This is a genomic window from Nocardia sp. SSK8 (assembly GCF_037034205.1).
Classification (GTDB): Bacteria; Actinomycetota; Actinomycetes; order Mycobacteriales; family Mycobacteriaceae; genus Nocardia.
This window is the reverse complement of record NZ_JBAGKD010000020.1, coordinates 1-44,917: the sequence shown is the minus strand read 5'-3', so window position 1 is coordinate 44,917 and position 44,917 is coordinate 1. Positions and strand designations below refer to the sequence as shown.

At 69.5% G+C, this 44,917-nt stretch carries 42 protein-coding genes and 1 tRNA gene; 24 read left to right on the top strand and 19 right to left on the bottom strand.

Annotation, left to right across the window (positions count from 1 at the left end):
* Window positions 1–111 precede the first annotated feature (111 nt).
* Both WA675_RS26335 and WA675_RS26330 read left to right on the top strand, forming a co-directional pair.
* Complete coding sequence (locus WA675_RS26335; protein ID WP_442945726.1) at window positions 112–1,722, top strand: GMC oxidoreductase; 1,611 nt, start codon at window positions 112–114, stop codon at window positions 1,720–1,722.
* Window positions 1,723–1,849: 127 nt separating this feature from the next.
* Window positions 1,850–2,683, top strand: coding sequence for an ion transporter (locus WA675_RS26330; protein ID WP_336087975.1), 834 nt, complete (start codon window positions 1,850–1,852; stop codon window positions 2,681–2,683).
* On the opposite strand, the gene WA675_RS26325 is transcribed toward WA675_RS26330, so the two are convergent.
* Complete coding sequence (locus WA675_RS26325) at window positions 2,684–3,142, bottom strand: SRPBCC family protein (protein WP_336087974.1); 459 nt, start codon at window positions 3,140–3,142, stop codon at window positions 2,684–2,686.
* A 98-nt stretch (window positions 3,143–3,240) separates the two neighbouring features.
* Window positions 3,241–3,813: a TetR/AcrR family transcriptional regulator gene (locus WA675_RS26320; protein ID WP_336087972.1), complete on the bottom strand. Its 573-nt coding sequence runs from the start codon at window positions 3,811–3,813 to the stop codon at window positions 3,241–3,243.
* A 71-nt stretch (window positions 3,814–3,884) separates the two neighbouring features.
* On the opposite strand from WA675_RS26320, the gene WA675_RS26315 reads away from it, so the two are divergent.
* The 3 genes from WA675_RS26315 to WA675_RS26305 all read left to right on the top strand — a co-directional run bounded on the left by WA675_RS26315 (window position 3,885) and on the right by WA675_RS26305 (window position 6,898).
* Window positions 3,885–4,457: a dihydrofolate reductase family protein gene (locus tag WA675_RS26315; protein WP_336087970.1), complete on the top strand. Its 573-nt coding sequence runs from the start codon at window positions 3,885–3,887 to the stop codon at window positions 4,455–4,457.
* A gap of 137 nt (window positions 4,458–4,594) precedes the next feature.
* A complete protein-coding gene (locus WA675_RS26310) occupies window positions 4,595–5,860 on the top strand; it encodes an aspartate kinase (protein ID WP_336087969.1) in 1,266 nt (421 codons plus the stop codon).
* A gap of 3 nt (window positions 5,861–5,863) precedes the next feature.
* Window positions 5,864–6,898, top strand: a complete 1,035-nt coding sequence (locus WA675_RS26305; RefSeq protein WP_336087968.1) for an aspartate-semialdehyde dehydrogenase — start codon at window positions 5,864–5,866, stop codon at window positions 6,896–6,898.
* Between the two features lie 51 nt (window positions 6,899–6,949).
* Here the strand turns inward: WA675_RS26305 and WA675_RS26300 are convergent, their stop codons facing one another.
* The 4 genes from WA675_RS26300 to WA675_RS26285 all read right to left on the bottom strand — a co-directional run bounded on the left by WA675_RS26300 (window position 6,950) and on the right by WA675_RS26285 (window position 12,710).
* On the bottom strand, window positions 6,950–8,275 hold the full coding sequence (locus WA675_RS26300; RefSeq protein WP_336087967.1) for a serine hydrolase domain-containing protein: 1,326 nt from the start codon (window positions 8,273–8,275) through the stop codon (window positions 6,950–6,952).
* Window positions 8,276–8,358: 83 nt separating this feature from the next.
* Window positions 8,359–9,612 carry an APC family permease gene (locus WA675_RS26295; protein ID WP_336087966.1) on the bottom strand — a complete coding sequence of 418 codons (1,254 nt, stop codon included), beginning with the start codon at window positions 9,610–9,612 and terminating at the stop codon, window positions 8,359–8,361.
* 698 nt (window positions 9,613–10,310) lie between these two features.
* Complete coding sequence (gene atzF / locus WA675_RS26290) at window positions 10,311–12,008, bottom strand: allophanate hydrolase (RefSeq protein WP_336087965.1); 1,698 nt, start codon at window positions 12,006–12,008, stop codon at window positions 10,311–10,313.
* 9 nt (window positions 12,009–12,017) lie between these two features.
* Entirely contained in the window at window positions 12,018–12,710 is a 693-nt protein-coding gene (locus WA675_RS26285; RefSeq protein WP_336087964.1) for a GntR family transcriptional regulator, read from the bottom strand.
* Between the two features lie 184 nt (window positions 12,711–12,894).
* Between WA675_RS26285 and WA675_RS26280 the strand changes: the two genes are divergently transcribed.
* Complete coding sequence (locus tag WA675_RS26280) at window positions 12,895–13,056, top strand: hypothetical protein (RefSeq protein WP_336087963.1); 162 nt, start codon at window positions 12,895–12,897, stop codon at window positions 13,054–13,056.
* A 79-nt stretch (window positions 13,057–13,135) separates the two neighbouring features.
* Here WA675_RS26280 and WA675_RS26275 read toward each other — a convergent pair.
* The 3 genes from WA675_RS26275 to WA675_RS26265 form a co-directional block, all read right to left on the bottom strand.
* Window positions 13,136–13,209 (bottom strand) — tRNA-Pro (locus tag WA675_RS26275).
* Window positions 13,210–13,276: 67 nt separating this feature from the next.
* Window positions 13,277–14,836 carry a hypothetical protein gene (locus WA675_RS26270; protein WP_336087962.1) on the bottom strand — a complete coding sequence of 520 codons (1,560 nt, stop codon included), beginning with the start codon at window positions 14,834–14,836 and terminating at the stop codon, window positions 13,277–13,279.
* 42 nt (window positions 14,837–14,878) lie between these two features.
* A complete protein-coding gene (locus tag WA675_RS26265; protein WP_336087961.1) occupies window positions 14,879–15,841 on the bottom strand; it encodes a metallophosphoesterase in 963 nt (320 codons plus the stop codon).
* A gap of 121 nt (window positions 15,842–15,962) precedes the next feature.
* On the opposite strand from WA675_RS26265, the gene WA675_RS26260 reads away from it, so the two are divergent.
* A complete protein-coding gene (locus tag WA675_RS26260) occupies window positions 15,963–16,427 on the top strand; it encodes a GatB/YqeY domain-containing protein (RefSeq protein ID WP_336087959.1) in 465 nt (154 codons plus the stop codon).
* Window positions 16,428–16,481: 54 nt separating this feature from the next.
* Here WA675_RS26260 and WA675_RS26255 read toward each other — a convergent pair whose 3' ends face one another.
* Entirely contained in the window at window positions 16,482–18,854 is a 2,373-nt protein-coding gene (locus WA675_RS26255) for a penicillin-binding protein (RefSeq protein ID WP_336087957.1), read from the bottom strand.
* A gap of 372 nt (window positions 18,855–19,226) precedes the next feature.
* On the opposite strand from WA675_RS26255, the gene WA675_RS26250 reads away from it, so the two are divergent.
* Window positions 19,227–19,550, top strand: a complete 324-nt coding sequence (locus tag WA675_RS26250) for a WhiB family transcriptional regulator (protein ID WP_336087956.1) — start codon at window positions 19,227–19,229, stop codon at window positions 19,548–19,550.
* 105 nt (window positions 19,551–19,655) lie between these two features.
* On the opposite strand, the gene WA675_RS26245 is transcribed toward WA675_RS26250, so the two are convergent.
* A complete protein-coding gene (locus WA675_RS26245) occupies window positions 19,656–20,789 on the bottom strand; it encodes an ArsA family ATPase (protein ID WP_336087955.1) in 1,134 nt (377 codons plus the stop codon).
* Window positions 20,786–21,823 carry an ArsA family ATPase gene (locus WA675_RS26240; RefSeq protein ID WP_336087953.1) on the bottom strand — a complete coding sequence of 346 codons (1,038 nt, stop codon included), beginning with the start codon at window positions 21,821–21,823 and terminating at the stop codon, window positions 20,786–20,788. Before WA675_RS26240 ends, WA675_RS26245 begins: the two co-directional genes overlap by 4 nt.
* 59 nt (window positions 21,824–21,882) lie before the next feature.
* Between WA675_RS26240 and WA675_RS26235 the strand changes: the two genes are divergently transcribed.
* Genes WA675_RS26235 through WA675_RS26225 form a run of 3 tightly spaced genes read left to right on the top strand, consistent with a single transcriptional unit; the run spans window position 21,883 to window position 23,325 of the window.
* On the top strand, window positions 21,883–22,044 hold the full coding sequence (locus tag WA675_RS26235) for a DUF4177 domain-containing protein (protein WP_019044568.1): 162 nt from the start codon (window positions 21,883–21,885) through the stop codon (window positions 22,042–22,044).
* Window positions 22,045–22,046: 2 nt separating this feature from the next.
* A complete protein-coding gene (locus WA675_RS26230) occupies window positions 22,047–22,520 on the top strand; it encodes a RidA family protein (RefSeq protein ID WP_336087951.1) in 474 nt (157 codons plus the stop codon).
* Window positions 22,521–22,530: 10 nt separating this feature from the next.
* Window positions 22,531–23,325 (top strand): MBL fold metallo-hydrolase, encoded by a 795-nt coding sequence (locus WA675_RS26225; RefSeq protein ID WP_336087949.1) that lies wholly within the window; start codon window positions 22,531–22,533, stop codon window positions 23,323–23,325.
* Window positions 23,326–23,526: 201 nt separating this feature from the next.
* On the opposite strand, the gene WA675_RS26220 is transcribed toward WA675_RS26225, so the two are convergent.
* Together WA675_RS26220 and WA675_RS26215 are read right to left on the bottom strand one after the other, a co-directional pair.
* A complete protein-coding gene (locus tag WA675_RS26220) occupies window positions 23,527–24,201 on the bottom strand; it encodes a Crp/Fnr family transcriptional regulator (RefSeq protein ID WP_040703546.1) in 675 nt (224 codons plus the stop codon).
* Between the two features lie 141 nt (window positions 24,202–24,342).
* On the bottom strand, window positions 24,343–24,585 hold the full coding sequence (locus WA675_RS26215; RefSeq protein ID WP_278260629.1) for a hypothetical protein: 243 nt from the start codon (window positions 24,583–24,585) through the stop codon (window positions 24,343–24,345).
* A gap of 233 nt (window positions 24,586–24,818) precedes the next feature.
* Between WA675_RS26215 and nth the strand changes: the two genes are divergently transcribed.
* The 4 genes from nth to WA675_RS26195 all read left to right on the top strand — a co-directional run bounded on the left by nth (window position 24,819) and on the right by WA675_RS26195 (window position 28,518).
* Window positions 24,819–25,499 carry an endonuclease III gene (gene nth, locus WA675_RS26210; protein WP_336087980.1) on the top strand — a complete coding sequence of 227 codons (681 nt, stop codon included), beginning with the start codon at window positions 24,819–24,821 and terminating at the stop codon, window positions 25,497–25,499.
* Window positions 25,500–25,915: 416 nt separating this feature from the next.
* Window positions 25,916–26,398, top strand: a complete 483-nt coding sequence (locus WA675_RS26205; RefSeq protein WP_442945725.1) for a TlpA family protein disulfide reductase — start codon at window positions 25,916–25,918, stop codon at window positions 26,396–26,398.
* Window positions 26,399–26,439: 41 nt separating this feature from the next.
* Window positions 26,440–27,168, top strand: a complete 729-nt coding sequence (locus WA675_RS26200; protein ID WP_336087945.1) for an NUDIX hydrolase — start codon at window positions 26,440–26,442, stop codon at window positions 27,166–27,168.
* 156 nt (window positions 27,169–27,324) lie between these two features.
* A complete protein-coding gene (locus WA675_RS26195; protein ID WP_336087943.1) occupies window positions 27,325–28,518 on the top strand; it encodes a MarP family serine protease in 1,194 nt (397 codons plus the stop codon).
* 42 nt (window positions 28,519–28,560) lie between these two features.
* Here the strand turns inward: WA675_RS26195 and WA675_RS26190 are convergent, their stop codons facing one another.
* From WA675_RS26190 to acs, 4 genes are all read right to left on the bottom strand, one after another.
* Complete coding sequence (locus WA675_RS26190) at window positions 28,561–29,547, bottom strand: alpha/beta fold hydrolase (protein WP_336087942.1); 987 nt, start codon at window positions 29,545–29,547, stop codon at window positions 28,561–28,563.
* Between the two features lie 55 nt (window positions 29,548–29,602).
* Window positions 29,603–30,091, bottom strand: coding sequence for a phage holin family protein (locus tag WA675_RS26185; protein WP_336087941.1), 489 nt, complete (start codon window positions 30,089–30,091; stop codon window positions 29,603–29,605).
* The gene (gene nhaA, locus WA675_RS26180) at window positions 30,088–31,320 is read right to left on the bottom strand and encodes a Na+/H+ antiporter NhaA (RefSeq protein WP_336087940.1); all 1,233 of its coding nucleotides are present in this window, start codon (window positions 31,318–31,320) and stop codon (window positions 30,088–30,090) included. Before nhaA ends, WA675_RS26185 begins: the two co-directional genes overlap by 4 nt.
* 159 nt (window positions 31,321–31,479) lie before the next feature.
* Window positions 31,480–33,438 (bottom strand): acetate--CoA ligase, encoded by a 1,959-nt coding sequence (gene acs / locus WA675_RS26175; RefSeq protein WP_336087939.1) that lies wholly within the window; start codon window positions 33,436–33,438, stop codon window positions 31,480–31,482.
* Between the two features lie 194 nt (window positions 33,439–33,632).
* On the opposite strand from acs, the gene WA675_RS26170 reads away from it, so the two are divergent.
* From WA675_RS26170 to WA675_RS26145, 6 genes are all read left to right on the top strand, one after another.
* Entirely contained in the window at window positions 33,633–35,270 is a 1,638-nt protein-coding gene (locus WA675_RS26170) for a peptide ABC transporter substrate-binding protein (RefSeq protein ID WP_442945724.1), read from the top strand.
* An 8-nt stretch (window positions 35,271–35,278) separates the two neighbouring features.
* Window positions 35,279–36,205 (top strand): ABC transporter permease, encoded by a 927-nt coding sequence (locus tag WA675_RS26165; RefSeq protein WP_336087935.1) that lies wholly within the window; start codon window positions 35,279–35,281, stop codon window positions 36,203–36,205.
* A complete protein-coding gene (locus WA675_RS26160) occupies window positions 36,198–37,127 on the top strand; it encodes an ABC transporter permease (protein ID WP_336087933.1) in 930 nt (309 codons plus the stop codon). The genes WA675_RS26165 and WA675_RS26160 overlap by 8 nt, the downstream gene beginning before the upstream one ends.
* Complete coding sequence (locus WA675_RS26155) at window positions 37,124–38,788, top strand: ABC transporter ATP-binding protein (RefSeq protein ID WP_336087931.1); 1,665 nt, start codon at window positions 37,124–37,126, stop codon at window positions 38,786–38,788. Before WA675_RS26160 ends, WA675_RS26155 begins: the two co-directional genes overlap by 4 nt.
* A gap of 212 nt (window positions 38,789–39,000) precedes the next feature.
* Window positions 39,001–39,165 (top strand): hypothetical protein, encoded by a 165-nt coding sequence (locus WA675_RS26150; RefSeq protein ID WP_336087930.1) that lies wholly within the window; start codon window positions 39,001–39,003, stop codon window positions 39,163–39,165.
* Between the two features lie 11 nt (window positions 39,166–39,176).
* Window positions 39,177–39,926, top strand: a complete 750-nt coding sequence (locus WA675_RS26145) for an oxidoreductase (protein ID WP_336087928.1) — start codon at window positions 39,177–39,179, stop codon at window positions 39,924–39,926.
* A 429-nt stretch (window positions 39,927–40,355) separates the two neighbouring features.
* On the opposite strand, the gene WA675_RS26140 is transcribed toward WA675_RS26145, so the two are convergent.
* Window positions 40,356–41,150 carry an HAD-IB family hydrolase gene (locus WA675_RS26140; protein WP_336087978.1) on the bottom strand — a complete coding sequence of 265 codons (795 nt, stop codon included), beginning with the start codon at window positions 41,148–41,150 and terminating at the stop codon, window positions 40,356–40,358.
* 415 nt (window positions 41,151–41,565) lie between these two features.
* On the opposite strand from WA675_RS26140, the gene ssd reads away from it, so the two are divergent.
* The 3 genes from ssd to WA675_RS26125 are packed head-to-tail and all read left to right on the top strand — an operon-like array spanning window position 41,566 to window position 44,710.
* Window positions 41,566–42,735, top strand: coding sequence for a septum site-determining protein Ssd (gene ssd, locus WA675_RS26135; RefSeq protein ID WP_336087926.1), 1,170 nt, complete (start codon window positions 41,566–41,568; stop codon window positions 42,733–42,735).
* The gene (locus WA675_RS26130) at window positions 42,732–43,910 is read left to right on the top strand and encodes a TadA family conjugal transfer-associated ATPase (RefSeq protein WP_336087925.1); all 1,179 of its coding nucleotides are present in this window, start codon (window positions 42,732–42,734) and stop codon (window positions 43,908–43,910) included. Before ssd ends, WA675_RS26130 begins: the two co-directional genes overlap by 4 nt.
* Window positions 43,911–43,948: 38 nt before the next feature.
* Window positions 43,949–44,710, top strand: coding sequence for a type II secretion system F family protein (locus WA675_RS26125; RefSeq protein WP_442945723.1), 762 nt, complete (start codon window positions 43,949–43,951; stop codon window positions 44,708–44,710).
* Window positions 44,711–44,917: the final 207 nt, after the last annotated feature.

Genomic DNA, 44,917 nt, shown 5'->3' with positions numbered 1-44,917 from the left:
GGCGGGGCTGGGTTTCGTGGTGAGTCGTGACAAATTGTCCGCGCTACCCAGGTAGGTCCGTAGTTACGCGGTATTCTGCGCTCGGCCATGCGTGATGAGGGAGGTGGCCTGGTGCACAGACGTGCCTTCTTCAAGGCGGCGGGACTGGCGACGATCGCCGGTGCCGTGGGAACGAACCTGACGATGCCGTCGGCGGCCGCCGATCCGCGCGAGGCGATGTTCCCGTCCTGGGTGCCGGAGATCTTCGCCCCGATTCCGGACGCGCCGGAGCATTCCCCGGCCATCGTGATCGGCTCGGGCTTCGGCGCGGCCGTCACCGCGTTGCGGCTGGCCGAGGCCGGGATCGTCAACACTGTGCTCGAGCGGGGCTCGCGCTGGCCCAATGATCCGTGGCGGGAGATCTTCACCGGCGACGACCTGCCCGACGGTCGCGGCTTCTGGCATCGCACCAGCTTCACCGGCGTCACCAAGGTGCCGATGAGCTTCGGCGCGTTCGGTGGCGTGCTGGATGTGACCGAGTTCGGTGGGATCGATGTGTGGCGGGCCGCGGCGGTGGGCGGCGGCTCGGTGGTGTTCACCGGCGCGATGGTGGCGCCCGAGCGCAGGCTCTTCGACCAGGTCTTCGGCGGGATCGTCGACTACGGCGAGCTGGAGCGCGTCTATTACCCGCGGGTGCGCCAGATGCTGCGCCTGGACACCATGCCCGCCGACATCTATAACTCCGAGCCGTTCGCGCACTCGCGCGCCTGGGACGCGCAGGTCCGCGCGGCCGGGTACCAGCCGATCCCCAACGACTCCATCTTCACCTGGGACGTGCTGCGCGCCGAGCTGGCGGGTACCTCGCGCCCCTCGGCCACCGTCGCCCGCTCCAACCTGGGCAATTCCAACGGCGCCAAGTTCGACCTCAACCAGAACTATCTGCGCTACGCCGCCGAGACCGGCAAATCCCAGGTCTACCCCGGTCACCAGGTCGACAGCATCGCCCAGGACGGCAACGGCAAATTCGTGGTCACCGTGACGAAACTGGCCCCCACCGGTCAGCACCTCGCCACCCGCACGCTCACCTGCGACAAGCTGTTCCTCGGCGCCGGTTCGGTGGGCACCTCCGAACTGCTGGTCCGCGCCCAGGCCACCGGCGCGCTGCCGCACCTCAACGAGCACATCGGCGACGGCTTCGGCACCAACGGTGACGTGGTGCTGGCCCGTGGCGCCAGCTCGGTGGCCGGTCAGGGCCAGGGCGTGCCCAGCGCCAGCCGCGTCTACGACGAGTCGGGGGCCGCGCTGACCCTGGAGAACTGGTACATCCCGGGCATTCCGTTCGAGACCGGCGCGCTGGCCTCGCTGGGCATGGTGCTCGATTCGACCCGGGCTCGTTTCGGCTACCACCCGGCCTCCGGTGGCGTCGGCCTGAACTGGCCCGCGCAGGCTCAGCGGGCCGTGGTCGACGCGGCCCGCGCGGTCGATCACCGGATCGCCGAGCAGGCGGGCGCGCTGGCCGAGTACGGCGCGCTGGGCTACGACGCGAACGCCCAGTTCACCGCGCATCCGCTGGGCGGCGCGGTGCTCGGCCGGGCCACCGACGGCTACGGCCGCGTGCACGGTCACCCCGGTCTGTACGTGATGGACGGCGCCGCGATTCCGGGCAGCACCGCGACGGTCAACCCGTCGCTGACCATCACCGCCCTGGCCGAACGCAATATCGAGGCGATCCTGCGCGGCTGACGCCCAACTCCCCGCGCCCGGGCAGGGGACCAATTAGCGTGGGCAACAGCAGCGCCGGGCCACCGGCCGACCTCGGGCCGCATGGCCCCGACACCGCGGCCCCGGCCGCCAGACAGCAGGAGCACGGGTGGTCTCACCGGGTATCGAACGGGCCGAGGCAGTGCCGGACGTGCGGTCCAAGACCCCCTCGCTGCGCACCGATATCTTCATGCTGATCTTGGCGATCATCTCGGTCGCGCTGGTCGTGTGGATCACCTTCTTCCCGGTCTCCGGCTCGACCTATCACGCGATCGTGGTGGTCGACTGGAGCATCTGCGGGATCTTCCTGCTGGAGTTCCTGTGGCGCTGGCGCCGGGCGGGCTGGCCGTGGACCTTCCCGTTCGTCTACTGGTACGAGGTCCTGGGCATGGTTCCGGTGACCAGCCCGATCTTCCGCGGGTTCCGGCTGTTCCGGATCGTGGTGATCCTGCTGCGGCTGGGCCGGGTGGCCGACCGGGCGCTGGGGGAGCGGGTCACCGCGACGCTGGTCAACCGGTTCGTCGGCACCATCGTCGACGTGATCAAGCGCCCGATGACCATCGCCATCCTCGACGAGGTCTCCAAGGTGCTGCGCACTGGGCACTACACCAAGAACATCGCCGCCGCGCTGGAGGAGAACCGCGCCGAGGTCGACCAGATGATCGTCGACCTGATCAAGAACGACCCGCAGACCGGCAAGCTGCGCTACGTCCCGTTCCACGACGACATCATCCGGCTCGTCGCCGACACCGTGTACCGCATGCTGCGCCAGCTGCTCGACGACCCGCGCACCGACGAACTCGTCGCCGACATGCTCCGGGAGAACCTCGACCAGATCAACGACGCCGTCCGCGCCGGGGTCCGGGTGCCGCCCTCACAGCGCGGCGCCACGCCAAGCGAGCACGGCGTGCGCCACCACCTGGCGCAGGGTAAACGGCTCTGATCAGCCGACGGCGTAGCCGCCGACGCCGGGGAACTGCTGGACGAAATCGGCGAAGTTCGCCGCTGCCTCTTCGGCCGCCCTGCGCAGGGTGCGGTTGAACAGGACACCGGGAATCGGCAGCGGCAGCCGCATCTCCTCGTGGTAGTCGATCTCGGTGCCCTCGTCGACGGCGAACAGTTCGAACGAGGACGTCCCCTTGGAACCCCGGCTGCTGTCGACCACCGTCCACGACACCCGGTCGGGTTCCCAGGAGAACTCGAGCACCTGGTCGTCGACGCTGCCCATGAACTCCGCGGTGACGAACACCCGCCGTGGCCTGCCTTCGGGATCGCGTGGGCCGGTCCGGACGTTTCGGTAGAAGGTCGCCCACTCCCCGAAACGCTCTACTGCCAGCAGCGCGTTCATGACCTGATCGATATCGGCGTCAACGGTGAAGCGGATGTCGGTTTTCGAGCGCATCTGTGTCTATCCTCCGAACCCCCGCTGTCTTCGCGCCCGATTGTGCACAGTTGTACCAGTGATCGTCAACACGTCTATGGTCTGGACAAATGACCGGGTCAGCCGGGTATCGCCCGCTCGACGGCGGTTTCGATGAGCGCCAGGCTCTGCTCCTCGGTGAAGATTCCGGGCAGTGTGAGGTGTTCGACGATGAGCCAGTTCAGCGCCAGATAGAGCAGTAGTACCGAATCCGCGTCACCGGGGAGCCCGGATGCCAGGTGATTGCGCACATTGAACTCGACATCCGCGCGCACCCGCTCGGTGAGCACCGCGCGCAGCTCCGGGCGCCGGGTGGCCTCGAGGCGCAGCTCGAGCAGGGCCAGGTAGGCGGTGCGATGCGATTCCAGGCGGCTGACCACCTCGCGCATCAGCACGGCGATGTGCTCCTTGGTCCTCGGCCCGTTGCTGACCTGCGCCATCGCCTCCGCGCTCGGCGCGATGACCTCGTAGAAGCGGATGCCCGCCTGGGTGAGTAGCTCGTCGCGATTGGCGAAATAGTTCGACGCCGTCCCCGCGGGCACACCCGCCTGTTTGTCCACCGCGCGGAAGGTCAGTCCGCGCGCTCCCTCGGCCGCCAGCACCTCGATGGCCGCGTCCAACAGGGCTTGACGGCGCTCGGGATTAGTCCGCACTTGACACCACTCCATCCGTAGTACTATGTTCAAACCACTTCAAACAGAGTACTACAACTGAGGCGGTACCCATGCGAAAGCTTGTCTACTACATCGGCGTCTCGCTCGACGGCTACATCGCGGGCCCCGGCGGCGAGGTCGACTTCTATCCGACCCCGGCCGACTACGTGGCGTGGATGTCCGCCGAGTTCCCCGACGCCATGCCGACGCACATCCGCCCGCACGTGGGCGTCGACCCGCATCTTCCGGCCAAGCACTGGGACACCGTGCTGATGGGCCGCGGCACCTACATTCTCCCGGGTGAGCACGTCGAGAGCCCGTTCCAGCACATGAAGCAATACGTCGTGTCGAACTCGCTGAGCCAGGCCGACCATCCCGGCGTCGAGATCTACGCCGGAGACCCGGTCGAGCTGGTGCGCGAGCTCAAGCAGCAGGACGGCCTCGACATCTGGCTGTGCGGCGGCGGCAACCTGGCCGGGCAGCTCCTCGGCGAGATCGACGAGATGATCATCAAGAGCTATCCGGTGATCGCGGGGTCGGGTGTCTCGGTCTTCGGCGGCGTCTTCCAACCGACACAGTTCACCCCCGTGCGGCGCAAGGAATTCGACAACGGCGCGCAGGTCACCTGGTTCGAGCGGGCCTGATTCCGGTGGTCAGCCACAGGTGACAAGCCTGTGTCGTTTTCCACAGGCTGGGGAGGTAGCGGCGGATCGGGTGGGCGGCGGCCGGTACTCTTGGTCGCTGATAGCAGCTCGATTCCCGATCGTGAAGGACCATTGCCGTGGCTCTCGTTGTTCAGAAGTACGGAGGATCCTCGGTGGCCACCGCCGAGCGGATCCGGCGCGTCGCTGAACGGATCGTGGAGACCAAGAAGCAGGGCCACGACGTGGTCGTGGTCTGCTCGGCCATGGGCGACACCACCGACGAACTCCTCGATCTCGCCGAGCAGGTGGCCCCCGCGCCGCCCGCCCGCGAGATGGACATGCTGCTCACCTCCGGCGAGCGCATCTCGAACGCGCTGGTGGCCATGGCCATTCACACCCTCGGCGCCGAGGCGCGCTCGTTCACCGGCTCGCAGGCCGGGGTGATCACCACCGGTGCGCACGGCAACGCCAAGATCATCGACGTCACCCCCGGCCGCCTCCAGGAGGCCCTCGACGAGGGGCAGATCGTGCTGGTCGCGGGCTTCCAGGGCGTGAGTCAGGACAGCAAGGACGTCACCACGCTGGGCCGCGGCGGGTCCGATACCACCGCCGTCGCCCTGGCCGCCGCGCTGAAAGCCGACGTCTGCGAGATCTACACCGACGTCGACGGCATCTTCAGCGCCGACCCGCGCATCGTCGGCGACGCCCAGAAGCTCGACAACATCTCCTACGAGGAGATGCTGGAAATGGCGGCCTGCGGGTCGAAGGTGCTGATGCTGCGCTGCGTCGAGTACGCGCGCCGCTACAACGTTCCCGTTCATGTCCGGTCGTCCTACACCGACAAGATCGGCACCACAGTTTTCGGATCGATGGAGGACATTCCCGTGGAGCAGGCAATCCTGACCGGCGTCGCGCACGACCGCAGCGAGGCCAAGGTGACCGTCGTCGCCCTGCCCGACGAGCCGGGCTACGCGGCCAAGGTGTTCCGCGCGGTCGCCGACGCCGAGATCAACATCGACATGGTGCTGCAGAACATCTCCAAGGTCGACACGGGCAAGACCGACATCACCTTCACCTGCCCGAAGACCGACCTGGTCCGCGCGGTGCAGATGCTGACCAAGCGTCAGGACGAGATCGGCTTCGCCGAGATCCTCTCCGACGATCACATCGGCAAGGTCTCGCTGGTCGGCGCGGGCATGAAGTCGCATCCGGGCGTCACCGCCACCTTCTGTGAGGCGCTGGCCAACGCGGGCGTCAACATCGACCTGATCTCCACCTCGGAGATCCGGATCTCGGTGCTGGTGCGCGACACCGAACTCGACGAGGCCGTGCAGGTGCTGCACAAGGCCTTCGATCTCGGCGGCGAAGAGGCCGCCGTCGTCCACGGCGGAACGGGGCGTTAAGCAATGGGTGTACGTGTAGGCGTCGTCGGCGCGACCGGTCAGGTCGGCGCTGTCATGCGCAAGCTGCTCGAAGAGCGCGACTTCCCGGCCGACGAGGTGCGTTTCTTCGCCTCGGCGCGCTCGGCGGGCAAGACCCTGCCGTGGCGCGGCGGCGAGATCGTCGTCGAGGACACCGAGACCGCCGACCCGACGGGTCTGGACATCGCGCTGTTCTCCGCCGGTGCCACCATGTCGCGGGTGCAGGCGCCGCGCTTCGCGGCCGCGGGCGTGACCGTCATCGACAACTCCTCGGCCTGGCGCAAGGACCCCGAGGTCCCGCTGGTGGTCTCCGAGGTGAACCCCGAGGCCACCCGCAACCTGCCCAAGGGCATCATCGCCAACCCGAACTGCACCACCATGGCCGCGATGCCGGTGCTCAAGCCGCTGCACGACGTGGCGGGATTGCAGCGCCTGATCGTGTCGTCGTACCAGGCGGTGTCGGGCTCTGGCCTGGCCGGTGTGGCGGAGCTGGCCACCCAGATCCGCGCCGTCGCCGCCGACGCCGAGAAGCTGGTGCACGACGGCTCGGCGGTGGAGTTCCCCGCGCCGAACAAGTACGTCGCGCCGATCGCGTTCGATGTCATCCCGCTGGCCGGTGCGCTGGTGGACGACGGCTCGTTCGAGACCGACGAGGACCAGAAGCTGCGCAACGAGAGCCGCAAGATCCTGGGCCTGCCCGATCTGCTGGTCAGCGGCACCTGTGTGCGCGTGCCGGTGTTCACCGGGCACTCGCTGTCGATGAATGCCGAGTTCGCCGAGCCGATCTCGGTCGAGCAGGCGCGCGAGCTGCTGGGCAAGGCACCGGGCGTGCGCCTGGTCGACGTGCCCACTCCGCTGGCCGCCGCCGGTCAGGACGACTCGCTGGTCGGCCGCATCCGCCAGGATCCGGGCGCCCCGAACGGCCGTGGCCTCGCGCTGTTCATCTCCGGCGACAACCTGCGTAAGGGCGCCGCGCTCAACACGATTCAGATCGCGGAAGTGCTGCTGAACAACCGCTGAGTTCACACTCGACCAGGCCGGGCCGTCCGTCGACGGCCCGGCCCGCGTCGTCTAGCGGATCCCCGGCGTGCGCGGATCGTTGCCCACGCACACCAGCACGGCACAGCCCGGCGGAATGCTCGAGAACGGCGCGGCGAGCGGCTGATTCAGGCACGCGAAGACCGTGCAGCCGGGATAGGCCCCCGGCCCGACACCGAAGACGGCGAGCAGGATCTCGGAGTCGATCAGCTTGGCCGCGTCGAAGTCCAGCGGCGGTTCCACATACGGCTCGGCCACCGGCACCGGAGTATCGGTGAAGGCGGCGAAGAGCCTGCGGAAGAACTCGTGCGGCAGCTCCTCGGGGTGTGCGATCACCCCGCTAGCCCCGTAGGCGGACTGGTTGCCGAAGGTGCCGGTCCACATGACCGTCAGATCCAGGCTCGGGATGAAGAAGACGTTCTGCAGGGCCAGCCCGGACATGAAGAAAGTGTCCTCGGGCAGGAAGTCCGGCGATTCGGCGCAGTCTGCGCCCACCCAGAACAGGTAGCCGTAGCAGGGGTTGGCGGTGGAGGGCGTGCGGGCCTGACGCAGGTAGTCCGCCGAGATCACCCGGGTGCCGCCCCATCGGCCGTCGTTGCTCACCAGCAGGCCGATCTTGGCCAGGTCGTTGGGTGGCAGCATGAGGTGGGCGTAGCCGTAGGTGTGGCCGGAACGGTCGCGTGCCCAGTAGTAGTCGCTGCGCGGGATGCCGAGCGGGTCGAACAGCTGCCGCTGCGCGAAGTCCTGGAGTGGTTCGCCAACGGCCAGCTCGATCACGTACGACAGCAGGTCGACATTGCGCTGGCTGTAGCTGAACGTGGTGCCGGGTGGGTTGATCAGCTCCACGGCCAGCGCCTGCACCGCGGAGTTCGGGTCCACCGGGATCACCGCGGTGATGCCCTCGGTGAGCACCCCGACCTTCATGCCGGAGGTCTCGGTGAGCAGGTTCTCCACGGTGATCGCGCGATGCGCGGCGTCACCGAGGCCGGGCGGAAGATAGCGGTCGATGGGCGCAGCGACGTCGAGTTTGCCCTGGTCGGAAGCGATTCCGGCGAGCAGCGAGACCACCGACTTGGTGACGCTCCAGATATTCCACGCCACATTGCCGGTCTCGTCGTTGCGCAGGCCCTCACCGACCAGGCAGTTGTGCCGGAACACCTGCACATTGAGCCGATTGCGGGTGGCGGCGAACTGCAATGCCTCGGTGAGCTTGTTCGGATCCAGCCCGACCTGTTCGGGCCGGGCCCGTCGCAGCTCCCGTTCGGAGGTCACCGCGCAGGTGGTCGAGGCGCCGGGGGCGGCCGACGCGGGACCGGCGAGCAGGCTCGCCGAGGCCAGTACCGCCACAACTGTTCCCACGAAAAATCCCCTGCGCGTCCCCATGCGGGCGAGCGTAGCCCTCCCGACCTGCCGTAACCCGTAAAGCGGGGCCGTCGGATCCCCTAATCGCGCGGATGTTCACCTCCCCGCGATACCCGCAGCCCGTACACCGCCGCGCCCGCCGCGAGCACGCCGAGCCCCGCCAGCACGGACCCGATCGGCAGGGCGAACCCGAGCACCACGCAACCGAGCGCCCCCACCACCGGAATCCACCGCGCTGGCCTGCCTTCGGCCGCGGTGAGCGTGGCCGCCGACAGATTGGCGATCAGGTAGTAGGCGAGCACCGCGAACGAGGAGAACCCGATGGCCGCGCGCAGATCCACGGTCGCCGCGAGCACGGCCACCACCGCGCCCACGGCCAATTCGGCGTGGTGTGGGACGGCGTAGCGCGGATGCACGGCGGCCAGCGTGGCGGGCAGGTGCCCGTCGCGGGCCATGGCCAGAGACGTGCGGGAGACGCCGAGGATCAACGCCATCAGCGACCCGGTCGCCGCCAGCACCGCGCCCACCCGCACCACCGGCGCCAGCCAGCCCGCCCCCGCGGTGCGCACCAGCTGGGCCAGCGGATCGGTGGCCGCCGCCAGACCGCCCGAGCCCAGCGTCAGCAGGGCGGCCACGGCGACCAGCGTGTACACCGCCAGCGCGAGGCCCAGCGCCAGCAGGATCGCGCGCGGAATCGTGCGCTCCGGCTCGCGTACCTCCTCACCCAGCGTGGCGATCCGCGCGTACCCGGCGAAGGCGAAGAACAGCAGCCCGGCCGCCTGCAATACCCCGTACGGCCCCACCTCGCCGTCGAGAACCGTTGCCGCCGAATGGTTTCCGCCCAGCCCGGCCAGCACCACCACGGCCAGCACCGCCAGCACCACCGCGACGATCACCCGCGTCGCCAGCGCCGATTTCTGCACACCCACATAGTCGATCGCCGTCACCAGCACCACGACGGCCACCGCGACCGCGTGCGCCTGCCCGGGCCACGCGTAGGTCCCCACCGTCAGGGCCATGGCCGCGCACGACGCCGTCTTCCCGACGACGAACCCCCACCCCGCCAAGTACCCCCAGAACTCGCCGAGCCGCTCGCGCCCGTACACATACGTGCCCCCCGACACCGGATACCGCGCCGCCAGCCGCGCCGAACTCATCGCATTGCAGTAGGCCACCACCGCCGCCACGGCCAGCGCGAGCAGCAGCCAGGACCCGGCCACGCCCGCGGCGGGCCCCAGCGCGGCGAACACCCCGGCGCCCACCATGGCCGCGACCCCGACGACCACCGAATCCCGCAATCCCAGCTCGCGCCGCAAGGTCCCACCGCTGTACATGGGTCCATCCTCGAGCAGCGGCCGCGAACGCGCGACCCGGACACGACGAACGCCGCCAGATCGATGAGGGAGACCTGGCGGCGTTCGGAGTCGAAGGGCCACCGCGTGGGTGACCCGTCAGGGTGTCGACGCCCCACAAGCGCCTCTCGGCGAGTGGTCGCTCGAAGCGACAGATGGGGTGAGGCCCGGGGCTGTTCGGACGCCGACAGGGGGTTCAACGAGGGTCCCCCGCGAATAATTCCGCGGCCCGGATGTGACGCCCGCTACGCCCGGAAAGGCGGGAGGCAGGCCCGCCCGGGAGCGGTCCTGCCTCGTGGGTGTTGCGCGGGGGCTCAGAAGTTGCTGAACCAGTAGAGCAGGCTGGCCAGCAACCAGACGATCACCGTGTCCATCGTCGTTCTCCCTTTGTCTCGGTCCTTTCATCATCCTCGAGAACGGGAGCCGAGGCGACAAGTTGTTCTTAAGAACCTCTAGAGACCGCCGTCGCATTCTTTTTCCAGACACCGGAACACCGGATCCGGCCGATCTCGAGGGGTGATCGGACGGACCCGGCGGTGCAGCCCAGAAGGTGGCTCTTCCAGACGCTGAAGACGCACTGCCGACGGTAACCACGCCGACGGACTGGACCGGCAATGTTCCTGCAGTGTCGCGGGGTATGCCGACCGGGCCGGTCCGACGAGGGGTGACCGGCCCGGTCGTCAACGTTGGTTCAGATAGTTCACCCAGCCGCCGTGCGCGGTGATGTCGGTGGCGGTGATCGCGGCGTCGAACGTGCACGCGAAACCGACCACCGAGCGCCCGTCGGCCAGCTCGATACCGGTCAGGGCCATGGGGGGTGGCAGTTCGGCCAGGAAGCGGCCGAGTCCGCCGGGGGACACCAGGAACAGTTCGCCCCGGATGGGCGCGCCAAGGCCCGGGCCGTGCCGGACCAGGCCCGGCTTGGGCGGGACGGTGTCCAGGGCGGTCAGCCGGTAGGCGTCGGTGGTGGTGATCTCCCCGGCGAAGCGGGCGCCGAGCTGTTCGAGCTGCCAATGCAGGGGCTGGCCGCGCAGGTGCGCGCCGAAGACCGCCAGGGGGACACCGGTATCGACCAGCAGGGGAGCGGCGATGCCGGTGAGGCGGGCGGCGAGGTCGACGGCGAGCTGGTCGGCGAAGGCGGGGACCACCACCATCACGCCGAAGGAGAGACCGTCGGCGGTGGGGGTGCCGGGGACCGCGACGGCGGCGAGGTCGAGCAGGTTGCAGAAGTTGGTGTAGGTGCCGAGGCGGCGGTTGATCGTCACCGGGTCGGCGGTCACCTCGGCGATCGACGGGTGCTCGGTGGTGGTGGGCAGCAGCAGGCCGTCGTAGCCGGTCAGCAGGGCTTTCGCGGTGGCCTTCGCGCGGGTCAGGGTGTCGAGATCGGTGGCGAACGCGTGGGCGTCCAGTTCCCTTGCCGCGCCGATGATTCCGGCGACGGTCCGGTCGAGGCCGTCCGCGCCCTTGTCGACGAAGGCGCCGACCGCGGCGTAGCGCTCAGCCACGATCGCGCCGTCGTAGAGCAGGCGGGCCGCGTCCAGCAGCGGCGAGATATCGACCTCCCCGACCGTGATGCCCTTTTCGCTTAGGGCAGCAACGGTTTCGGTGAACGCGGCACGGTAGGTCGGGCTCAGCGGGGAGAGGTCCTCGGGGCGCGGGATCGCGACCGTGGGCCGCGCGGCACCGGCCAAACGCACGTCGGCGGGCCAGGCGCGGCTGCGCGGGTCGCTGTCGTCCGGGCCCGCCATGATCGCGGCCGCGGTGACGGCGAGATCGAGCTCGGCGGCGAAGACGGTGACCGCGTCATAGTCCACGCAGGCGGGGACCACACCGTGCGCGGGGATCACGCCCAGGCTCGCCTTGATGCCGACGATGCCGTGGAACGCGGCGGGCACCCGGCCCGAGCCCGCGGTGTCGGTGCCGACCGCCAGATCGGCGATACCCAGGGCCACCGCCACCGCCGAGCCGGAACTCGAACCGCCGGAGATCAATTCGGGATGGGTGGCGTGGCGGACCGCGCCGTAGGGGCTGCGGGTGCCGACGAGGCCGGTGGCGAACTGGTCGAGATTGGTCTTCCCGAGGACGAGGGCGCCCGCGTCGGTCAGCCGGGTCACCGCCGTGGCGGTGGTCGTTGCCGCATAGGCGAATTCGGGGCAGGCCGCGGTGGTCGGCAGGCCCGCCACGTCGACGTTGTCCTTAACGGCCACGAGCAGCCCCGCCAGCGGCAGTCGCTCACCCGCCGCCACCCGACGGTCGATCGCCACCGCCTCGGCGGTGACCTCGGCGTGCGGGCGCAGGGTGATCCAGACTTCGGGACGGTCCACCTCGTCGATGCGCGCGTACGCGGCGGCGACCCTGGTGACTGCGGAATCGGGCATGGGAATTCCTCACTCGCTCATGGACATGGCGGCGATGGCGCGCGAGATCCGTTCCAGCACCACATCCAGCGAATCGCCGATGTGGGCGTGCAGGAGGCGCTGCGCCGCGGGGATGTCGTCGGCGAGGACGGCGTCGAGAATGCCGAGGTGCTCGCTGATCGTGGTCTCGATCCGGTTGTTGATCATGAAGTCGTAGCGGCGCACGTGCCGGATGCGCGAGTTCACCGCCACCAGCGCGCGCACCATCTCGGCATTACCCGCCGCGGTGAGCAGCGCGACGTGGAACTCCTCGTCGACCACCACGAAGCCCGGTTCCTGCTCGGGCGGGTCGGCCCGCAGGGCCAGCCAGCGCTGCCGCTGGGCGCGCAGCAGCTCACCGTCGTGCCTGCGCTCCGGATGCTCGCGCACCCGGGCCATCCCACCCAGTTCCAGGGTGAGCCGCAGCTCGTAGAGGTCGCGGATATTGGCGATGCTCGGGCGCACCGGGCTGAAGCCGAACTCGGCGCGCTGGAGCAGCCCGTCCGCGCACAGCATGGCCAGCGCCTCCCGCACCGGCGTGCGCGAGATGCCGAACCGGGCCGAGAGCTTCGGCTCCGTCAGCCGCTGCCCGAACCGGATCTCCCCGTTCATCAACTCCGCGCGCAGCGTCGTGTAGACAACCTCCCGCAGCGGTCGTCCGGCGGCATCCACCCTTGTCGACATGGGTGTATACGGTATCGATCGGTAATTTCTATCAAGTGACAGAAAGTAAGCGGCAGGTTATCGCTTGCTCACAGCCTCACCACCCCGACGGCAGCTCCGAGAGCACTTCTCAACACAGCCCGAACATCCAGGGAACCTCCCCCGACACACCCACGGAGAAGTATTCCCCGCGAGGAGGGCACCCATGACCACTTCCGCCATCGCGCTACTAGTACTGGCCCTGATAGCGATCATCGCCATCACCATCTACTGGCCGAACCCCCTGGAACCCGAATCCCCCTTCGAAGACCCCACCCCCGAGCGCCCTTTCCGCGAAAGCCACTCCCCGCGCAGCGACGGCATCTGAGGGCGACCGCCCTCCGGAAATACGAGGAGCCCCTGACCAGTGGACTGATCAGGGGCTCTTCTGTGTCTCAACCAACACGTCGGGGTGACAGGATTTGAACCTGCGACCTCTTCGTCCCGAACGAAGCGCGCTACCAAGCTGCGCCACACCCCGTGAGGCGAACCTGAAGTAGCTTACAACGAGGTGGCTCGAAACGTTAAATTGGCTGGTCAGGTGGGGGTTAGAGGGGGCGGATGGAGCTGAAGATGCGCTTGGCGAGGGTGGCGTCTACGGCGTCGGGGACGCCGGTGTCGGCGACCATGACCATGACGAAGCTGCCGTCCTTGGAGCCCTTGAAGGCGTAGGTGTAGATGGAGTAGGTGCTCGCGCAGCCGGGCTTGGGGTTGGAGACGGTGCCGGTGGTCTCGGTGAACATGCCCTGGGTCTTGCCGTCCATCGAGGTGAGTGGCTCGGCCGGGCCGGGGGTGCCGGTGGAGCCGCCGTAGGCGAGCGGGGCGGTCTTGGTGCCGAGTTCGGCGCCCGCGGCGGCGTGGTCGGCCTGCTTGGAGCCGGTCAGCAGGGAGACGGTGCGGGTGGAATTGGGGCAGTAGTCGCGGCCGTCGGAGGCGTAGCCCTTGCCGATGACCGAATCGCCCGGCGGCTCACCGAACCCGCCGATGGTCGACTCGGTGGCGACCTTCCAGCTCGGCGGCACGTCGTAGGCCGCGCCGCGGTCGGGCGAGGCGACCACCTGGAAGCCCTCGATGACGGGGGCGACGCCCGCCGCCGCGCCGGTCGGCTTGGTGGTGGTGGTCGGCTTCGCCTTGCTCGTGGTCGGCGGCGCGCCAGTGGTGGTGAGGGCGCTGACCATCGAGGGCGTGGTGCTCCCGTCGGCCGCGGTGCTGGACGAGTCGTCGCTCGACATGGCCACCGCGGTCACCGTGCCCACCGCGATCACCAGCGCGGATACCCCGAGCACCGCCCAGAGCGCCGTCTTGCTGCCGGACTTCCGCGGCGGAACCGGCTGCCCGTACCCGGGCTGGCCGTACTGCTCGAGCGGCGGCATCTCCCCGTACTGCTGCTGCGGTTGCGGTGGCTGCTGCTGCCAAGCGGGCGCCGCCTGCCCCCACGGCTGATTCGGTTGTCCCGCACCGGGATTCCACTGCTGCTGCCCGGGCGCACCCCACTGCTGCTGCGGAGCGGGCTGCCCCCACGGCGCACCGGGTGGCGGATTCGAGCCGGGCTGCCCGCCACCGGACCATGATGCGATCTGCGTCGCGTCAGCGGGCGGAACCGCACCGGGCTGCCCGGCAGGTGGGTTGGCGCCCGGCCATGGCGAACCGGGCTGCCCGGCTGGCGGGTTCGCGCCGGACCACGGCGCGACCTGTGTTGCGTCACCGGGTGGAACCGCACCGGGCTGCCCGGCTGGCGGATTGGCGCCCGGCCATGGCGAACCAGGTTGACCGGCTGGCGGGTTCGCGCCGGACCACGGCGCGACCTGTGTTGCGTCGGCGCCCGGCGAACCCGGTTGTCCCGGTGCCGGATTCGATCCCTGCCAATCCTGCGGCCCGGCGGGCGACCACTGGGTGGGGTCGGGGAGGCCGGGGGGTGGGCCGGAACCGTCCCAGCGCAGGGTTGGGGGCAGGCCGGTGCTGCCGGGCGTCCAGACCGCGGTCGGGTCGGGCGCGCCCGGTGCGGGTGTCGCCTCGGGACGCTGCCATTGCGCGTCGGACGGTTGCGGTGCGCCGGGTCCGCCGAACACGGTCGGGTCGTTGCGCCTGTCGTCGGATCCGTTGTTCACGATTGTTCCCCTAGTGACAAATCTGTCGTTCGGGGCGCAACCCTAGCGGGCGACGGCCTCGGATGTGGAGATGCCGTGGTCAGTGTCGGCCGAGGGGTGCTTGGGCGGGGCGCCGACCAGCGTCAGCAGGGTGGCCTCGGGACGGCAGCAGAAGCGGTAGGGCGCCCACGGCGAGGTGCCGATGCCCGCGGACACGTGCAGCTGGGTGTGCTCACCCCACTGCGAGGCGCCCTTGACCCGCGACTTGTCGATGCCGCAGTTGGTCACCAGCGCGCCGTAGCCCGGCACCACCAACTGGCCGCCGTGCGTGTGCCCGGCCAGCACCAGGTCGTAGCCGTCCTCGGCGAAGCGGTCGAGCACCCGCGGTTCGGGCGAGTGGGTGACGCCGATGCTCAACTGCGCCAGCTGATTCGGCGCACCGGCCACGGTGTCGTAGCGGTCGCGCTGCAGATGCGGGTCGTCCACGCCCGCGCTGGCGATGCGGATGCCGGCCACCTCGAGATCGCGGCGGGTGTGGGTCAGATCCAGCCAGCCGCGTTCGGTGAACGCCGCGCGCAGATCCTGCCAGGGCAGCGGGTCGCCGTAGACGCGGCGGTGATCCTTGTTGAAATACTTCAGCGGATTCTTCGGCACCGGCGCGAAATAGTCGTTGGAACCGAACACGAACAGTCCCGGACGCGCCAGCAGCGCGCCGAGGGATTGCACCACCGCGGGCACGGCCTTGGGGTGCGAAAGATTGTCACCGGTATTCACGACCAGGTCGGGTTCGAGCCGATCGAGTTCGCGCAGCCACTGCTGCTTGAGCTGCTGCCCCGGCATCATGTGCAGGTCGCTGACGTGCAGGATGCGCAGGGTCGGCGACCCGGGCGCGAGTACCGGCATGGTCGCCTCACGCAGCACGAACGCGTTGCGCTCGATCAGGGTGGCGTAGCCGATGCCTGCGACGGCGGCCCCAGCGGCTCCCCAGACGGTGCGGCGGACAGCGGTCGTCGAGATAACGGGCATTTGCCCAGCATAGGCGACCCCCTCCCGGAACGGCGCGTGTGTTTCCGCACAAACGGTCGGAATTTCCTTCGCGATGAAAATGTGATGAGAGTTGCGGGGGTGACGGGCTAGCGTGATGCGCATGTCGGAACTGAAATCGCAGCTGCGCGCGGATATGACCGCCGCGATGAAAGCCAAGGACACGCTGCGCCTGTCCACCCTGCGGATGTTGCTCGCCTCGATCCAGAACGCCGAGGTCTCCGGAACGCAGGCGCGCGAACTCTCCGACGCCGACGTGGTCGCGCTGCTGCAGAAGGAAGCCAAGAAGCGCAACGAGGCCGCGGTGATCTACGAGCAGAACGGGCGCGGCGAGCTGGCCGCGAACGAGCGCGCCGAGGAAGAGGTGATCGAGCAGTACCTGCCGACCCAGCTCACCGAGGCCGAGGTCGCCCAGGTGGCCGACACCGCGATCGCCCAGGTCGCCGAGGCGCTGGGGGAGCGGCCGGGGATGAAGCAGATGGGTCAGGTCATGAAGGCCGCGACCGCGCTGGCCGAGGGCAAGGCCGACGGGTCGCGCCTGTCGGCGGCGGTCAAAGCGCGCCTCTGAGCCGAAACGACGAAGGGCCGCCGTCCGGAATGGACGGCGGCCCTTCGCGTGTCGTCAGCGTGGCACCGGGATGGGGATCGGTGGCAGGCGGGGCAGTTGCGGGAGTCCTGGCAGCTCGGGGGTGGGTGCCGAGGGTGAGGGCGGGGCCGTGGTGGTGGGCACGCGGACCGTGCCGTCGCTGATGTAGATGGTGATCACCGAGCCCGGGATGGCCGCGCCGTTGGGCGAGCTGCCCATCACGGTGCCCTTGGCCTGCGAGCCCGGCGCATTCACCGCCGTCACCTGGAAACCGGCGCCGCGCAGGATCGAGGTGGCCTCGCCCTGCGACTTGCCCGCCACATCGGGCACCTGCGAGTTGTTCGCGCCGCGCACGTACTTGTCGTCCAGCGGCGGCAGCGCGGGCGGCGGGTAGTGATCCAGGACCGGTTTCACCGCGTTGAACCAGGTGCGGGCGGGTTCGTTACCGCCGTAGAGATCGCCGCCGCCACAGTTACGCAGCGGGAACGAGCAGATCTCGCCGGGGGTGGGGCTGTCGCCGTAGACGTAGACCGCGGCGGCCAGCGAGTTGGTGAAGCCGAGGAAGGCCGAAGAGCGGTGGCTCTCGGTGGTCCCCGTCTTGCCCGACATCGGCGCGGCCCAACCGGCCGAGCGCGCCGCACCAGCGGCGGTACCGCTGACGTCGTCCTTGCTCATCGCGTTGGCCAGGGTGTTGGCCAGCCCGGGGTCGACCACCTGCTCACAGGCCTGCTGGGTCAGCGGCACGGTCTTGCCCTGCCGGTCGATGACCTCCTGGATCGGCGAGGGCGGGCACCACTTGCCGCCCGAGGCCAGCGTGGCGGCCACATTGGACAGCTCGAGCGGGTTGATCGCGAACGGGCCGAGGGTGAACGAACCCATGTTGTTGTTCTTGATGTGGTCGGCCAGGCTGGAGTTGCCGTGGCCGGAGGTGCCCGGCTTGGTGTAGGAGCGCATGCCAAGCCGCACCGCCATGTCCACCGCGGGCTCCACGCCCACGTCCTGGATCATCTTGACGAAGGTGGTGTTGGGCGAGGTGGCCAGCGCGTCGGTCACCGACATCGAGCCGGGATAGGCGCCCGCGTTCTTGACGCACCAGGCGTCGGCGGGGCAGCCGGGGGAGTTGGAGTAACCCATGCCCTTGGCGGCGTAGAAGCTGGGCACGTCGACCTGCGCGGCGATGCCGAGGCCCTTCTCCATCGCGGCGGCGGTGGTGAAGAGCTTGAAGATCGAGCCAGCGCCGTCACCGGCCATCGAGTACGGCTGGCCGAGCAGCGTCTGGTTGGCGTCGCGGTCGAGACCGTAGGTGCGGCTGGAGGCCATCGCCAGCACGTGGTGGGCGTCCTGGCCGGGCGAGACCACCGACATGACCTCGGCGATGTTGTCGAGGTTCGGGTCGGCGGCCTCGGTGACCGCGCGCTTGACCGATTCCTGCAGCGCCGGGTCGAGGGTGGTCTTGATCAGGTAGCCGCCCTTGTCGATCTGCTCGCGGCTGATCCCGGATTCCGACAGGTACTCCAGCGCGTAGTCGCAGAAGAAGCCCTTCTCGTGCGCGGAGATGCAGCCGCGCGGCAGGCCCTTTGGCTCGGGCAGCACGCCGAGCGGCTCGTTCTTGGCCGCGGCGAACTCGGCGGCCCGGCTGGGGATGTTCTGGATGAGCGTGTCGAGCACCGTGTTGCGCCGGTCGGTGACGCCCTGGACGTTGGTGTACGGGTTCAGCTTGGAGCTGGACTGCACCATGCCCGCCAGCATCGCCGACTGGGTGATGTTGAGGTCGGCGGCGTCGATGCCGAAGTAGGTCTGCGCGGCGTCCTGGATGCCGTAGGAGCCGTTGCCGAAGGGCACCAGGTTCAGATAGCGGGTGAGGATCTCGTCCTTGCTCAGCTCGCGGTCGAGGGTGAGCGCCATCCGGATCTCGCGCAGCTTGCGCGCGGGGGTGGTCTCGATCGCGGCACGGCGCTCGGCGTCGGTCTTGGCGACGACGAGCAGGTTGAAGTTCTTCACGTACTGCTGGTCCAGGGTCGAGGCGCCCTGCTGGACCTCACCGGAGGAGGTGTTGGTCAGGAACGCGCGCAGCGTGCCCTGCCAGTCCACGCCCTTGTGGTCGGCGAAGCGCTTGTCCTCGATGGACACGATCGCCAGCTTCATGTTGTTGGAGATGCGCTCGCTGGGCACCTCGAACCGGCGCTGCTCGTAGAGCCACGCGATGGGCTCGCCCGCCGCGTCGACCATCGTCGACACCGCGGGGACCGTGCCCTCGACCAGTTCGGCTGACACGTTGTCGACGGCGTCGGCGGCTCGGTTGGAGATGAACCCGAACCCACCGGCCAAGGGGAACAACAGCCCAGCGACTAGCACGGCGGCCAGCGCGCAGCTGCCGGCCAGCCTCGCGAGCGTTTGAGTGATCGGCACCCGCCCAGCCTAAAGGGTGGGGTGGCGGGGTTCACTGCTGTGCTGCTCGACGGGGAATGTCCGGCCGGTGCCAGGGGGGTTGCTCGGGCGTGTCAACAAAATGATCACATCGGCGTGTCGCGACCGGGCACGCCGGTGATCAGCGCGACTACGCGATCTTGCGCCCATTTGAATGGACGGCCGTACCAAAAAATCGGGGCTCGGTCTTGCGTAACCGCCATACCTTTACCTAGATTGAGAACCCAGTGTGATAGAGCTAACACTCAAAGTGGAATGTGGTGCGGACCGCAGCGGTAGTTGGGTTGCTGTGATCCGCGCTCGCGATTCTGGAGCGCCGCACAACGGTGTTCGGACTGCAAAGGGGCACATCAAATGCACATCACAACCCCCATCGCTCGACTGGATGTAGAGCAGGCCGAGGCAAGGATCGCTTGGGTTGCCCAGGCGCGATGCAAGGAAGTGGACCCTGACCAGCTGTTCGTTCGCGGTGCGGCCCAGCGCAAGGCGGCGACCATCTGCCGTCACTGCCCGGTGCTCATGCAGTGCGGCGCCGACGCCCTGGACAACCGGGTGGAGTTCGGCGTGTGGGGCGGGATGACCGAGCGGCAGCGGCGCGCGCTGCTCAAGCAGCATCCCGACGTCACGTCGTGGGCTGACTTCTTCAATGCCCAGCGTCAGCACCAGGTGGCCATCTAGCAGGTGAGACCGGACCGTTATCACAAACGGCGCCGAACCCGCAGAGTTTGCGGAATCGGCGCCGTTGGTGGGTGTTACGGGACTGTTATCTATAGCCGAACGGAATCAGGAGGCAGCGGCTGTGCCGGTCAGCTGGTCACCGACGGCGCGCAGCGCCTCGAGATCGGAGACCTCGAACGGCAGCGCCGTCACCGACACGATCGGAACCCTCGGATGGGCGCCGGTGAAGCGATGCAGCAATCGCTGCTCCCGCTTGGCCGTCGCCACCCGGTCGGCGTGGATGCGCAGCACCGAGGCGGTCAGCGGGTCGGATTCGGCCAGCCGGTCGGCCGCGGTCAGCGCGTGGTCACCGGACAGGCCCGACAGCGCCGGATGGGTGCGGTTGAGCACCAGCCCGGCCAGCGGCATCTGCTCGGTGGACAGGCGATCGACGAAGAACGAGGCCTCGCGCAGCGCGTCCGGTTCGGGCGCGGCGACCACCAGGAAGTGCGTGCCCGGCTTGGACAGCATCGCGAAGGTGCGCTCGGCGCGATCCTGGAACCCACCGAACAGCGACTCCAGCGACTGCAAGAACGTCGAGGCGTCCTTGAGCATCTGCCCGCCGACGATGGTGGAGACCCCACGCATCGCCAGGCTCATCGCGCCGGTCACGAACCGGCCGACCCCGCGCCCGGGCGCCATGATCAGCCGGATCATCTTGCCGTTGAGGAAGGTGCCCAGCCGCTTGGGCGCGTCGAGGAAGTCCAGCGCGTTGCGCGAGGGCGGAGTATCGACCACGATCAGGTCCCACTCCTTGCGCCCGGCCAGCTGACCGAGCTTCTCCATCGCCATGTACTCCTGCGTGCCGCCGAAGGACGAGGCCACCGTCTGATAGATCGGGTTGGCGAAGATCTGCTCGGCCTTGTCGGGGCTGGTGTGCTCGAGCACCATGTCGTCGAAGGTGCGGCGCATGTTCAGCATCATGGCGTGCAGCTCGCCCGGCACCTCCGGACCCAGCTCCACCCGCTGCGGGGTGTTGTCCAGCTCGGCGACACCGAGCGACTGGGCCAGCCTGCGGGCCGGGTCGATGGTCAGCACCACGACCTTGCGGCCCGCCTCGGCGGCGCGCAACGCGATCGAGGCGGCCGTGGTGGTCTTGCCGACACCGCCGGAACCGCAGCACACGATCACCCGCGCGCTCGGGTCGGCGAGGATCCGCGAGACGTCCAGCGCGGGCGGGGTGGTCACTTGCTCGCTCATCGCACTCCCTGCGCGGATAGCTGTTCGGCCAGTTCGTAGAGGCCGCCGAGGTCCATGCCCTCACCGAGGGCGGGCAGGGCCAGCTGGGGCACGTCGACCTTGGCCAGTTCGGCGGCGCTGGCGTCCTGCGCGGCCAGCACGATGGCATGGTCGACGGTCTCGGCGATCAGGCCGTCGAAATCCGTGTCGGGCAGGGTGATTCCGGCCTCGGCCAGGCCCGCCGCGATCTTGGTGGTGTCCAGGTCGCCGCGCACGGCGCAGTCGCGGTCGCCGGGGGTGAGCTCGGCGGTGGCCGCCCGGTTGACGATCACCGTGCCGATCCGCAGATCGTTGGCGGTGAGCTCGGCGACGGCGTCGGCGGTCTCCTGCACCGGCAGCGCCTCGAGCAGCGTCACCAGGTGGATCATCGTCTGGTCGGAGTGCAGCAGCTGGGACACGCCGTCGGCCTGCGAGGCGATCGGGCCGCCCTTGGCGATCTCGGCCATGGCCTGGGTGACATCGAGGAAACTGGCGATCCGGCCGGTCGGCGGGGCGTCGACGACGATGTCGTCGTAGGCGGGCTTACCCGCCTTGTCCACGCGCACCGCGCATTCCTTGATCTTGCCGGTGAGGATCACATCGCGCAGACCGGGCGCGATGGTGGTGACGAACTCGATGGCACCCATCCGGCGCATCGCCCGGCCCGCGAAGCCGAGGTTGTAGAACATGTCGAGGTATTCCAGGAAGGCGTGCTCGATGTCGAGGGCCAGCGCGAAGACCTCCCCGCCGCCGTCGGCACTGGCGATCCTGGTCTCGGTCGGCGGCAGCGGCGGCCGGTCGAACAGCTGCGCGATGGACTGCCTGCTCTCCACCTCGACGAGTAGTACCTTGCGTCCCCCCGCGGCCAGCGCGAGTGCCAGGGCGGCCGAAACGGTCGACTTCCCGGTGCCTCCCTTGCCGGTCACGTAGTGCAAGCGGGCTTTCACTGCGCGCTGTGGCCATCCGGTCGACGGTCCGGGAACCGACGAAACCGGCTCTGCTGTTGGTGCTCCCACGTCGCCGAGCCTATAACCCGTTTCTCGTCGGCGTTCGGGGTGAGCCCTAAACTCTCCCCATGAGTGAAGTCACCCTGTGGGAGTACGCCACCGTGCCGCTGCTGACGCACGCGACCAAGCAGATCCTCGACCAGTGGGGCGCCGACGGCTGGGAGCTGGTCACGGTGCTGCCCGGCCCGACCGGCGAGCAGCACGTCGCCTACCTGAAGCGGCAGAAGTAGCCGTGGCCACCGCGTGGAAGGACGCGCTCGACCGGCTCGGGGTCACCCTGCCGCCGGTCGCCGCCCCCGTCGCGGCCTACATCCCCGCCGTGCAGACCGGTTCGCTGGTCTACACCTCCGGCCAGCTGCCCTTTGTCGACGGTGAGCTGTCGGCGGTCGGCAAGGTCGGCGCCGAGGTGGACGTGGAGACGGCCAAGGAAGCCGCCCGGCTGTGCGCGCTCAACGCGCTGGCCGCGGTGCACGATCTGGTCGGGCTCGACCGGGTGGTGCGGATCGTGAAGGTGGTCGGGTTCGTCAACTCCGCGCCGGGATTCACCGACCAGCCGATCGTGATCAACGGCGCGTCGGAATTCCTCGGTGAGGTGTTCGGCGAGGCGGGCGTGCACGCGCGCTCGGCGGTCGGTGTGTCGGAATTGCCGAAGAACACGCCGGTCGAGGTGGAATTGATCGTCGAACTGGACCAAGCAGTCGGATAGGCACGCCGTCATGGCATTGGAACACCCCGCGTACAGCCAGGTCAGGCCGGTCACCCCGACGGCATCGGTGCTGCTGGCGAACAATCCGTCGCAGATGACGCTCGACGGCACCAACACCTGGCTGCTACGCGGTCCCGGCAGCGACGAGTACGTCGTGATCGACCCGGGACCGAAGGACAAGAAGCACACCGCCGACATCGTCGAAGCGACCGGCGGCCGGATCGCGCTGACCCTGATCACCCATCACCACCCCGATCACACCGGCGGCATCGATCACCTGGTGAAGGCCACCGGGACGCCGGTGCGGGCGGTGGACCCGAAGTATCTGCGCGGCGCGGTGGGCGTGCTCGCGGCGGGGGAGGTCATCGAGGCGGCCGGGTTGCGGATCACCGTGCTGGCCACCCCCGGCCACACCGGCGACTCGGTGAGTTTCGAGCTCGACGACGCGATCGTCACCGGGGACACGGTGCTGGGCAAGGGCACCACGGTGCTGGCCTCGTCGGCGGGTGCGCTGGCCGCGTTCCTGGCCTCGCTCGAGCTGCTGCTCGAACGGGGCACGGGCAAGGCGCTGCTGCCCGCGCACGGGCCAGATCATCCGGACGCGGCCCCGGTGGTGCAGTACTACCTGAACCACCGGCGCGAACGGCTCGATCAGGTGCGGGCGGCGCTGGTCGAATTAGGGCAGGACGCGGGCGCTTTCGAGGTCGTCCGCAAGGTGTACGCCGATGTGGACAAGCGCCTGTGGCCCGCCGCCCGCAGCTCGGTCAAGGCGCAGCTGGAATACCTACGGGCCGAACAGAGTTGAACGCCTTCCGATCGCAGGCACCACAAGTGCCTGCGATCGGAAAGCGTTCGAGAACACTGACGTCCCAGCGGCCCGACAGGTCTCGCAAGCACATGGGTAACTCACCGGGCACGGGCTAACCCCGCCACCCACTGAGTCTGGCCGCCCGCACCATCTTCCCCGCACCTGAGTCTGGCCAATAATCGCGGGGAGGCGGAACAGTCAGCGCGCGCGCCGGGCGAGGCGCTCGGAGTCGGAGATGAGCACGCTCTTGCCCTCGAGGCGCAGCCACCCGCGATGGGCGAAATCGGCCAGTGCCTTGTTGACGGTCTCGCGCGAGGCGCCGACCAGCTGGGCGATCTCCTCCTGGGTCAGGTCGTGGGTCACGCGCAGCGCGCCCGCTTCCTGGGTGCCGAAACGCTGTGCCAGCTGCAGCAGCGCCTTGGCGACGCGGCCGGGCACGTCGGTGAAGATGAGGTCGGCGAGGTTGTTGTTGGTGCGGCGAAGGCGTCGTGCCAGCACGCGCAGCAGCTGCTCGGCGATCTCCGGGCGCTGATCGATCCACGACTTGAGTGCGTCGCGGTCCATCGTCACGGCGCGGACCTCGGTGACCGTGGTGGCGGTCGAGGTACGCGGGCCCGGGTCGAAGATCGACAGTTCACCGAACATGTCCGACGGGCCCATGATCGTCAGCAGGTTCTCCCTGCCGTCCGGGGACCGGCGGCCGATCTTCACCTTGCCCGTGGTGATGATGTACAGCCGATCGCCGGGTTCGCCCTCGTTGAAGATGACGTGGCCGCGCGGGAAATCTACGGGCTGCAGCTGCTTGGCGAGCGCGGCCACCGCGGTGGGCTCGACGCCTTGGAAGATGCCTGCTCTGGCGAGGGCCTCGTCCACGAATGTGCTCCTTATGGGATATGGCTTGCGAACCTGGTCGAGCGAATCGACCAACAGCGCAGTCTACGCGGCATCACGGCACCACAGTGACAGACACCACGTAAAGAGTGGATTGCGCTCGGCGCGCACACTGTGAAGAGGTCAGCTGGCCCGCGCGACATCCATCTCGGACGTGCGGGAACGGCGCTTGCGCACGCGCGCCACGGCGGCGGGCAGGCCGAGCTTCGTCAGCTCTTTCACTTCGGCGTTGCTGGCATTGTCCAGGTACTGCTGAACCTCTTCGTCGGGTTCGAGAAGCTTTCGGAGCCGATTCTCGACCCGCTCCATCCCCAGCGCGAACAGCATCAACAGCACTGGGAAGAGCACCACAGCGAGTCCTTGCATGACAGGCAGTAAACACGGTCCAGGTCTCAGATGGAACACAGCGGGCCAACTCGACGGCCAATGTTGTCGGAGTGGTTCCGTATGGTGAACAGGTGCCCGTTTCCCCCTCCGCCGCAGCGTCCCGCGAGGCCGCGCCCGCCGTGGAAACGGCCGGTCTCTCCGCCGCCCGCAAACGCCGGAACCGGTCGATAGCTGCGGAAACACGGGTCGGGCTGGTCCGGCGCGCCCGCCGGATGAACCGCACGCTGGCCACCGCGTTCCCCGACGCGCACTGCGAACTCGACTTCACCACGCCGCTGGAATTGGCCGTCGCGACGATCCTGTCCGCCCAGTGCACCGACGTCCGGGTGAACCTCACCACTCCCGCGCTGTTCGCCAAGTACCGCAGCGCGCGCGACTACGCCGAGGCCAACCGGGCCGAACTGGAGGAATACATCCGGCCCACCGGCTTCTACCGGAACAAGACCAGTTCGCTGATCGGGCTGGGTCAGGCGCTGGTCGAGAAATACGACGGTGAGTTGCCTCACACCCTGCCGAAATTGGTCGAATTGCCCGGAATCGGGCGCAAGACGGCCAACGTCATCCTCGGCAATGCCTTCGATGTTCCCGGCATCACCGTCGACACCCATTTCGGCAGGCTGGTGCGCCGCTGGCAGTGGACCGAGGAGGAAGACCCGGTCAAGGTCGAGCACGCGGTCGGCGAGCTGATCGAGCGCAAGGACTGGACGATGCTCTCGCACCGGGTGATCTTCCACGGCCGCCGGGTGTGTCACGCCCGCAAGCCCGCCTGCGGTGCCTGTGTGCTGGCCCCGGACTGCCCGTCGTTCGGGATCGGGCCCACCGATCCGGCCGTGGCCGCCGAACTGGTCAAGGGGCCGGAGCGCGAGCATCTGCTGGATCTGGTCGGGCTGTGAGCGAACCGGTCGACCCGTCGCCCTGGCGACGGCCCGCGGTGCGCTGGGTGCTGGCCGCGGTCATCGTCGTCCTCGCGGCGACGGTCGCGCTGTGGCCGCGCGACGGCGGTGACACCACCACGACCACCGGCGCGACCCCGCCGCGGGCGAGCGTCTCGGCCGAGGACCGCGCCGCCGCCGGTCTCGCACCCTGCCCGAGTCCCGCGACTGGGCGCGGTCCAGCCATCACATCTGGCGAAGGGACTGAGTCTGGCGCGGCGGCCACGCCCGGTGCGGCGACCACGCCCAGTGCAGCGACTACGCCCGGCGTGGCGACTCCGCCTGGTGCAGCGACTACGCCCGGCGTGGCGACTCCGCCTGGTGCAGCGACTCCGCCTGGCGTCGCGACCCTGCCTGGTGCAGCGACTACGCCCGGCGTGGCGACTACGCCAGGCGCCGCGACCGCCCCTGGTCCGGCGACCGCACCCGGTACGGGCCCGCTGGCCGGACTCACCCTGACCTGCCTGGCCGACGGCACCCCGGTCGACCTGGCCGCCGCCCTCGCGGGCAAACCCGCGCTCCTCAATCTCTGGGCCTATTGGTGTGGCCCGTGCGCGGTCGAGCTGCCGCACCTGCAGGAGTTCGCCGAGCGGGCGGGCCCGGCGCTCACCGTCCTCACCGTGCACAGCGACCCCGACGAGGCCAAGGCCCTGCAGCGGCTGGCCGGTCTCGGCATCACCCTGCCCGGCGTCTCCGATCCGCAGGCGTCGGTGCGCGCCGCGGTGGGCGCGCCCGCGGTGCTGCCGGTCTCGGTGCTGGTGCGCGCCGACGGCACCATCGCGAGTGTGGAGGTGCGGACCTTCGCCGACGTGGCCGACATCGCGGATACGGTGTCCGCGAAACTCGGCGTCGCGGTATGACAGAAGGTGAGAGCAGTGCTGGGCGGATCGAAGGCGATGGCGTGAACGGTGTGGACAGGCTCGACGATTCCGGTATCCCATCGTGGTTGCACACCGCGATCAGATCCGGCGGCCCCGACGCCGACGACACCCTGGCCACCTCCCGCGCGCTGCGCCGGGCCATGTCGATCACCGGCAAGCCGCGCCAGGCCGCGGTGCTGGTGCTCTTCGGCGGCCCGGCCGACCCCGACGCGAGCGCCCCGGGCGGCCTGCCCGCCGACGCCGACGTGCTGCTCACCCAGCGCGCCTCGACCATGCGCCAGCATCGCGGCCAGATCGCCTTCCCCGGTGGCGCCGCCGATCCCGGCGACAACGGACCCATCGGCACCGCGCTGCGCGAGGCCGCCGAGGAGACCGGGCTGGATCCGGTCGGTGTCCAGCCGTTCGCCGTGCTGCCGAAACTGTTCGTGCCGCCGTCGAAGTTCGATGTCACCCCGGTGCTCGGCTACTGGCGGGCACCCAGCGCGGTCGGCGTCGTCGATCCGGCCGAAACCGAGCGTGTCGTGCGGGTGCCGCTGACCGAATTGCTCGATCCGGCACACAGATTCATGGTCCGTGGCAGTCTCGGCTACCAGAGCCCCGCGTTCCAGGTCGACGGCATGCTGGTGTGGGGGCTCACCGGCGGTATCCTCGCCGGCATCATCAAAACAGCGGGCTGGGAACGAGACTGGGATCGAGGCGACGTGCGTGACTTGGAGAGCTCGTTGGCTGCGGTCGGTATGACCCTGTGAGCGAGCGCAGCGAGCGGCGAATCGGCACAGCCGCCACCGCGGTCATGCTGGAGCCGAGCGCCAGCGAGGTGGAAGCATGAGCGAGCGCAGCGAGCGGCGAATCGGCACAGCCGCCACCGCGGTCATGCTGGAGCCGAGCGCCAGCGAGGTGGAAGCATGAGCGCGTCGGTATGGCTTGATATCGCCGTGGTGCTGATCGCGTTGGTGGCGGCGTCCACCGGCTGGCGGCAGGGGGCGGTGGCCTCGGCGCTCGCGTTCTTCGGCGTCGCGCTCGGCGCGGTGGCGGGCATTCTCATCGCCCCGCACATCCTGCAGCACCTGAGCGAGGGGCGTAGCCGGGTTCTCGGCGGCATCCTGCTGATCGTGCTGCTGGTGATCGTCGGCGAGGTCGCGGGCATGGTGCTGGGCCGGGCCGCGCGCTCGAGCATGCGGCATCCGGTCGCGCGCGGGGTCGACAGCGTGGTGGGCGCGGTGCTGCAGGCGGCGACCGTGCTGGTCGCCGCCTGGCTGCTGGCCTTGCCGCTGGCCACCGCCTCGCAGCCGGGTATCGCCCAGGCCATCAACGGTTCGCGGGTGCTCGCCGATGTCAACGAGGTGGCGCCGAATTGGCTGCGCAAGCTGCCCAACGAGTTCTCCCGGCTGCTGAACACCTCCGGGCTGCCGGACGTCATCGGGCCGTTCGGCCGCGCGCCGATCGCCGCGGTGGAACCGCCGGACCCGAGCGTGCTCGCCAGCCCCGTCGCGGCCTCGCTGCAGCAGAGCGTGCTGCGCATCCGCGGTGTCGCGCCGAGCTGCCAGCGGGCGCTGGAGGGTTCGGGTTTCGTGGTCGCGCCGGAACGGGTGATGACCAACGCGCACGTCGTCGCGGGCACCAACAGCGTCTCGGTGGACACCGCGCGCGGCGCCCTGGACGCCACCGTGGTGCTGTTCGACCCGTCCAAGGACATCGCCGTGCTCGCGGTGCCCGGCCTGACCGCCCCCGTCGTCCCGCAGGCCCCCGCCCCGGCGAGCTCCGGCGAGAGCGCCATCGTGCTCGGCTACCCCGGTGGCGGCCCGTACACGGCCAGCGCCGCCCGCGTCCGCGAGACCCTCGATCTGACCGGGCCTACGATCCATCGCGACGGCACCGTCGAGCGCGAGGTCTACACGGTGCGCGGCCAGGTCCGCGCGGGTAACTCGGGTGGCCCGCTGGTCGATACCGAGGGGCAGGTGCTCGGCGTGGTCTTCGGCGCCGCGGTCACCGATGACGACACGGGCTACGTCCTGACCCTGAACGAGGTCTCCGCGGAGCTGGCCGCGGCCGCGCCGAGCAGCACCCCGGTCGACACCGGCGCCTGCGTGCTGAGCTGATCGAGCCGCCTCGCCGGTCCGGGGATCGGCGAGGCCGTGGGGTCAGGGCGAGACCAGGCCGTCCCGGGGAGTTCCGTTGACGCCGTTCTGTTCGCGCCAGCGGGTGGTCAGCTCCTCGTTGACGCGGGCGGGGTTCTCCTGGTGCGCGTAGTGCCCGGCGTCCGGGATCGACACCAGGGTCCGGTCGGGGGACCAGCGGGCGCCACGGAGGACGGTGGCGGGCAGCAAGTAGGGGTCCTGGTCGCCGCGCAGGGCGAGGACGGGGATGTCGATGGGGGTGCGCATCGTCGCCATGAAGCGCTTGCCGTCGGGGCGCCACTGGCTGCGGAAGGCCCAGCGCTGGTATTCCAGGGCGCAATGGGCCACGCCGGGGATGCGGACGGCGTGCCGCATGCGGGCCGCGGTCTCGGTGAATTCGGCGCTGTGCGACCACTTCTCGCCGACCCGCTCGGCCAGCAGGCGTTCCACCTCGGCGCCGTCGCGGCGGGTGAGCAGGTGTTCGGGGTAGCGCGGGAGCTGGTAGCGCAGGAAGTCGGGCAGCCAGGTGGCGCGCTGGGCACTGTCGCGCAGCACCGCGTGCTTGAGTGCGGCGGGGTGCGGCGAACCGATGACGGCGATCGAGCGCACCAGGCGCGGATGCAGCACGGCGGTCGCCCAGCAGACCAGGCCGCCTTCGGCGTGTCCGACCAGGGTCGCCTCGGTGTGTCCGAGCGCGCGGACGAGTCCGGCGATATCGCCTGCCAGCGTCCAGCCGTCGTAGCCGCGCGGCGGTTTGTCGGAATCGCCGTACCCGCGCAGGTCGACGGCCACCGTGCGGTAGCCGTGCTCGGGCAGGCCGGTGAGCTGGTGGCGCCACGACCACCAGAAGTCGGCGAAACCGTGCAGGAGCAGGACCAGGGGCGCGTCGGCGCGCCCGGTCGATTCGGCCTCCACGACGTGGAAGCGGATGCCGTTGGCGTGCACGTCACGGTGGGTCCACGGTCCGTCGTAACGGACGCTGGACGGATCCGGGAATGAATTGGACGACACGCCGATCGAGCCTAGTAGGCGGGTCCGGCCGGTGCGACCGGGCCCGCCCGGCGCGTCATCGCTTGGCCGACTTCTCCAGCTGCGGGGTGGCGTCGCGGTGGGTCAGTGCCTGCGGCAGCACCTCGGCGGCCTGCTTGAGCGAGCCGATGGTCTTCTCCGGCGCGCGCAGTTTGCGCACCTTGAGCCAGCCGAGGAAGCCGAGCAGGGCGGTGGTGAGCACCATCAGCGCGAACACGATCAGGAACGCGGCCCAGCGGTAGAGCCACACGTCCAGCAGTTCGGCGAGGAAGAAGAAAAAGAAGAACGAGCTGAACAGCAGCACCGTCAGCGCGAGGATGAAGAAGACACTGCCGGTGAGCCCCTTGCGGACCTCGGCGGTCACCTCGGCCTTGGCCAGCGCCACCTCCGCGCGCACGAGGGTCGACATCTGCTCGGTCGCGTCGCGAACCAGACTGCCGATGCTGGCCGATCCGGGCGGATTGGCGTCGGTCAACGGGATGGAAGTGACCGTCCGACCGTCATTTCCGCCTTGGGTGTAACTCACTTCGTCGACCCTTCTCTGTCCGGTGGTAGTTCGTCCGCGTCACGGCGCGCCTGGTGCACACGTCCTCGGCGCAACAGTAGCGCCGATCCGATCACCGATGCTGCCATGGAGGTCACCAGGACGGCCGCCTTCGCGAGATCGATGGCTTGCGTACCGACATCGGCCAGCGCGAGTTCCGCCACCAGAAGGCTAACGGTGAACCCGATCGCGCCCAGTACCGACAGGGCGAACATGTCGCGATATTCCAGTCCGGCCGGTCGTTTCACCCAGCCAAGCCGGATCGTCACCCAGCTGACACCGAAGATGCCGACGGTCTTGCCCAGCAGCAGCCCGAGCATGATCGCCAGCGACAACCGGTCGGTGAACAGCGAACCGAACACCGCCCCGTCGAGCGGCACACCGGAGGCGAACAGCGCGAACAGCGGCACACACAGCCCCGCCGAGAGCGGCTGCACGACATGTTCGAGATGGGTCGCCGGGGCCATCTGCTCGCCCGGGTCCTTCTTCACGCGGGTGAGCAGGCCGAGCGCGACACCGGCCAGCGTCGGATGGATGCCCGCCTCGTGCAGCGCGTACCAGCACACCAGCGCGATCGGCAGATACACCAGCGGCGTGTGCAGCCGGAACTTCTGGGCCAGCGCCCAGGCGGCGCAGCAGGCCAGCGCCGCCAGCAGCCACAGCAGCGACAGCGAGGCGGTGAACAGCACCGCGATCAGCACGATCGCGAGCAGATCGTCCACCACGGCCAGGCTCAGCAGGAATACCCGCGCGCTGGCCGGGATCCGCGAGCCGGTCATGGCGAGCACCGCCAGCGCGAAGGCGATATCGGTGGCCACCGGAATGGCCCAGCCCTTGTCCATCCCCGGCACGCCGTGCCCGACCACCAGCGCGATCACCGCCGGGGTGACGACACCACCGACGGCCGCGATGACCGGCAGCGCGGCCCGTTTCGGATCGGCCAGCTCGCCGACGGCGAACTCGCGTTTGAGTTCCAGGCCAGCGACGAAGAAGAAGACAGCGAGCAGCCCGTCCTTGGTCCACTCCGCCAGCGTGAGGTCCAGGTGCAGCGCGGGAATGCTCAGCTGGGCGCCGACCATCGTTTGGTAGCTCGCGCCCCAGGGCGAGTTCACCCAGATCAGGGCGACCGCGGCGGCGATGAGCAGCAGCGCGCCGCCGACCGTCTCGGTGCGGAGATAGCGGGTCAGTTCGGATCGCACACGGGTGATCAAGCGCGGGCCTCTCGGCTGGGGTGGACTCGGCTACGGGCGCTCGTCCCACCCCGCAGGGCCCGGATTCACGACCGCACGCCGACCAGACTTCCCGGCACACCTCACGCAGATCCTAGCGAACCCGGCCGGTGGCATCGCGTGCCACCGGCCGGACGCGGCTCAGGCGCCGCCCGCGCGAATCGCCTCGAACACGCCCGGATCGACCAGCGTCGAGGTGTCGCCGAGCTCGCGTCCCTCGGCCACATCGCGCAGCAGGCGGCGCATGATCTTGCCGCTGCGGGTCTTGGGCAGTTCCGGCACGAGATGGATCTCGCGCGGCTTGGCGATCGGGCTGATCTGCTTGGCGACTTCCGCTTTGAGTTCGTCGACCAGCCCCGCGCCCGCGTTGCCCGCCGACTCGCCGGTCAGGATGACGAACGCGACGATGCCCTGCCCGGTGGTGGCGTCGCTGGCGCCGACCACCGCCGCCTCGGCCACCGCCGGGTGCCCGACCAGCGCCGATTCGACCTCGGCGGTGGAGATGCGGTGCCCGGAGACATTCATGACGTCATCGACGCGGCCGAGCACCCACAGATCCCCGTCGGCGTCGAGCTTGGCGCCATCGCCCGCGAAGTACCAGCCCTGCTCGGCGTAGCGCTCCCAGTAGGTGGCCCGGTAGCGGTCCATATCGCCCCAGATACCGCGCAGCATGGACGGCCACGGCTTGTCGAGCACCAGGTACCCATTGGCCTCGGTCTCCCCGAGCTGCACCGGCTTGCCCTCTTCGTCGACGACCTTGGCCGAGATTCCGGGCAGCGGGCGCATGGCGGCGCCGGGTTTGGTGGCGGTGACGCCGGGCAGGGGGGAGATCATGATGGCGCCGGTTTCGGTCTGCCACCAGGTGTCCACGATCGGGGTCTTGTCGGCGCCGATGATGGTGCGGTACCAGCGCCAGGCTTCGGGGTTGATGGGTTCGCCGACGGAGCCGAGCAGGCGCAGGGAGGTGAGGTTGTGGGCGTCGGGGATCTCGCGTCCCCATTTCATGAAGGTGCGGATCAAGGTGGGCGCGGTGTAGTAGATGGTGACGCCGTATTTCTCGATGATCTCGAAGTGGCGGTGTTCGTTGGGGGAGTTGGGGGTGCCTTCGTAGACGACTTGGGTGGCGCGGTTGGCGAGGGGGCCGTAGACGATGTAGCTGTGACCGGTGACCCAGCCGATGTCGGCGGTGCACCAGTAGACGTCTTGTCCGGCTTTGTGGTCGAAGACGTTGTGGTGGGTGTAGGCGGTTTGGGTGAGGTAGCCGCCGGTGGTGTGCAGGATGCCCTTGGGTTTTCCGGTGGTGCCGGAGGTGTAGAGGATGAACAGCGGGTGCTCGGCGGGGAAGGACCGCGCCTCATGCGTCGGCGACGAGGTCGACACGGTCTCGTGCCACCACAGGTCACGCCCGTCGGTCCAGGGCACCTCGGTGCCCACCCGCCGCACCACCAGCACGTGCTCCACCGAGGACGGCACATCGCCCTTGGCGGCGAGCGCCTCGTCCACGGCCTCCTTGAGCGGGGCGGGCTTGCCGCGCCGCCACTGTCCGTCGGTGGTGATGATCAGCCGCGCTTCGGCATCGTCGACCCGCTGACGCAAGGCGCTGGGCGAGAACCCGGCGAAGACCACCGAGTGTGTGAGTCCCAGTCGCGCGCACGCCAGCATCGAAACGATCGCCTCGGGCACCATCGGCATATAGATCGCGACCCGGTCCCCGGCTTCCAGCCCGAGTTCGGTCAGGTAGTTCGCCGCCTGCGAAACCTCTTCGAGCAGTTCGCGATAGGTGATGTCGCGCGAATCGCCGGGTTCACCCTCCCAGTGGATGGCGACCTGATCGCCGTGCCCGTCGAAGACATGCCGGTCCACGCAGTTGTAGGCGACATTGAGCTCGCCGTCGGCGAACCAGCGCGCGACGGGCGCGGCGGTCCAGTCCAGCACCTGGGTGAAGGGCCGGTGCCAGTGCAGTCGGTTCGCCTGCTCGGCCCAGAAGCCGTCGCGATCGGTCTCGCCCTGCTCGTACAGTGCGGCGTCCGCGTTGGCCGACGCGGCGAACTCCGCGCTCGGCGGGAACGAGTCCGGGTGTCCTGCAGCGGTTTCGGTCATGTCGATTCAGCCTCACATGCCTAGTGCGGTCGGGTCGGTCGCGAGGGCGCCAGCCCTGCTCCCTCGACAGTAGTCACCCCACCCCGCCGCGCGCGGCGGTTGTATCACGCAGGTTTCGCCGGTGGGTTCATCCGATGACTTCGCGGACAGACCGGCCGGTCGCGGGCTATCGTTTTATCTCAACCGTTCAGCTGATGGTTCCGAGAATTGTTCATTTATTTCGGGAGACCGCGTTGAGATTCAGTAAAGCCACCGCGTTGATCGCCGCCGCCGTCACCGCCGCGGGCCTCGTCCTGACCGCCTGCTCGTCCGGCGACGGTATCGACCCGGACATCGTCACCACCAACGCGGGCGAGCCGCAGAATCCGTTGGTGCCCACCAATACCAACGAGAACATGGGTGGTCGCGTGGTCGACCGCCTGTTCGCCGGGCTCAAGTACTACGACGCCACCGGCACGGCACACGACGAGATGGCGGAGCGGATCGAGACCGCCGATCGCAAGTCCTATCGCATCACCATCAAGCCGGACTGGAAATTCACCGACGGCACCACGGTAACCGCGAAATCTTTCGTCGACGCGTGGAATTACGGCGCCCTTGCCACCAATGCGCAATTGCAGAGTTATGTCTTCACGCCGATTGTCGGATTCGATGAAGTGAATGCCGAGAAGCCCACGGCGGAGACCATGTCGGGTCTGAAAGTGGTCGACGATCGCACGTTCACCGTGGAATTGAAATCACCGTCCATCGATTTCGAGAGCGCGCTCGGTTACGCCCCGTTCTATCCGCTGCCCGAATCCGCGTTCGCCGACATGCGGGCCTTCGGCGAGAACCCGGTCGGCAACGGTCCCTACGCGTTCGAGTCCTGGGAACACAATGTCAAGATCGATCTGAAGCCCAACCCGGACTACCCCGGTGGCCGCCCGGCCAAGAACAAGGGCCTGCGGTTCGTCATGTACCAGTCCTACGAAACCGCCTACGCGGATCTGCAGGCGGGCAATCTCGACACCCTCGACACCATTCCCGACAGCGCCCTGACCTCGTACAAGGATGATCTCGGCGACCGCGCCATCACCAAGCCGACCGCGCAGAACCAGCACATCGGCATCCAGACCACCGTGCCGCATTTCGGCGGCGAGGAAGGCGTGCTGCGCCGCCGGGCGATCTCCATGGCGATCAACCGCCCGCAGATCAGCGAGAAGATCTTCAACGGATTGCGCCTGCCCGCCCGCGATTTCACCGCCGCCACCCTGCCCGGCTACCGCGACGACCTGCCCGGTTCCGAGGTGTTCGAGTACAACCCCGACGAGGCCAAGAAACTCTGGGCACAGGCCGACGCCCTCTCACCGTGGTCGGGCAAATACACCATCACCTACAACTCCGACGGCGGTCACCAGGCCTGGATCGAAGCCGTGGCCAACAGCGTGAAGAACACCCTCGGCATCGAGGCGGTCGCCAACCCGGTGCCCACGTTCAAGAACGTGCGCGACGCGGTGAACGCCAAAACCATCGGCACCGCCTTCCGCTACGGCTGGCAGGGCGACTACCCGACGATGATGCAGTTCCTGTCCTCGCAGTACTACAGCTACTCCGAGACCAACAATGTCGACTACGACAATCCCGCGGTCGACCGGCTCTTCGACGCCGCCATGGCCGCCCCCACCCAGCAGGAGTCCTACCAGCTGATCGCCCAGGCACAGACCATCATGATCGAGGACATGGCCGATATCCCGGTGTTCGACTATGTCGCCGCGGCGGGCTGCTCGGACCGGGTGCGTAACGCCGAATTGGCCTGGAACGGATTGTTCGACTTCGAGAACATCGAGAAGTAGCAACGCGGATGGGTTGGTACATACTCCGGCGCCTGCTCCAGATGATCCCGGTGTTCCTCGGCGCCACCCTGCTGATCTACGGCATGGTCTTCCTCATCCCCGGCGACCCCATCAAGGCGCTCGCCGGGGAGAAGCCGCTGACCCCGGCGGCCGAGGCGGCCCTGCGCGCCCGCTATCACCTCGACCAGCCGTTCATCGTGCAGTACCTGCACTATCTGAAGGGCATCGTCACCCTCGATTTCGGAACCTCGTTCTCGGGCAGGCCGGTCCGCGCCGAACTGGAGCGCGCCTTCCCGATCACCATCAAGCTGGCCTTCCTCGCGGTGCTCATCGAGGGCGTGTTCGGCATTGTGTTCGGCCTGATCGCGGGCTTGCGCAAGGGCAAGCTGTTCGATTCGACGATGCTGATCGCGAGCCTGGTGCTGATCGCGCTGCCGGTGTTCGTGGTCGGGTACCTGGCGCAGTTCTTCCTCGGGGTGAAGTGGGGGATCGCGCCGGTGACCGTCAGCGGGCGGGCGAGTCTGGGTGAGCTGCTCGTTCCGGCGTTCGTGCTGGGGTCGCTGTCGTTCGCCTATGTGCTGCGGCTGACGCGGAACTCGGTGGCGGAGAACAAAACCGCCGACTACGTGCGCACCGCCACCGCGAAGGGACTGGGCCGACGACGGGTGGTCACCGTGCACATCCTGCGCAATTCGATGATCCCGGTGGTCACCTTCCTCGGCGCCGATCTCGGGGTGCTGATGGCGGGCGCCATCGTCACCGAGGGCATCTTCAACATTCCCGGCGTCGGCGGCACCGTCTACCAGGCGATCGTCCGCGGCGAGCCGCCGACGGTGGTGTCGTTCGTGACGGTGCTGGTGGTGGTGTTCCTGGTGATGAACCTGCTCATCGACCTGCTCTACGCCGTGCTCGACCCGAGGATCCGTTATGCATGAGAGCCAACGGCATTTCGTGGCCCCCGCCGACGAGGTGACGGTGCTGGCCACCGACCGGGTGCTCGACACCGGCACGCCGACCAGCATCTGGGGCGACGCGTGGCGGCGGCTGCGGCGCAATCCGGTGTTCCTGGTGGCGGTCGTGCTGATCGTGCTGGTGCTGCTGGTCGTGTGCTGGCCGTCGCTGTTCACCGCGCAGGACCCGCGCCTGTGCCTGGGCGAGTTCGGCATGGACGGGCCGCGCCCCGGTCACCCGTTCGGTTTCGACAAGCAGGGCTGCGACATCTACGCCCGCACGATCTACGGCGCCCGCGCCTCGGTGACCGTCGGCATCGGGTCGGCGCTGCTGTTCCTGCTGGTCGGCGGGGTGCTCGGCGCGCTGGCCGGGTTCTACGGCGGCCTGCTCGACACCATTGTCTCGCGCATCGCCGAGATCTTCTTCGCCATCCCGATGGTGCTGGCCGCCATCGTGCTGCTGCAACTGCTGCGCCCGGCCACGGTGACCGCGGTGATCCTGATCCTGGTGGCCTTCACCTGGCCGCAGGCCGCGCGCATCGCCCGCGGCGCGGTGATCGAGGCCAAGAACAGCGAATACGTCACCGCCGCGAAGGCATTGGGTGTCTCGCGGCTGGGCACCCTGCTGCGGCATGTGCTGCCGAACGCGGCCGGGCCGCTGATCGTGGTGGCGACGCTGTGGCTGGGCGTCTTCATCGTCACCGAGGCGACGCTGTCCTATCTCGGCGTCGGCCTGCCACCGGACATCGTGTCCTGGGGCACCGATATCGCCAGGGCCAAGACCGAGATCCGCACCTCGCCGATCCTGTTCTACCCGGCGACCGCGCTGGCCATCACGGTGCTGAGTTTCATCATGCTCGGCGACGCCGTGCGCGACGCGCTCGATCCCAAGGAGCGCACCCGATGACCGAACCGCTGCTCGACATCCGCGACCTCGAGGTCAGCTTCACCACCGACGGCACCCCGGTACCGGCCGTGCGCGGGGTGAACCTCACCGTGTTCCCCGGCCAGACCGTGGCCATCGTCGGCGAGTCCGGGTCGGGCAAGTCGACCACCGCGCACGCCATCATCGACCTGCTGCCCGGCACCGGCGCGGTTACCGGCGGCCGGATCACCTTCGACGGCACCGAGCTCACGACCGCCTCGGCCAAACAGATCGTCGCGATCCGCGGCAACGGCATCGGGCTGGTGCCGCAGGACCCGATGTCGAATCTGAATCCCGTGTGGAAGATCGGCTTCCAGATCCGGGAGACCCTGGCCGCCAATGGCATCGCCACCGGTGCCGCCGCCCGCGAACGCGCGATCGAGCTGCTGACCGAGGCCGGGATGCCCGACGCCGAACGCAGGGTGAACCAGTATCCGCACGAGTTCTCCGGCGGCATGCGCCAGCGCGCGCTCATCGCCATCGGCCTGTCCTGCCGGCCGAAGCTGCTCATCGCCGACGAGCCGACCTCGGCGCTGGACGTCACCGTGCAGCGCCAGATCCTCGACCACCTCGACGGGCTCACCACCGAGCTGGGCACCGCGGTCCTGCTGATCACCCACGATCTCGGGCTGGCCGCCGAGCGGGCCGAACACCTGGTGGTGATGTATCGCGGCCGGGTGGTGGAATCCGGCCCGGCGCTGCGGATCCTGCGTGATCCGCAGCACGAGTACACCAGGAAGCTGGTGCGCTCGGCGCCCTCGCTGGCGGCGCAGCGGATGTCCTCGGCGCGGCAGCGGGCCCAGGTGCGGGCCAAGGCGGTGGCGGTCGCCGAGCGCGAGGAACTGCCCGACACGCTGCTCGACGTGCGGAACCTGACCAAGGCGTTCAAGATCCGGGGCAAGCGGCCCTGGCAGGCCAGCGAATTCGTCGCGGTGCGGGACGTGAGCTGCACCGTCGAGCGGGGCACCACCACCGCCGTCGTCGGCGAGTCCGGCTCGGGCAAGTCGACGCTGGCGCAGATGGTGCTCGGCCTGCTCGAACCGACCTCGGGCAGCGTCGCCTTCGACGGGCAGCGGGTCGCCACGCTGGACCGCAAGAGCGCCTTCACCTTCCGCCGCCGCGTGCAGCCCATCTTCCAGAACCCCTACGGCTCGCTCGACCCGATGTACTCCATCTTCCGCACCATCGAGGAACCGCTGCGGGTGCACCGCATCGGCACCGCCGCCGAGCGCGAGAAGGTGGTGCGCGACCTGCTGGACAAGGTCTCGCTGCCGTCCTCGGTGCTGCGCCGCTACCCCAACGAACTGTCCGGCGGGCAGCGTCAACGGGTCGCCATCGCCCGCGCGCTGGCGCTGTCACCGGAGCTGGTGGTCTGCGACGAGGCGGTCTCCGCGCTCGACGTGCTGGTCCAGGCCCAGATCCTCACCCTCCTCAACGACCTCCAGGCCGAGCTCGGGCTGACCTATCTGTTCATCACCCACGACCTGGCCGTCGTCCGGCAGATCGCCGACAACGTGCTGGTCATGCGGGCGGGTGAGGTGGTGGAGTCGGCGACCACCGACGAGGTGTTCGCCGCACCGCGGCAGGAGTACACGCGAACACTGCTCGAGGCGATCCCGGGCCGCGAGCTGCTCACCGGGTGAGGGGGACCGGCCCTACGCCTGATGCGCGCGACGCCCGCTTTGGAGCTCGTGGCCGACACCGGGCATACGGAAGCCGGTCGCTGCGAATCGGCGGTTCGTGAGCTCGTGATGCGGCAGCCCGGCGCCGGATTCGGCGAGCGATGTCACCCGGTCGGCGTAGCGTGAGCTGGTCCGAGGTGGTGCGGTGTGAGTCGCAGGGGTAGGAGACGCCGATGGATCGGATCGACGCCGAACGGCAGGCCGAGCTCGAATCGCGGCGGCGCCGGGCCAAGACCCCGGCCGCGAAACGGCTGGCCGAAACGCTGTGGCCGGACCGGAGCTGGCCGCGCGTCGGCGGGCTGCACGTCGTCGTCGAGCGCGCTGTCCTCGAACGGTAGCCTCGTATGCCGTGACTGATCCGCTGCAGCCCCTGGTCGACCTGCCCGGCGTGCGTGACGCCGCCGACAAGGCCCGCGACGCGCTCGCCGCGGTGCACCGGCACCGGTCCAACCGGCGCGGCTGGGCGACCACCGCCGCCGAAGCCGCGGTCCGGGCCGCGCGTTCGTCGGCCGCCATCGAGGGCGCGAGCACCGACCTCCCCGCCGACGGACAGGTCAGCGATCCGGTCCTGGCGGGCGCCCTGCGCGTGGGTCAGGCCCTCGACGGCGACGCGCTCAACAACCTGGTCGGCACCTGGCGCCGCGCCCCGCTGCAGGCCCTGGCCCGGCTGCACCTGCTCGCCGCCGCCGACCTGGTCGAGGACGAGCAGGAACTCGGCAGGCCGCGCACCACCCCCGGCGTGGCCGAACGACTCGACCTGCTCGTGCAGACGGTCCAGTCCAGCAAGGCGCCCGCGCCGGTGATCGCGGCGGTCGTGCACGGCGAACTGCTGACCCTGCGCCCGTTCGGCACCGCCGACGGCGTGGTCGCGCGCGGCGCCTCCCGGCTGGTGGCGGTGGCCAGCGGCCTCGACCCGCACAGCCTCGGCGTCCCCGAGGTCTTCTGGCTGCGCCGTCGTCAGGCCTACCTCGACGCAGCCGCGGCCTTCGGCATGGGCACCGCCGAGGGCGTGGGCGGCTGGGTGCTGTTCTGCGCGGGCGCACTGGAAGACGGTGCCCGCGAGGCGAACTCGATCGCCGACGCCGCCGCCGCGAACTGACCCCGGACATCGAAACGGGCGGCGTAGCCGATTCCTCGGCCTCGCCGCCCGCTAGCACGGAACACCCGGTTACCAAGCGTGCTCGGTGGGTTGTGTTCGGTGGCCTCGGCGATCATCCGAACCCCGCCGGTTCATCCCCGCAACCTGTGCGAGGCGTTCGCCGACGACTGCCCGAATTTCGCAGGCCCACAACTCTGCTGCCCTTGTCGCGGCGCGCTCCGCGTGGGTGCCTGGCGTCCGTGCTGGGAAGGGTGGGATGGGAGGCGAAACCTTCTCTTCCGGCTCCGTCTTGGCCTTCCGTCCTTCCGTGACTCCATTCTTACACTGTGACCGCATTCACATCAAGCATTTCTCAGGCATTACCGAATACCGCGATTTTCGGCGTGTCTGCCCGCGATCCGTGCTGGGGCGTTGCCGTCCCGACGCAGGTCAGCGACGTTTCCGTAGCAGCCGGTAGCTGATCGCCCCGGCGACGATCGCACTCAGTCCGACGGCCGCGGTAGCCGCCACGGTGGTGCTCGACGGGGCCTGGAAACGGGACCACAGCGACACCGGATTGGAGAAGATCAGCACCGGCCAGCCGCGCGCGGCGGCCTCCTTGCGCAACCCCCGGTCGGGGTTCACCGCGGTCGGGTGGCCGACGGCGCTCAGCATCGGCACGTCGGTCACCGAGTCGGAGTAGGCGTAGCAGCGCGACAGGTCGTAACCCTCTGTGGCGGCGAGCTTTTCGATCGCGGCCACCTTGCCCTCGCCGTAGCAGTAGAACTCGATGTCACCGGTGTACTTGCCGTCCTCGACCACCATCCTGGTGGCCTCGGTGTGCGAGGCGCCCAGCGCCTGGGCGATCGGCGTCACGATTTCCTCGCCGGAGGCCGAGACGATCACCACGTCGTGCCCGCGGATCTTGTGATCGGCGATCAGATCGGCCGCCTCGGCGTAGATCAGCGGGTCCACCAGATCGTGAAGTGTCTCTGCCACAATGGATTTCACCTGCTCGACATCCCAGCCCGCGCACATGTTGGCCAGGTTTGCCCGCATCCGTTCCATCTGGTCGTGATCGGCCCCCGAGAGCAGGAACAAAAAGTGCGCGTAGCTGCTCTCCAGGACCGCCCGGCGGTTGAGCAGACCCTGGGCGTAGAACGGTTTGCTGAACACGAACGCGCTCGATTTCGCGATCACCGTTTTGTCGAGATCGAAGAACGCCGCGACACGTCCGCCCGGCACCGGCGCCCGGCCGGTATCGGCGAGACTTGTGTCCGTGGGCGATGTCTGGTCGCGATCGTCGGTCACGTCAACAGAATAGGCACGCGCGGCCGGGTCCGCAGGAGGCGCCCTGCACAGCGACTTCACAGGGTTTGCCCCGGGGACGCCGGAGGCGCGAAACGCCCGAAGATGGTGGCGAACGCTACTTGCGCCCGCGGCGGGGGATGGGTGTAGTATTGCTGGCACCTGGACATAGTCCAGGCGCGTTCAGCCCGACCCCCCGGGGCTGAACCCGACGGCCCCAGCCTCCTCCCCCCCGGCTGGGGCCGTCCTCTATTTCCGGCCAGGTGCGGAAAAGTTCTCCACACCCCCGAGTTATCCACAATCGGCCACCGGTGACTGTTGACAGTTCGCGGACTCGACCACGCTGAGCTGCATGAACCTCGCCGCACCGCTCCGCACCTCCGCGCCGGTCGCCCTCGCCCTCGCCCCCGCGCTCGTGCTCGTCGCCGATCCCCGGCTGCGCAACGAAGTCCGCCGCGTCGCCGCGGCCGCCGAACGCGGCACCGACGAGCGGGCCATGCCGGTCAGCAGGCACGCCTGGTCGGCGGCCGGGCTGGTCGTCCTCGATACCGCCGCCGCGCGGGCGGCCACCGCCGCGGGCTGTCCGCGAAGACCCGGGATCGTGCTGGTCACCGAGGGCGAACCGGCGGTGCCCGACTGGCAGGCCGCCACCGCGGTTGGCGCCGAACGGGTCGTCGCGTTGCCCGGCGACGCCGTCGCCCTCGTCGAGCAGTTCGCCGCACACGCCGAGCCCGCCACCGGGGCCGGGGTGGTCGTCGCCGTCGCCGGTGCCGGTGGCGGCGCGGGCGCCACCACGCTGGCCGCCGCCACGGCCCTGCGCGCGGCCGCCCGCCAGCTCCGGCGCGACATCGTGCTGATCGACGGCGCCCCACTCGGCGGCGGGATCGACCTGGTACTCGGCATGGAGAACACCGCCGGACTGCGCTGGCCGGACCTGGTCATCGAGGACGGGCGGGTCTCCGCCGCCGCGCTGCACGGCGCGCTGCCCGCGGCGGCGCCCGGGTTGGCGGTGCTCTCATGCGGGCGGGTTCGCGGGCGCCCGGGTGCGGATCGGCAGCCTGGCGCCGGTACCGCTGCTGCGCCCGTCGGGCGCGCCACCGGCGAGCTGGCACCCGCGGCTGTGCGCGCCGTCATCGAATCCGGCAGGGCCGCAGGCGATCTGGTGGTCTGTGACGTATCGGGGGAGCGTGGCTCGGCGGCCGATGTGATGGTCGATGCCGCCGATCTGGTCGTGCTCGTCGTTCCCGCTCGGCTGCGAGCGGTCGCGGCGGCGGAGGTGGTCGCCGGATATCTCGGCGAGCGAAATCCCAACCGGGGCTTGATTGTTCGCGGCCCGGCGCCCGGTGGTCTGCGCGGGGCCGAGGTGGCCGAGGTGCTCGGGCTCCCGCTGCTCGCCGCCGTGCGCGGGGACGCGGGTCTGGCCGCCCGGCTCGAACGCGGCGGGCTCACCGTGCGCCGCCGGAGCCCATTGCGCGAGGCCGCCGACGCGGTGCTCGCCGTGGTCGGGGCGGAGCGGCGATGAGCGCCTTCGTCACGGCCGAGCTGCTCGATCGGGTCCGCGAACGCCTCGCCGAACACCCGGGCGAGCCCGACGCGGCCCAGCTGGCCGCCGCCGTTCGCGCCGAATCCGGCGGCGTCCTCGCCGACACCGACCTGCTGCGCGCCCTGCGCCTGCTGCAGACCGAGATGACCGGCGCCGGACTCCTCGAGCCGCTGCTGCACGACCCGCGCGTCGCCGATGTGCTGGTCACCGGGCCCGACTCGGTCTGGGTCGACCGTGGTCACGGCCTCGAACGCACCGAGGTCCGCTTCGCCGACGACGCGGCGGTCCGCCGCCTGGCCCAGCGCCTGGCCCTGTCGGCAGGACGGCGGCTCGACGACGCGCAACCCTGGGTCGACGGCAAACTCGCCACCGAGGCGACCCTGGGCGAGGCATTCGGGGTGCGCCTGCACGCGGTCCTCGCGCCCGTCGCCCACGACGGCACCTGCCTGTCGCTGCGCGTGCTGCGTCCCGCCACCCAGGGCCTGGACGCGCTCGCCGCCGCCGGATCGGTACCGCCCGACGCGTATCGCCTGCTGTCCGACATCGTGCGCGCCCGGCTGGCCTTCCTGGTGGTCGGGGGAACCGGCGCAGGGAAAACTACGATGCTTTCCGCGTTGCTCGCGGCGGTCGACCCGGCCGAACGTATCATCTGCGTGGAGGACGCCGCCGAACTCGCGCCCGTCCATCCCCATGTCGTGCGGCTGGTGGCGCGCACCGCCAATGTCGAAGGCGTCGGCGCGGTCACCGTCCGCGACCTGGTGCGCCAGGCGCTGCGGATGCGTCCCGACCGCATCGTCGTCGGCGAGGTCCGCGGCGCCGAGGTGGTCGACCTGCTGACCGCGCTCAATACCGGCCACGACGGCGGTGCCGGTACGGTGCACGCCAATTCGCCCCAGGAGGTACCGGCCCGTCTGGAAGCACTGGCCGCCCTCGGCGGCATGGACCGTGCCGCGCTGCACAGCCAGCTCGCCGCCGCCGTTCAGGTCGTCCTGCACGTTCACCGGCTTGCCGACGGCACCCGTGAACTGCGCGAAATCGGTGTGCTGGAACGAGATTCCGGCGGCATCCACATCACCCCCGCCTGGCGCTCCGACGACCTTCCGGTGCCCGGCGCCGTCGAGCTGCGGCGACTGCTCGAGGTGCGGCTCGGATGAACTGGGGATCACTGGGGACAGGATTGCTCTGCTGTGCGGTGGCTTTGCTCGTGGTGCCGATCGCCGGTGACCGGCGCCGGTTCCGCCGGATGTTCGGCGTGGGCCGTGCGCGCACACCGAAGCGGATCCCTGTGGAGTGGTGTGCGGCGATCGCGGTCGGCGGCGCGGCGTTCGTCTTCGGGCTCGGCACCGGGTTGGCGGCGCTCATGCTCAGCGTCACCGTCGCGGTGCGGCGGCGGCGCGCGCTCGGCGAGCGTACTCGCAGGCAGGAGTGCGGCCATCTGCTGGCCGGGCTCGAGGCGGTCATCGGGGAACTGCGGGTCGGCGCCCATCCCAGCGCCGCCGCCGAGTCGGCCGCCGGTGAATCCCGCGGCGAGGCCGCCCGGGCCCTTGCCGTCAGCGCGGGCCGCAGCCGCCTCGGCGGCTCCGGTGCCGACGGCTGGCTTCACCCGAATTCGCCGGTAGCCGAAGAACTCTCCCGTATCGCCACCGCCTGGCGCGTCGCCGAGCAATACGGCCTCGCCCTAGCCGAACTCCTCGCCGCCGCCCGCACCGACCTCCTCGGCCGCCTCCGTTTCCGCGACCGCACCGAAGCCGCCCTGGCAGGCGCCCGCGCCTCCGCCACCGTCCTCGCGATCCTCCCCGTCATCGGCATAGCCCTGGGCCAACTGATGGGCGCCGCCCCTCTCGCCATCCTCTTCACTGCCCCCGCAGGCCAACTACTCCTCCCACTCGGCGCGGCCTTGGCCTGCTGTGGATTGCTGTGGACAGATGTCATCACCCGCCGGGGGACCGCATGACGAGGACATCAATTCGCCGGGCCAGGAGAAATCGGGCCCGCCACGCTGCGCACCGGCTGGCACTGTCACATCGCGTCGGCCGGTACGACGCTCTTCCGGTTCGCGGTTGGCTTCGGCGTTGCGAACGACGACGGTCCGGTGCGGGCAGCGTGCAGCGTGGCGGGAGCCGGGCACGGTCTGGTGCGGGCAGCGTGCGGCCCGACGGGG

Coding starts and splice junctions, on each gene's coding strand:
- WA675_RS26195 (WP_336087943.1), top strand. CDS start 27,325: ATGAGCGCGTCGGTATGGCTTGATATCGCCGTGGTGCTGATCGCGTTG.
- WA675_RS26265 (WP_336087961.1), bottom strand. CDS start 15,841: ATGCCCGTTATCTCGACGACCGCTGTCCGCCGCACCGTCTGGGGAGCC.
- WA675_RS26170 (WP_442945724.1), top strand. CDS start 33,633: ATGGTTCCGAGAATTGTTCATTTATTTCGGGAGACCGCGTTGAGATTC.
- WA675_RS26235 (WP_019044568.1), top strand. CDS start 21,883: ATGAGTGAAGTCACCCTGTGGGAGTACGCCACCGTGCCGCTGCTGACG.
- WA675_RS26285 (WP_336087964.1), bottom strand. CDS start 12,710: ATGTCGACAAGGGTGGATGCCGCCGGACGACCGCTGCGGGAGGTTGTC.
- WA675_RS26225 (WP_336087949.1), top strand. CDS start 22,531: ATGGCATTGGAACACCCCGCGTACAGCCAGGTCAGGCCGGTCACCCCG.
- WA675_RS26215 (WP_278260629.1), bottom strand. CDS start 24,585: ATGCAAGGACTCGCTGTGGTGCTCTTCCCAGTGCTGTTGATGCTGTTC.
- WA675_RS26130 (WP_336087925.1), top strand. CDS start 42,732: ATGAGCGCCTTCGTCACGGCCGAGCTGCTCGATCGGGTCCGCGAACGC.
- WA675_RS26160 (WP_336087933.1), top strand. CDS start 36,198: ATGCATGAGAGCCAACGGCATTTCGTGGCCCCCGCCGACGAGGTGACG.
- ssd (WP_336087926.1), top strand. CDS start 41,566: ATGAACCTCGCCGCACCGCTCCGCACCTCCGCGCCGGTCGCCCTCGCC.
- WA675_RS26280 (WP_336087963.1), top strand. CDS start 12,895: ATGACCACTTCCGCCATCGCGCTACTAGTACTGGCCCTGATAGCGATC.
- WA675_RS26325 (WP_336087974.1), bottom strand. CDS start 3,142: ATGCGCTCGAAAACCGACATCCGCTTCACCGTTGACGCCGATATCGAT.
- WA675_RS26315 (WP_336087970.1), top strand. CDS start 3,885: ATGCGAAAGCTTGTCTACTACATCGGCGTCTCGCTCGACGGCTACATC.
- WA675_RS26260 (WP_336087959.1), top strand. CDS start 15,963: ATGTCGGAACTGAAATCGCAGCTGCGCGCGGATATGACCGCCGCGATG.
- WA675_RS26245 (WP_336087955.1), bottom strand. CDS start 20,789: ATGAGCGAGCAAGTGACCACCCCGCCCGCGCTGGACGTCTCGCGGATC.
- atzF (WP_336087965.1), bottom strand. CDS start 12,008: ATGCCCGATTCCGCAGTCACCAGGGTCGCCGCCGCGTACGCGCGCATC.
- WA675_RS26305 (WP_336087968.1), top strand. CDS start 5,864: ATGGGTGTACGTGTAGGCGTCGTCGGCGCGACCGGTCAGGTCGGCGCT.
- nth (WP_336087980.1), top strand. CDS start 24,819: ATGAACCGCACGCTGGCCACCGCGTTCCCCGACGCGCACTGCGAACTC.
- acs (WP_336087939.1), bottom strand. CDS start 33,438: ATGACCGAAACCGCTGCAGGACACCCGGACTCGTTCCCGCCGAGCGCG.
- WA675_RS26150 (WP_336087930.1), top strand. CDS start 39,001: ATGGATCGGATCGACGCCGAACGGCAGGCCGAGCTCGAATCGCGGCGG.
- WA675_RS26165 (WP_336087935.1), top strand. CDS start 35,279: ATGGGTTGGTACATACTCCGGCGCCTGCTCCAGATGATCCCGGTGTTC.
- WA675_RS26155 (WP_336087931.1), top strand. CDS start 37,124: ATGACCGAACCGCTGCTCGACATCCGCGACCTCGAGGTCAGCTTCACC.
- WA675_RS26250 (WP_336087956.1), top strand. CDS start 19,227: ATGCACATCACAACCCCCATCGCTCGACTGGATGTAGAGCAGGCCGAG.
- WA675_RS26295 (WP_336087966.1), bottom strand. CDS start 9,612: ATGTACAGCGGTGGGACCTTGCGGCGCGAGCTGGGATTGCGGGATTCG.